Origin of the sequence: Pseudoalteromonas ulvae UL12 (assembly GCF_014925405.1) — a bacterium.
Lineage (GTDB): Bacteria > Pseudomonadota > Gammaproteobacteria > Enterobacterales > Alteromonadaceae > Pseudoalteromonas > Pseudoalteromonas ulvae.
In genome coordinates, this window is record NZ_AQHJ01000023.1 from 634,387 (window position 1) to 692,057 (window position 57,671).

General features: G+C 41.2%; 58 protein-coding genes (1 of these 58 running past the window's edge). 11 read left to right on the forward strand and 47 right to left on the reverse strand.

The features are described 5' to 3' along the window. The 9 genes from PULV_RS06380 to radC all read right to left on the reverse strand — a co-directional run. Positions 1-1,193, reverse strand: the 5' portion of a protein-coding gene (locus tag PULV_RS06380; RefSeq protein WP_193331200.1) for a serine hydrolase. Its footprint begins 355 nt before the window's first position; the window shows 1,193 of its 1,548 coding nt (coding positions 1-1,193); the start codon lies at positions 1,191-1,193; its stop codon lies beyond the left edge, outside the window. A 22-nt stretch (positions 1,194-1,215) separates the two neighbouring features. Beyond that, positions 1,216-1,710: a gamma-glutamylcyclotransferase family protein gene (locus tag PULV_RS06385; protein ID WP_086744563.1), complete on the reverse strand. Its 495-nt coding sequence runs from the start codon at positions 1,708-1,710 to the stop codon at positions 1,216-1,218. Further along, positions 1,707-2,330 carry a LysE family translocator gene (locus PULV_RS06390; protein WP_086744564.1) on the reverse strand — a complete coding sequence of 208 codons (624 nt, stop codon included), beginning with the start codon at positions 2,328-2,330 and terminating at the stop codon, positions 1,707-1,709. The genes PULV_RS06385 and PULV_RS06390 overlap by 4 nt, the downstream gene beginning before the upstream one ends. Further along, positions 2,317-3,129 carry a hypothetical protein gene (locus PULV_RS06395; RefSeq protein ID WP_405127482.1) on the reverse strand — a complete coding sequence of 271 codons (813 nt, stop codon included), beginning with the start codon at positions 3,127-3,129 and terminating at the stop codon, positions 2,317-2,319. The genes PULV_RS06390 and PULV_RS06395 overlap by 14 nt, the downstream gene beginning before the upstream one ends. 80 nt (positions 3,130-3,209) lie before the next feature. Continuing rightward, a complete protein-coding gene (locus PULV_RS06400; RefSeq protein ID WP_086744880.1) occupies positions 3,210-3,680 on the reverse strand; it encodes a CreA family protein in 471 nt (156 codons plus the stop codon). Between the two features lie 282 nt (positions 3,681-3,962). Then, on the reverse strand, positions 3,963-4,118 hold the full coding sequence (gene rpmG, locus PULV_RS06405; protein WP_086744565.1) for a 50S ribosomal protein L33: 156 nt from the start codon (positions 4,116-4,118) through the stop codon (positions 3,963-3,965). Between the two features lie 12 nt (positions 4,119-4,130). Continuing rightward, positions 4,131-4,367: a 50S ribosomal protein L28 gene (rpmB, locus tag PULV_RS06410; protein WP_086744566.1), complete on the reverse strand. Its 237-nt coding sequence runs from the start codon at positions 4,365-4,367 to the stop codon at positions 4,131-4,133. A gap of 403 nt (positions 4,368-4,770) precedes the next feature. Beyond that, positions 4,771-4,971, reverse strand: a complete 201-nt coding sequence (locus PULV_RS06415) for a bacterioferritin-associated ferredoxin (RefSeq protein ID WP_086744567.1) — start codon at positions 4,969-4,971, stop codon at positions 4,771-4,773. 135 nt (positions 4,972-5,106) lie between these two features. Further along, entirely contained in the window at positions 5,107-5,781 is a 675-nt protein-coding gene (radC, locus tag PULV_RS06420; RefSeq protein WP_086744568.1) for a RadC family protein, read from the reverse strand. A 174-nt stretch (positions 5,782-5,955) separates the two neighbouring features. On the opposite strand from radC, the gene coaBC reads away from it, so the two are divergent. The 3 genes from coaBC (at position 5,956) to PULV_RS06435 (ending at position 10,796) form a co-directional block, all read left to right on the forward strand. Beyond that, complete coding sequence (gene coaBC / locus PULV_RS06425; protein WP_086744569.1) at positions 5,956-7,161, forward strand: bifunctional phosphopantothenoylcysteine decarboxylase/phosphopantothenate--cysteine ligase CoaBC; 1,206 nt, start codon at positions 5,956-5,958, stop codon at positions 7,159-7,161. Positions 7,162-7,267: 106 nt separating this feature from the next. After that, entirely contained in the window at positions 7,268-7,855 is a 588-nt protein-coding gene (gene slmA / locus PULV_RS06430) for a nucleoid occlusion factor SlmA (protein ID WP_086744570.1), read from the forward strand. A gap of 142 nt (positions 7,856-7,997) precedes the next feature. Further along, on the forward strand, positions 7,998-10,796 hold the full coding sequence (locus PULV_RS06435) for a S9 family peptidase (RefSeq protein ID WP_193331201.1): 2,799 nt from the start codon (positions 7,998-8,000) through the stop codon (positions 10,794-10,796). 62 nt (positions 10,797-10,858) lie between these two features. On the opposite strand, the gene PULV_RS06440 is transcribed toward PULV_RS06435, so the two are convergent. After that, entirely contained in the window at positions 10,859-13,060 is a 2,202-nt protein-coding gene (locus tag PULV_RS06440) for a YgiQ family radical SAM protein (protein ID WP_193331202.1), read from the reverse strand. A gap of 200 nt (positions 13,061-13,260) precedes the next feature. After that, positions 13,261-15,456 carry a bifunctional diguanylate cyclase/phosphodiesterase gene (locus tag PULV_RS06445; RefSeq protein WP_193331203.1) on the reverse strand — a complete coding sequence of 732 codons (2,196 nt, stop codon included), beginning with the start codon at positions 15,454-15,456 and terminating at the stop codon, positions 13,261-13,263. Between the two features lie 248 nt (positions 15,457-15,704). On the opposite strand from PULV_RS06445, the gene PULV_RS06450 reads away from it, so the two are divergent. Continuing rightward, complete coding sequence (locus PULV_RS06450; protein ID WP_086744574.1) at positions 15,705-16,259, forward strand: SRPBCC family protein; 555 nt, start codon at positions 15,705-15,707, stop codon at positions 16,257-16,259. A gap of 13 nt (positions 16,260-16,272) precedes the next feature. After that, entirely contained in the window at positions 16,273-17,154 is an 882-nt protein-coding gene (locus tag PULV_RS06455; RefSeq protein WP_086744575.1) for a TIGR03899 family protein, read from the forward strand. A 66-nt stretch (positions 17,155-17,220) separates the two neighbouring features. Here PULV_RS06455 and PULV_RS06460 read toward each other — a convergent pair whose 3' ends face one another. The 8 genes from PULV_RS06460 to dusA form a co-directional block, all read right to left on the reverse strand. Continuing rightward, entirely contained in the window at positions 17,221-17,985 is a 765-nt protein-coding gene (locus PULV_RS06460; RefSeq protein WP_086744576.1) for a TIGR04219 family outer membrane beta-barrel protein, read from the reverse strand. Between the two features lie 4 nt (positions 17,986-17,989). Continuing rightward, positions 17,990-18,976 (reverse strand): DUF2333 family protein, encoded by a 987-nt coding sequence (locus tag PULV_RS06465; protein ID WP_086744577.1) that lies wholly within the window; start codon positions 18,974-18,976, stop codon positions 17,990-17,992. Positions 18,977-18,984: 8 nt separating this feature from the next. After that, positions 18,985-19,434, reverse strand: a complete 450-nt coding sequence (locus PULV_RS06470; RefSeq protein WP_193331204.1) for a copper chaperone PCu(A)C — start codon at positions 19,432-19,434, stop codon at positions 18,985-18,987. Between the two features lie 63 nt (positions 19,435-19,497). Then, a complete protein-coding gene (locus PULV_RS06475) occupies positions 19,498-19,842 on the reverse strand; it encodes a hypothetical protein (RefSeq protein ID WP_086744579.1) in 345 nt (114 codons plus the stop codon). 53 nt (positions 19,843-19,895) lie between these two features. Further along, positions 19,896-20,102, reverse strand: coding sequence for a PspC domain-containing protein (locus PULV_RS06480; protein WP_086744580.1), 207 nt, complete (start codon positions 20,100-20,102; stop codon positions 19,896-19,898). 25 nt (positions 20,103-20,127) lie between these two features. After that, the gene (pspA, locus tag PULV_RS06485) at positions 20,128-20,790 is read right to left on the reverse strand and encodes a phage shock protein PspA (RefSeq protein ID WP_193331205.1); all 663 of its coding nucleotides are present in this window, start codon (positions 20,788-20,790) and stop codon (positions 20,128-20,130) included. Between the two features lie 1,328 nt (positions 20,791-22,118). Next, complete coding sequence (locus PULV_RS06490) at positions 22,119-22,301, reverse strand: hypothetical protein (protein ID WP_193331206.1); 183 nt, start codon at positions 22,299-22,301, stop codon at positions 22,119-22,121. Between the two features lie 240 nt (positions 22,302-22,541). Next, a complete protein-coding gene (gene dusA, locus PULV_RS06495) occupies positions 22,542-23,507 on the reverse strand; it encodes a tRNA dihydrouridine(20/20a) synthase DusA (RefSeq protein WP_405127483.1) in 966 nt (321 codons plus the stop codon). A gap of 157 nt (positions 23,508-23,664) precedes the next feature. Here dusA and PULV_RS06500 point away from each other — a divergent pair, with 157 nt between their 5' ends. From PULV_RS06500 to PULV_RS06510, 3 genes are all read left to right on the forward strand, one after another. Further along, positions 23,665-24,102, forward strand: a complete 438-nt coding sequence (locus PULV_RS06500; protein WP_086744881.1) for a transcriptional repressor — start codon at positions 23,665-23,667, stop codon at positions 24,100-24,102. An 89-nt stretch (positions 24,103-24,191) separates the two neighbouring features. Then, complete coding sequence (locus tag PULV_RS06505; protein ID WP_086744584.1) at positions 24,192-24,659, forward strand: chemotaxis protein CheX; 468 nt, start codon at positions 24,192-24,194, stop codon at positions 24,657-24,659. A 12-nt stretch (positions 24,660-24,671) separates the two neighbouring features. Then, positions 24,672-25,109: a secondary thiamine-phosphate synthase enzyme YjbQ gene (locus PULV_RS06510; protein WP_193331207.1), complete on the forward strand. Its 438-nt coding sequence runs from the start codon at positions 24,672-24,674 to the stop codon at positions 25,107-25,109. A 58-nt stretch (positions 25,110-25,167) separates the two neighbouring features. On the opposite strand, the gene der is transcribed toward PULV_RS06510, so the two are convergent. The 9 genes from der to ndk all read right to left on the reverse strand — a co-directional run bounded on the left by der (position 25,168) and on the right by ndk (position 35,485). Continuing rightward, positions 25,168-26,637: a ribosome biogenesis GTPase Der gene (gene der / locus PULV_RS06515; protein WP_086744586.1), complete on the reverse strand. Its 1,470-nt coding sequence runs from the start codon at positions 26,635-26,637 to the stop codon at positions 25,168-25,170. Positions 26,638-26,769: 132 nt separating this feature from the next. Continuing rightward, a complete protein-coding gene (gene bamB, locus PULV_RS06520) occupies positions 26,770-27,945 on the reverse strand; it encodes an outer membrane protein assembly factor BamB (protein WP_086744587.1) in 1,176 nt (391 codons plus the stop codon). Positions 27,946-27,955: 10 nt separating this feature from the next. Further along, positions 27,956-28,588, reverse strand: a complete 633-nt coding sequence (locus PULV_RS06525; protein ID WP_086744588.1) for a YfgM family protein — start codon at positions 28,586-28,588, stop codon at positions 27,956-27,958. Positions 28,589-28,598: 10 nt separating this feature from the next. Continuing rightward, positions 28,599-29,873, reverse strand: a complete 1,275-nt coding sequence (hisS, locus tag PULV_RS06530) for a histidine--tRNA ligase (protein WP_086744589.1) — start codon at positions 29,871-29,873, stop codon at positions 28,599-28,601. Positions 29,874-30,031: 158 nt separating this feature from the next. After that, positions 30,032-31,150, reverse strand: a complete 1,119-nt coding sequence (ispG, locus tag PULV_RS06535; protein WP_086744590.1) for a flavodoxin-dependent (E)-4-hydroxy-3-methylbut-2-enyl-diphosphate synthase — start codon at positions 31,148-31,150, stop codon at positions 30,032-30,034. A 5-nt stretch (positions 31,151-31,155) separates the two neighbouring features. Further along, the gene (locus tag PULV_RS06540; protein ID WP_193331208.1) at positions 31,156-32,118 is read right to left on the reverse strand and encodes a RodZ domain-containing protein; all 963 of its coding nucleotides are present in this window, start codon (positions 32,116-32,118) and stop codon (positions 31,156-31,158) included. Then, entirely contained in the window at positions 32,115-33,569 is a 1,455-nt protein-coding gene (gene pilW / locus PULV_RS06545) for a type IV pilus biogenesis/stability protein PilW (protein WP_193331209.1), read from the reverse strand. Before pilW ends, PULV_RS06540 begins: the two co-directional genes overlap by 4 nt. 108 nt (positions 33,570-33,677) lie before the next feature. Further along, on the reverse strand, positions 33,678-34,856 hold the full coding sequence (locus tag PULV_RS06550) for a bifunctional tRNA (adenosine(37)-C2)-methyltransferase TrmG/ribosomal RNA large subunit methyltransferase RlmN (protein WP_086744593.1): 1,179 nt from the start codon (positions 34,854-34,856) through the stop codon (positions 33,678-33,680). 197 nt (positions 34,857-35,053) lie between these two features. Beyond that, the gene (ndk, locus tag PULV_RS06555; protein WP_086744594.1) at positions 35,054-35,485 is read right to left on the reverse strand and encodes a nucleoside-diphosphate kinase; all 432 of its coding nucleotides are present in this window, start codon (positions 35,483-35,485) and stop codon (positions 35,054-35,056) included. Positions 35,486-35,785: 300 nt separating this feature from the next. Here ndk and trhP point away from each other — a divergent pair, with 300 nt between their 5' ends. Together trhP and PULV_RS06565 are read left to right on the forward strand one after the other, a co-directional pair. Beyond that, positions 35,786-37,177, forward strand: coding sequence for a prephenate-dependent tRNA uridine(34) hydroxylase TrhP (gene trhP, locus PULV_RS06560; RefSeq protein WP_193331210.1), 1,392 nt, complete (start codon positions 35,786-35,788; stop codon positions 37,175-37,177). A 2-nt stretch (positions 37,178-37,179) separates the two neighbouring features. Continuing rightward, complete coding sequence (locus tag PULV_RS06565; protein ID WP_193331211.1) at positions 37,180-37,428, forward strand: YfhL family 4Fe-4S dicluster ferredoxin; 249 nt, start codon at positions 37,180-37,182, stop codon at positions 37,426-37,428. Between the two features lie 181 nt (positions 37,429-37,609). Here PULV_RS06565 and PULV_RS06570 read toward each other — a convergent pair whose 3' ends face one another. From PULV_RS06570 to trmJ, 12 genes are all read right to left on the reverse strand, one after another. Further along, positions 37,610-38,677: a phosphotransferase enzyme family protein gene (locus PULV_RS06570; protein WP_193331212.1), complete on the reverse strand. Its 1,068-nt coding sequence runs from the start codon at positions 38,675-38,677 to the stop codon at positions 37,610-37,612. Positions 38,678-38,695: 18 nt separating this feature from the next. Further along, positions 38,696-39,589, reverse strand: coding sequence for an NTP transferase domain-containing protein (locus PULV_RS06575; RefSeq protein WP_193331213.1), 894 nt, complete (start codon positions 39,587-39,589; stop codon positions 38,696-38,698). Between the two features lie 122 nt (positions 39,590-39,711). Next, the gene (locus PULV_RS06580) at positions 39,712-41,175 is read right to left on the reverse strand and encodes an NAD-dependent succinate-semialdehyde dehydrogenase (RefSeq protein ID WP_193331214.1); all 1,464 of its coding nucleotides are present in this window, start codon (positions 41,173-41,175) and stop codon (positions 39,712-39,714) included. A 156-nt stretch (positions 41,176-41,331) separates the two neighbouring features. After that, positions 41,332-41,670, reverse strand: a complete 339-nt coding sequence (gene fdx / locus PULV_RS06585) for an ISC system 2Fe-2S type ferredoxin (protein WP_086744600.1) — start codon at positions 41,668-41,670, stop codon at positions 41,332-41,334. 1 nt (position 41,671) lies between these two features. Beyond that, positions 41,672-43,534, reverse strand: a complete 1,863-nt coding sequence (hscA, locus tag PULV_RS06590; RefSeq protein ID WP_193331215.1) for a Fe-S protein assembly chaperone HscA — start codon at positions 43,532-43,534, stop codon at positions 41,672-41,674. Positions 43,535-43,551: 17 nt separating this feature from the next. Beyond that, positions 43,552-44,079, reverse strand: coding sequence for a co-chaperone HscB (hscB, locus tag PULV_RS06595; RefSeq protein ID WP_193331216.1), 528 nt, complete (start codon positions 44,077-44,079; stop codon positions 43,552-43,554). A gap of 86 nt (positions 44,080-44,165) precedes the next feature. Beyond that, positions 44,166-44,489 (reverse strand): iron-sulfur cluster assembly protein IscA, encoded by a 324-nt coding sequence (gene iscA / locus PULV_RS06600; protein ID WP_086744603.1) that lies wholly within the window; start codon positions 44,487-44,489, stop codon positions 44,166-44,168. 9 nt (positions 44,490-44,498) lie between these two features. Next, positions 44,499-44,882 carry a Fe-S cluster assembly scaffold IscU gene (gene iscU, locus PULV_RS06605; RefSeq protein WP_086744604.1) on the reverse strand — a complete coding sequence of 128 codons (384 nt, stop codon included), beginning with the start codon at positions 44,880-44,882 and terminating at the stop codon, positions 44,499-44,501. Positions 44,883-44,949: 67 nt separating this feature from the next. After that, positions 44,950-46,164, reverse strand: a complete 1,215-nt coding sequence (locus tag PULV_RS06610) for an IscS subfamily cysteine desulfurase (RefSeq protein ID WP_193331217.1) — start codon at positions 46,162-46,164, stop codon at positions 44,950-44,952. A 23-nt stretch (positions 46,165-46,187) separates the two neighbouring features. Further along, positions 46,188-46,676 (reverse strand): Fe-S cluster assembly transcriptional regulator IscR, encoded by a 489-nt coding sequence (iscR, locus tag PULV_RS06615; RefSeq protein WP_193331218.1) that lies wholly within the window; start codon positions 46,674-46,676, stop codon positions 46,188-46,190. Between the two features lie 191 nt (positions 46,677-46,867). Then, a complete protein-coding gene (gene cysE, locus PULV_RS06620) occupies positions 46,868-47,698 on the reverse strand; it encodes a serine O-acetyltransferase (RefSeq protein WP_193331219.1) in 831 nt (276 codons plus the stop codon). Positions 47,699-47,812: 114 nt separating this feature from the next. Continuing rightward, entirely contained in the window at positions 47,813-48,562 is a 750-nt protein-coding gene (gene trmJ / locus PULV_RS06625; RefSeq protein WP_193331220.1) for a tRNA (cytosine(32)/uridine(32)-2'-O)-methyltransferase TrmJ, read from the reverse strand. 220 nt (positions 48,563-48,782) lie between these two features. On the opposite strand from trmJ, the gene suhB reads away from it, so the two are divergent. Beyond that, the gene (gene suhB, locus PULV_RS06630) at positions 48,783-49,586 is read left to right on the forward strand and encodes an inositol-1-monophosphatase (RefSeq protein WP_086744609.1); all 804 of its coding nucleotides are present in this window, start codon (positions 48,783-48,785) and stop codon (positions 49,584-49,586) included. A gap of 48 nt (positions 49,587-49,634) precedes the next feature. Here the strand turns inward: suhB and PULV_RS06635 are convergent, their stop codons facing one another. The 7 genes from PULV_RS06635 to tgt form a co-directional block, all read right to left on the reverse strand. Then, the gene (locus PULV_RS06635; RefSeq protein WP_227009366.1) at positions 49,635-50,492 is read right to left on the reverse strand and encodes a substrate-binding periplasmic protein; all 858 of its coding nucleotides are present in this window, start codon (positions 50,490-50,492) and stop codon (positions 49,635-49,637) included. An 82-nt stretch (positions 50,493-50,574) separates the two neighbouring features. After that, positions 50,575-52,365 (reverse strand): bifunctional diguanylate cyclase/phosphodiesterase, encoded by a 1,791-nt coding sequence (locus PULV_RS06640; protein ID WP_086744610.1) that lies wholly within the window; start codon positions 52,363-52,365, stop codon positions 50,575-50,577. A 110-nt stretch (positions 52,366-52,475) separates the two neighbouring features. Beyond that, the gene (locus PULV_RS06645) at positions 52,476-52,997 is read right to left on the reverse strand and encodes a hypothetical protein (RefSeq protein WP_086744611.1); all 522 of its coding nucleotides are present in this window, start codon (positions 52,995-52,997) and stop codon (positions 52,476-52,478) included. A 162-nt stretch (positions 52,998-53,159) separates the two neighbouring features. Then, positions 53,160-54,104 (reverse strand): protein translocase subunit SecF, encoded by a 945-nt coding sequence (gene secF, locus PULV_RS06650; protein WP_086744612.1) that lies wholly within the window; start codon positions 54,102-54,104, stop codon positions 53,160-53,162. 9 nt (positions 54,105-54,113) lie between these two features. Further along, positions 54,114-55,973 carry a protein translocase subunit SecD gene (secD, locus tag PULV_RS06655; RefSeq protein ID WP_193331221.1) on the reverse strand — a complete coding sequence of 620 codons (1,860 nt, stop codon included), beginning with the start codon at positions 55,971-55,973 and terminating at the stop codon, positions 54,114-54,116. 24 nt (positions 55,974-55,997) lie between these two features. After that, entirely contained in the window at positions 55,998-56,333 is a 336-nt protein-coding gene (gene yajC, locus PULV_RS06660) for a preprotein translocase subunit YajC (RefSeq protein WP_086744614.1), read from the reverse strand. Between the two features lie 40 nt (positions 56,334-56,373). Continuing rightward, on the reverse strand, positions 56,374-57,495 hold the full coding sequence (gene tgt, locus PULV_RS06665) for a tRNA guanosine(34) transglycosylase Tgt (protein ID WP_086744615.1): 1,122 nt from the start codon (positions 57,493-57,495) through the stop codon (positions 56,374-56,376). Between the last annotated feature and the right edge of the window lie 176 nt (positions 57,496-57,671).

Consider the following 57,671-nt stretch of genomic DNA (forward strand, 5'->3'; position numbering starts at 1 on the left):
TACGCTTTTTCTTTACCTTCAAAATGTTTGATGGCCAGCTCTTCAACCCAGTCTTTATCTTCAAGTCCTAATGCATCCTCAAGAACTTCATGAGTAATCGCAGATAAAGCACTAAATGCCTGCTGATTTGATAAGACAACTATTCCAAGCTCTTTTTCTGGTAATAACGTAACTTGCGAGACCATGCCTAAGATCCCTCCTCCATGGGCCATTTTTTTATAGCCATGATAATCTTCTATGCTCCAGCCAAGCCCATAGCCTCTAAACTGTTGACGATATGCATCAAACGCTCTTTTCGATGCTTTACTGGTAATATGCAAATGCCACATTTCTTGCTGTGACTTTTCACTAAATAAAGCTTCACCGCTTGGTAATTTACCTTCATTAAGTTGTAGACGTAACCACTTACTCATGTCGGCCACGCTCGATGCTATCGCCCCTGCACCACGGAAATCTTCAAGGTAATTAACAAAAAAAGGAGTTAACTGACCTTCCATCGGAATGTGCCCTGTTGCCCAATTGCCATTACTTTTTGGAATACGTGAAAAGCCCGCCTTTGAATCATGCATGGCTAAAGGCGCAAGTATCTTTTGCTCAATAAAATCTTGCCAAGATTGACCCGACACACGTGCAACCACTTCACCGGCAGTCACAAACATTAAGTTGTTATAGGCATACTGACTACGAAAGCTGGAATCAGGCTGTAAATGCTGTAAACCCGCTAAAATCTCTTTAACTGTTTTGTCGGTATCTGGCCAAATAAGTAAATCACCTTCTCCCAACCCTAAGCCACTGCGATGACTTAATAAATCACGAATGCGCATTTCACGGGTTACATATGGGTCGGCGAGTCGAAACTCTGGAATATGATCAATAACGCGGTCATCCCAGCTCAGCTTACCTTGCTCAATTAACATAGCCAATGCAGCACTTGTAAAAGCTTTAGTATTAGAGGCGATTCCAAATAAAGTCTGTGCTGTGACCGCTTTTTTCGTATCAAGGTGCGCCACGCCAAAACCTTTAGCCAACACAACCTGATCATTTTGCACCACAGCGACCGCCATACCTGGCACATTAAAACGCGCCATTGACTTTTCGATGACTGCTGAGAGTTTGTCTGCATCAACCTCTGCGGTACTATTAAAAGACAGTAACCCTAAGCCAATAGCCGCAGCTAAGAAACATCGTTTCATGGACTTTCCTTATTTGTTTTATTTATTTTTGATGGATTGCAAATTCTCGAGCTGCACGCGTTTTATCAGGGTCGACTTTCACAGCTTGCTGCTTAATTTTGTCAATGTACTCTTTGGGTAGCTCAGCCTCAATTGCTCCCGCAATAACATGCTGCAAATACCAATCATAAGGTAAAATTGAGTCATCGAGCATGTTGGCCACATAACAATACGCTTCAAAAGTTTGACCGTTATGTGTGGCCTTAATTTGAGCTTGAGAATAACGCGCTCCCTCAATTTCATCTAGGATTGCTTTTTCATCTTCGTTGAGAGCATACAATACACCATAGAGAATATCTTGCGGATCGCCGGTATAAAATGCATCACATTTACCTGATTCATCTACACCTAATTTATGATAAGCCAATTGGTAACCTGTTACCGTGGCAACTCCAATATGAGTGGCATTAGGCAGGCGAGCAAATAAACGCTTGGTAGACATATTTGAACCATATGCCAAGTTATAATATGTTTTCATGACCACACAACCCTTATTGCTAACACTAAAAGAACCACGCCAATTGCGCGATCAAACCAATGGCCACTGCGCAAAAAAAAGTGGCGAACGGCATGCTTACTTAATACCAGCGACAACCCCGAAAACCATACCCACGTGGCAATGGCCATATAAACACCATAACTGATCTGTACGGCAGTCGGTGTGGTGGGATTAATCACTAAAGTAAACAGCGACAAGAAAAAAAGCGTCGCTTTTGGATTCAGGGCATTGGTTAAAAAGCCCTTCACAAAAGAGCGCCTCACAGATTCAGCCTTTAATACCTGTGCGCTTTGTTCATCTAAAGACTTATTTGCTGTTGACTGCAGTGCTTGAAATGCCATAAAAGCCAAATAAGCCGCTGCCAGGTATTTGAGCCAATTAAATAGCGTTTCTGATTGTGAAATCACCAGAGCCACACCTAACAAGCAATAAGTAACATGCACTAAAATCCCCAGCCCAACACCTACACTGGCAAATAATGCATTGCGTCGGCCATAGCTGATGCTTTGTTTTAAAATAATCGCAAAATCAGGCCCAGGGCTGGCAACTGCAAAAAAGTGCGCCAGCGCAATTAAAATGAACTCATCAAGATACGCCATTTGCTCTCGCTTTATCTAACAAAGCTAAGAATATCGGCTCTGGAGTGTGCGCTAAGCGCTCTTCAATTTGCTTCATCGCTTTTTTATATTGGCTGCGTAGATGAGGCTTTAATTGCGCCGCCACCTTACGTTTATCGCTTCCTTTTAACGCCGATACTAACGCTAAGCACATCAGGTTTTCAGTTTCTGGTAAGCTCGCTTGACGATTGGCATAAGGGTTATAACACGAGCCACAGCCCCCTTTAAATTGATAAGCAGTATTACTGAGCATCACCCCAAATCCTAAAAAATGGGCTAACAAGTCAGTTGCTTGAGGTAAAAAGGCTTCACCACCAGGGGGCAACACCCCTTTTTGTTTAATCAGGATCATCGCCATCGCCTGCGCAAAGCTTGCGATTAAATCTTGCGGTTGGTTTATTTGCTGAGGATTAAACGAAATTAAAATAGGCTGATTTACAGGCACCACTAATTGAGCGAACTCTCCTCTACTAGCTCCAACAAATTGCATTTTTGGAAAAACATTAGGAGCTAATTGGTTTGGGGCCACTAAACGTAACGGCCAATGCTGCATACCCGCATATTTTACCACTTGTTCAAACACCTGCTGTGCCATTGCATCGATTGAGCTGACTTGACCCGGAAAATACTGATTGGTTGGCAAGACAACTTGCGTTTGATCAATGAAAAAATGGCCATCAAAATGCTCAAAAGCCCAAACAAAGGTATCCATTATCCATTGATTTTCATTCTCACTGAGTAACGGTTTTGACTTAAACGTATCGGTTATAAAAGACAGCATGATTTCCAACTACTTAAAACTGTAAAGTGACAATACTACGAATTAACAATGCAAAAGTATCAACAATGGCGCAATCACTATTATTGATTAATTTGATGCGCTTGAGCCCATTGCCACGCTTGAGTGTTGTACAAAGGCACTGTCGATAGCGCATGGTGATGGCTACCACTGGATTCTTTAGTTGAATACGACAAATACATCAGCGTCCGGCTCGGTGAATCATATATACGACGTACTTTTAGGCTTTTAAACAAAATACTTTTCGATTCTTTGAACACGACCTCTCCGTCTTTAGAAAAATCGATGTTTGCCATTTGTTCAGCTGTAATTGGGCCTGTTTGGCGACATGCAATCGACATATCTGAAGGATCGGCAAAATCTAAATCCGCTTCAATATGACTAATGTGGCAAGTAATACCGGGCAACTTAGGATCTGTTTTAGCTTTAATGACCACATCTTTGGTAGTAAATAACCCTAAACTCACTTTGCCCGCATCATCAGAACACCCCACCAGTGAAAACAGCAATGCGCCGCACGTCAGTAATTTCATCTTCATAATCTCGTACCCTTTATAACTAAACGATCCTGATAGAGCATCATAAAGAGGAAGAGCAGTAAAAAGCAATAAAGATTAGTTAAATAGCGCCAGGTAAGAGTAAAGCTCAGCTATTAGTACCTATAAAGGCTGAATTTATGAAAAATAGCGTGCATCAAGAATTCAATTATTGACTACGCTCATACCAATATGCAGAGATTAAGAACAAACTCTTAAAATTTGGGCATAAAAAAAACCTAGCCTTGGCTAGGTTTTTTCTTCAAAGATAAAAATCAATTACTTGATTTTAGCTTCTTTGAAAACAACGTGCTTACGGATTTTTGGATCAAACTTTTTGATTTCCATTTTTTCCGGCATGTTGCGCTTGTTTTTGTCGGTAGTGTAGAAATAACCAGTACCAGCAGTAGAAACTAAACGGATTTTATCACGCATGATTCAATCTCCTTAAATTTTTTCGCCACGAGCACGGATTTCGGTAAGAACCGCATCGATGCCTTTTTTATCAATAATACGCATACCTTTAGTAGTAAGACGTAGTTTTACAAAACGGTTTTCACTTTCAACCCAAAAACGGTGAGTTTGTAGGTTAGGTAGGAAACGACGTTTAGTTGCATTTCGTGCGTGTGAACGGTTGTTACCAACCACTGGACGCTTACCTGTAACTTGACATACTTTAGACATGTCTATATATCTCCAAAACTTTGCTCGAGCTAGATTTCCCTTAGGCCTTAAACGTATTATGCCCTGAGATAAATCGAAGGGCGCTCTTTATATAGCAAATACAGGCAAAGATCAAGGAAAGATATCTATCGACGCTCATATGTGTAAATTTGATAGCGGCCAATTATAGTGATCCAATGGCCGAAGTGAAAGCAAAAACTGCAGTTAATTTAAACTAATTTGAAAAAAAGATGAAAAATCACAACTTGAAGCATATTCACAGTAGAGTTTATCGTCCAAAAAAGCAACTATTGGATTTTCACTTTATCAAAAAGCACTTTATTTAAGCTTTATCGTTCAAAAAACAAGCGGGCTAATTTGTGCGACTAAAATTATTTATTCCCTTAAAAACGAAAAAAGTGGCTTAAGCCACTTCTCTTTGTAATCCGAAACTAATTTTAACTTGATGCGCCTCTTGCAACACCTGCTGGGCATGACATATACATTTACCGCACTGACTTCCGACCCCCAAACAACTGCGTAATTCACGCATTGTCTGAACACCTTCATTAACAGCTTGGTTAATTTTTTTGTCTGTGACCGCATGGCAAATACAAACGTACATAAAGTTCTCAGCAAGATTAATTTCTAGCTTTAAATTTTAGTTTAAATGACAATCATTTTCAATAACATTAAGATCCAATAAAACAAACAGTTAAAAATTTGTTCATTTGTCGTCTGATATAATCAGTGATTATGCTTAGATCAACCCGCGCTCAGCAAACGAAATAACTGACACATCAGCCACTATCAGATGATCTAATACTGGTACATCAATCAATGCTAATGCCGATATTAATTTGCGAGTAATAATTTTATCGGCTTCACTGGGCTCAGCGACTCCCGAGGGGTGATTGTGAGCAAAAATAACCGCTGCAGCATTGTGCCGTAACACAGCTTTTACAACCTCTCGAGGATAAACACTGGCGCTATTAATGGTGCCATAAAATAAAATATCTTGATGAATCAATCTGTTTTGATTATCAAGAAACAACACCATGAACACTTCTTGTTGACGAGACTTTAGCTCCAAAGATAAATAATGGCGCACATGCTCAGGTGAATTAAATACGGTATTACGCTGACATGACTCCTGTAAAAATCGCTTCGATAACTCTAAAACCGCTTGAAGTTGAACATATTTAGCCTCTCCTAACCCTTTAACCTGACAAAAGTCCCCTAACGAAGCATTAAAAAGCTGTTGTAAACTTTGGTGAGTGCTTAATGTTGTTTCTGCCAATTCAATCGCATTCATTCCTGCAATCCCAGTACGAAAAAAAATAGCCAGTAATTCTGCATCACTCAGAGCTTGAGGGCCTTGTTGCAGTAATTTCTCCCGAGGACGTTGATCGGACGGTAATTGAGTTATTTGCATGGTCATTCCTTGAAAAAGCTCACCATTCCAGTTGGTTTTAATGCTCAGTAAAAGTTAAGTCTTTTATACAATCAGTTTAGTGATAAATTTGCTTGCTGTCGCAAGCAAACGTAAGATTGTGCAAAGTGATGTCTCGCACTGACTTTTCAGCTGCACTTAATTAAAAGTAACCCTATGAGCCATAAAAAAATTCTTCTTGCCATCACCGGTGGCATTGCTGCATACAAATGTGCAGAGTTAGTGCGTCGTTTAAAAGACCACCAGCATGATGTGAAAGTGGTCATGACCCAATCTGCCCATGCATTTATCACCCCTCTGACTCTGCAAGCAGTATCGGGTAACCCTGTTTCTGATTCATTACTCGACCCAAGCGCAGAAGCCGCTATGGGACATATTGAATTTGCAAAATGGGCCGATCTGATTTTAGTGGCACCCGCCACAGCTAACACCATCGCTAAAATGGCCTCAGGCCTTGCTGATGACTTACTTAGCACCTTGTTACTGGCCACTCCCAGCCCTGTTGCAATTGCTCCCGCAATGAATCAGCAAATGTGGGCTCATAGTGCAACACAAGCAAATTTACTTACTCTCAAGCAACGAGGCATTTCTATCTGGGGGCCTGCCAGTGGTGAGCAAGCGTGTGGTGATATCGGCTCAGGAAGAATGCTCGAACCCAATGAGTTAGTTGAGTTATGCAATCAAGCCCTATCAAATGAAGAGAAACAACCGCTTATTCTCGCAGGAAAAACAGTAACGATCACAGCAGGCCCTACCCGAGAAGCACTTGATCCGGTGCGTTTTATTAGTAACCACAGTTCCGGAAAAATGGGCTATGCGCTCGCCAATGCCGCACTGCAACTCGGAGCAAAAGTTAATTTAATCTCAGGTCCTGTTAGCATTCAGCCGCCATCAAACGCAAAGTTATTTCACGTAGAAAGTGCGCTAGAAATGCATCAATCAGCACTTAAGTTAGCGACAGAATCTGATATTTTTATCGGCTGTGCTGCTGTGGCAGATTACCGTTCGGCGGATCTGCAGACACAAAAAATTAAAAAACAAGGGGACGAAATGACCCTGACACTTGTCAAAAACCCCGACATCATTGCAGATGTGGCAGGGTTAAGTCATTCACGCCCATTTACGGTAGGTTTTGCTGCTGAAACTCAAAACGTTGCAGACTATGCTCGTAAAAAACTAATCAATAAAAAGCTTGATATGATTTGTGCAAACGATGTGTCAAATCAAGCCATCGGCTTCAATTCCGATCATAATGCCTTAACAGTGTTCTGGTCTAATGGTCAGCAAGACCTTGGCTTGCATAGTAAAGAAGCACTTTCATTATCGATCATGAATCTGATTTCAAGCCGATTGAAAGGTTAGATAATTACCACACTCAAGGCTGGAAACCTGCGCGATAAACAATTACTATGCTGGAACAAAAATGCGTTTGAACAGCTAAATAATTATAAGAAGTAAGGGATAAACCATGCCTGCAACAAAGCGTAGCAACCGGAAAGAGCAGATCCTTCAAGCATTAGCACAAATGCTTGAAACTAGCCCTGGACAGCGGATCACCACGGCTAAACTCGCCGCTGAAGTCGGCGTTTCAGAAGCCGCTCTTTATCGTCACTTTCCTAGTAAAGCACGGATGTTTGAAGGATTAATTGAATTCATCGAAGATACCCTGCTATCGCGAATTAACATTATTTTAGATAATGAAAAAGATACACAAGGCCGCATTTACAACATCGTATTATTGCTTTTAAGCTTTGCTGAAAAAAATCCAGGCATTACACGCATTTTAACTGGTGATGCGTTACAAGGTGAGCAAGAACGTTTACGCGAGCGCATTCAAAGCTTATTCGAAAAGCTAGAAACCCAACTGAAGCAAGTTCTAAGAGAACGAAAATTACGTGAAGGCAAAACGTTTAGTATTGATGAAGCGCATTTAGCAAATTTAATGCTCGCGTTTGTCGAAGGTAAAATGAACCAGTTTGTCCGCTCAGACTTTAAAGCCAAACCGAGTAGTCAATTTGACAGCCAGTGGTCCATGCTTTCTCTGGCGTGGCACTAACCCTTACTAAGTGCGTATCTTTACCCTAAGGTACGCTTCCCCACTCTTTATCGTAAAAAATTGCTGCCTACCGCTTTAACGAATATGCTGAGCTGACTCCTTGATATGGTTCGTCATAACGTTTTTTTATACAGGTATCAGCATGAAAAGCATGGTTTCCCTTATTACCGCTGCGGTCATAACTAGTCTCAGCGCACCAGCATTGGCCCAAAAAGCCCTCAGCTTCACCGATGTGTTTGATTTTAAAAAAAGCAAACACCTGACCTTAAGTGAGAACGGTGAGTTTGCCGCATTAAGCGCCACTCCATACCGCGGTGATCCGACTGGACACTTGTACCAACTGAGTAATAATACCCTCATCGCCCAAATCCCAAATGGCACCAAACCACAATTTAGTAAAAATGGCCTTTGGGTTGGATTTACTGTCAAACCCGATTTATTAACAACTGAAACCGCTAGCGCAAAAGAAAAAAAGAAACTAAAGAATCAGCTAGTGCTCATCAACACCCAAACTCAGCAACAACTTCGTTTTGATGATGTGGCAGATTTCACACTCAATGATAACGGGCAATGGTTGGCTTTTCGTCAAGACTCCCCTAAAGACGAAAAACAAACTAATCAAGATGATAACAAAGATACACCAGTCCTGAGCATCGACGAAGAACAAACAGCTGCAGCCCAAATAAAGCCCGATAAAAAAGATAAATCATTTGCACTCAAACTCGTTAATTTGAGCACTCAAACAACACATACTGTCGACTCAGTGTTTAGTTATGCATTCTCGCCAAGAAACAACGGCATCTTAGTGAGTCAAGTCAGCAAAAATGGTGATACTAACCAAATTGCCTACTTTGAATTAGATGAGCACCTAACGCAACATGCCCTAATGACGGAGCCAGGCATAGTCGCAACACAAATTAAGTGGCACCCAACAACTAACCACGTCGCTTTTTATGCTGGAAACTATGTCAATGATGATCTGCGTCGTCGCCAGCATTTGTTATATCTATGGCAACAAGAGACAAACCAACTCACTACAATTGAACAAACTGAAAACTGGTTCAGCGGAAAAACAGCTTCATTAGAATGGTCAGAACACGGCGAACGCCTCTATTTTGAAAATCGCCCAAATTTAGCTCAAAAACAACCCGAAAAAGAGTATAAAACAGCCGAAGACTTACGTGATTTTGACACAATCCGGGCACAAAAAGGCCTCAAGGTTTGGCATCATAAAGATGAGCAAATAAAAACTCGCGAACAAATTCAGTGGGATAAAGAAAACAAAAACCGCCACTACCAAGCGGTCTATCACCTTAATGGCCAAAAGGTCGTGCAACTCAGCTCTCCATCACTTGAAGACTTAAGCTTACACACCGAAAAAGAGTATTTGCTTGCTGCGAGTAGTACACCGTACTTAAACAAAGTGATGTTTGATGGCTTTTATGCCGATTATTACGCTATTGATACTAAAAATGGCCAACAACGCGCGATTGTAAAACAAAGTAGAACACGCCCTACTTTGGCGCCAAATGGTCAGTTTGCTGCGTACTTTCAGGATGGCGATATACAACTCAAACAGTTGGCCAAGCAATCTGCCAGCAACTTAACGCAAAATATCGACGCAACGTTTGCAGATGATCAGCATGACTACCCAACTCCAGTGCCTGGCTATGGTTTTGCTGGTTGGTCAGCAGATAGCAGCCAAGTACTTGCCTATGGTAAATATGATATTTGGGCCTTTGATGTCAAGACTCAGCAAGGTCAGCGCCTCACCCAAGGGTATAAAAGCAATACTCTTTACCGTGTCATCAACTTAGATAATAACCAAGTCGGCTTTAACCCTGAGCAAACCTTAGTACTGAGTGCACATAACCTCAATACCAAAGAAACAGCTATCGCGACTCTGAATTTACAAGACAAAACACTTAAAACGGTTCTGAGCGGCAAAAAACGTTTTGATGTAATCAAAAAAGCAAAGTCAGCTGATACGCTCTTATTTACCCAACAAACTTATCATCAATTTCCAGATTTATGGCAAACAGATCTGACTTTTAATAGTTCGAAGAAGCTCACCGATCTCAACCCACAACAAGCACAGTTTGCTTGGGGGAAAACCCCTGAGCTCGTACAGTACAAAGGCTTTGATGGTGAGGACTTGCAAGGCGTACTGATTAAACCTGCAGGTTATAAAAAAGGCGACAAAGTGCCTGTGGTGATTTACTTCTACCGTTACATGAGCCAACGTATGTATGACTTTCCAGCAATGGAGCTCAATCACCGCCCTAACTTCCCGATGTTTACCTCTAATGGCTATGCGGTCTTCTTACCCGATATTCGCTTTGAACTAGGCCACCCTGGTAAATCATCGACCCAAACTATGATCAATGCCGCACAAAAGTTAATTGATATCGGCGTCGCTCATCCTGATAAAATTGGCTTGCAAGGTCATTCATGGGCGGGATATCAAAGTGCCTTTATGATCACCCAAACAGATATGTTTAAAGCCGTTGTGTCAGGGGCACCAGTATCGAATATGACCAGTGCCTATAGCGGTATTCGTTTGAAATCTGGTTTAGCAAGACAATTCCAGTATGAAACAGGGCAAAGCAGGATCGGTAAAAGCTTATTTGAAGGCCTCGATTTATACATTGAAAACTCACCGGTCTTTTTTGCTGATAAGGTCAATACCCCTATCCTAATGATGTTTGGTGATAAAGATGATGCGGTGCCTTGGCATGAAGGCGTGCAATATTATTTAGCACTGCGCCGTGCCCAAAAAGACGTGATATTTTTACAGTATGAAGGTGAGCCCCATCATTTAAAACAATTTCCTAACCAAGTGGATTTCTCTATTCGCATGATGGAGTACTTTGATCACCACCTAAAAGGAAAACCTGCACCTACGTGGATGCAGCAAGGCGAAGCCTACACACCCGAGTAGTAAAACACTCCATAAAAAATGCCGCTTGATGCGGCATTTTTTATATCTATCAATAAGGTGTGTTACTTGGCTCGCTGGCGATTATCACCTACTCGAGGCTTTGTATTCGCTTTTTTGAACTGACTAAAGCCAGTATGACGAGTAAGCGCAGGTCGCCCTTTTGAATTGCCTTTCGCTTTGCCCTGAGATGCTTTTCCTGTTTGCATTTTCTCTTGGCGACTTTCTTCTGGTACTAGGCAGTGTGGGCCATTTCCTATGAGTTTCGTTTTACCCATCGCACGCAATGCTTCTCGGATCATTGGCCAGCCTGCAGGATCATGATAACGAAGGATTGCTTTATGTAAACGTCGTTGCCTCGCCCCTTTTGGTACCGCGACCACATCTTTATTGTTTTTGATGTTACGCAGCGAATTCATCTCTGTGTGATAAATAGTGGTGGCATTGGCCATAGGCGAAGGATAAAAGTTTTGCACTTGATCCAATTTAAAATCATTCGATTTTAACCATAACGCCATGTTAACCATGTCTTCATCAGTGGTACCCGGATGAGCCGAAATGAAATATGGGATCAAATACTGCTTTTTACCCGCTTCTTTGGAGTACTTATCAAACAACTCTTTAAATTTATCGTAAGCGCCCATTCCAGGCTTCATCATTTTCGATAAAGGCCCTTCTTCAGTATGCTCAGGAGCGATCTTTAAATACCCGCCCACATGATGGCTCACTAATTCTTTCACGTAGCGCGGATCTTCAACAGCTAAATCATAGCGAACACCCGATGCAATTAAGATTTTTTTCACCCCTTTAACATCTCGGGCTTTACGGTATAAATCAATGGTTGGAGTATGATCTGTATCCATGTGATTACATATATCGGGGTAAACACACGACAAACGGCGACAGGTACTCTCTGCTTTTTCACTTTTACAACGCAACTTGTACATGTTAGCGGTCGGGCCGCCTAAATCAGAAATGACCCCGGTAAAACCAGGGACTTTATCGCGGATTTGTTCAATCTCGTTAATGATTGACTCTTCAGAGCGACTTTGAATGATTCGACCTTCATGTTCGGTAATCGAGCAAAAACTACAGCCACCAAAACAGCCTCGCATAATATTGACTGATGTTTTAATCATCTCATAGGCTGGGATTTTAGCATCACCATAGCTTGGGTGAGGGATACGCTGATAAGCCAAACCGAAGACTTCATCCATTTCAGCCGTTTCCAACGGAAACGCTGGTGGATTGACCCAAATAGAGCGGTCGCCATGGCGCTGAAACAATGCACGTGCACAACCTGGGTTTGTTTCTTGATGCAAAATACGCGAAGCATGGGCATACAAAGGTTTATTAACACTCACTTGCTCAAACGCAGGCAATTTTACATAGGTTTTTTCCCAAGGCTTCGGCCTTGCCGGTTGAACGATAATTGGTTTTGCCGCTTCAGCTTTTAAGTCGATACCAGCTTGTTTAAATTCAGATTTGCTGCACCCGACATCATCCGCACCGTAAGGATTTGGGATGGGATCAATTTTACCCACTTTATCGATTGCAGTTGAGTCTGCTCCTCGCCAACCTGGCAGAGGTTCTTTACGAATGACCGCAGTCCCTCGCACATCCTGAATATCAGCAATCACTTCGCCTTTAGCGATTCGGTGTGCCACTTCAACTAACGGGCGCTCTGCATTTCCATAAATCAGAATATCGGCTTTAGCATCAAAAATGATGCTTCTACGCACTTTTTCAGACCAGTAATCATAATGGGCAATGCGGCGTAAACTAGCTTCAATCCCACCAATCACAACCGGCACATCTTTATAGGCTTCTTTACAACGCTGAGTGTAAACCAGCACCGCTCGGTCTGGGCGCTTTCCGCCAACATTGCCCGGTGTATAGGCATCATCATGACGCATACGCTTTTCAGCTGTGTAACGGTTAATCATCGAATCCATGTTACCCGCACTGACACCATAAAATAAGTTTGGTTTACCCAAGCTCATAAACGCATCTTTGGAATTCCAATCTGGCTGCGAAATAATACCGACACGAAAACCTTGCGCTTCAAGTACTCGGCCAATCACGGCCATGCCAAAGCTTGGATGATCCACATACGCATCGCCAGTAACAAGAATCACATCACAGCTATCCCAACCTAGCGCATCCATTTCTGCTCGAGTGGTCGGCAAAAAATCAGCTGTGCCGTAGCATTCAGCCCAGTATTTAGGATAAGAAAAGAGTCCGCGTTCAGCAGAAAGTGCAGCCATATAAGCCCCTGAGACAAAGAAAAAAGCGCGCTAACTATATTAAATATACTCAAGACTTAATGAGGATTAAGGCATGAGTACAACATCCATTTAAAATATTTAAGGGAGAGTCAGAAACAAGCCGAAAATAAGAGGCGGGATTATACCTGAGTTTAGCCCCAATTAAAATTGTTTGAATATTCACCACATTTTATGAATGATTATTTATAATTTTGAATAAATTGATGTAACTGCGCTGGAGGTAATGGCTTTGAATACATAAAGCCTTGCGCTTCTTCACACCCCGCTTGAATAAGGTAATCAGCTTGTTGCTGAGTTTCAATCCCTTCCGCGATAGTATTGAGGTTCATTTTTTTCCCTAGTGCAATAATGAGTTCAGCAATAGCACCGGCATCAGGACTTGGAATATCTTTTATAAACGCCCGATCTATTTTAATGCGATCAAGAGGCAATTTTTGCAAATAACTAAGTGAAGAAAAACCAGTACCAAAGTCATCGATCGCGATTTCAATCCCCAAATCTTTAAGCTCAGTCAACACCGCAATAACAGCATCAGGATCATCCATGACAATGCTCTCTGTCACTTCTAGCTCCAAACAGCCAGACTCGATTTGATGATCATCAAGGACATTTTTCACTTGCTTAACAAAATCAATGTTTCTAAATTGCGGGACCGAGACATTTACCGCCATACGGATTTTGGTTCCGAGTGCTTCAAGATGTTTTTGTTGCTTACAAGCTTGCTCAAGCACCCACTGGCCAATATCGACAATTAAACCTGAATATTCGGCTAAAGGCACAAACACCGCAGGTGAAATAAATTGACCGTCATCTGTGGGCCAACGTAATAAAGCTTCGCAGCCAATAATTTTAGACGTCGAAAGTTCAATTTGTGGCTGATACCAGACTTGTAACTTTCCTTCAGAAAAATCCTGCCTTAGCTGACGAATAATGCCTAAGCGCCAAGTCATTTGCTCTTCCATCTCTGGCAAATAAAACTCGTAATTAAATTGTGCCTGTTTTTTCGCTAAATTCAGGGCAATGTAAACACTTTTTAATGTTTGTAATCCTGAGACATTAAAATGCTCTTCATCACAAATGCCTAAGCTAAAATTAACCGGTAACAAGTGCTCACCCGCTCTAAAAGGCAAACTTAATAATTGATTGATGTACTGAGGAGTTATAACATGATGTTCAATTACAATTGCAAACACATCCGCTCCAATACGAGCGATAATATCTGCTTGTGGCAATTCGGTTTTTAAACGATTTGCAACCGCTTCAAGTAGCATATTACCAACGTCTTGCCCTAGCCCGTTATTAATATCAGAAAACTTTTCAATATCAATTAAATATAAGCGATGCCCACTGGCTTTACGCTCAGCAAAGTGCCCTATCCTTTCAACAAAATCGGTTCGATTTGATAAACCAGTTAATCCATCAGTGTAAGCGGCATCTCTTAAGCGATTAAATAATTTAACATTATCAAAACCGACACTCACATTAGTTAAAAATATTTCAGCTAATTGCAATTGAGCTTGGCTTGGAGGCACCGCCACTTCGATATAAATCGCAGCATTGCGACCACTACAAGGCGTCAAAAACGTGATATCAAAATCAGTTTGTTGATGCTCTGCGAGGGATAAACAATTTTGAACTTGATGGATAATGCGTCCGTTATCAAGCTGCTCGATACCTTGAGCAAAATAGCTTTTATATTCGCTCGAGCCCCCGAGTACAGTCACTTCATTCCCATCTCCCAATTTGCCACATAACACACCAGAAGCTGGTGAATTAAATAAAATCGAAATTTGAGCAATCACCGCACTCGAAAAAGCTTCAATATCATTGATTCCTAAAATGGCTTTAGAAGCAAGGATCACTTGTTGTAACCCATCGCTTTGTTTAGCCATTTCGCACAATTGCTGATACGAACGAATAGCTGTAATAAGAGAGGTTACGAGTTTACTTCGTGTTAATTCTGTTTTCGTTTTGTAGTCGTTAATATCATATTCACGGATCACACTTTCTTCAGGTGCATAACCAGGCTGACCTGTTCGCAGAATAATGCGTACATTGTGATTATTGAGATCTTGTCTAATTTTTTTGACTGCAATTAACCCTGCATCATCAGATTCCATAACAACATCGAGAAGAACAACAGCAATATGTGGGTTTTGTGCTAAAAAATTAACTGCTTCGACACCTGAATAGGCATGATGAAAACGAAGGGGTTTATCCCAAAAAAGTACACCAGATAAAGCAAGTTGTGTCACTGAATGGATTTCAGGATCGTCATCAACAATTAGCACATCCCAATACTCAGAATGTAGGATTTCTTGCTCAGGTTCATCTTCGCTTAGAAATAAAAATCCTTCGTTTTCAGTCTGAGTCATAGCGCTCCTAGGCACAAAATTTTACTATAGCTGTAACTAGAATAAAGCCAGTAATAGATCGTAGTAAATATATTAATATGATAGATAAAGCTTATCTGCAATCATTATAGTTGAAACTCAATAAAAAAAAGCGGATAACTTAAAACTAAGTTGTATTTATTATCATTAATTGAGTTTATGTCCGTCACTCTTGACTAAAAAAATCTAATTTTCATTCATAAACGAAACAATAAGGTTATCACACAGCTATGCTTAAAAAGATCCTCCGTTTTGGAACAATCTTACTTATTTTAGTATTAGTTATTGGATTCTTTTTACCAACCCATTACGCCATCAAACAAGATATCAATATCAATGCGAACCCATCTTCTATCCATTACTGGACAGATGATTTAGTGCGTTGGCCAAATTGGCAAGCGTGGCATATTCTTACGCCTCAGTTAGAGTTTATCTATGGTGAAAAAACCGAAGGTGTTGGCGCCTTTTTAGCTTGGCAAAATGAGCAGGTTGAAGGGGAGCTGACGATTTCGCACATCAATGGTCAGCAAATTGACTATAATATGCTGTTTAACAATGAACATTTAGCATTGAGTCAATTATCTTTTACAGTTATCGCACCAACTCAAACTAAGGTGACTTGGTCAATTAAAGGTGAAATTAATACTCCTGTTTTGGCTGGCTACTTAACTTTGTATTATAAAGTCGTACTGGCACAAGCTCTTGAGTTGGGTTTACGAAACCTAAAAGAACAATCAGAAATAACCCAAAGTGAACTTGTTCACTCAACCAATATCTACCCATAAATTCGGATTAGTTATGAAAGTATCTGCGGCCAATGACACGCTTGCTCACATCATTAAACGTAAATTGGGCAATCCGATAGCTAAAAACAAAGCTGACTCTTCACAACCGCAATCGACTTCTCCTAATTTTGCAGGTCGACGTCAAGGGGTCACACCACAATACGTTATAAACACTCAAGAAACATTACAACAAAGAGCAGCTAAAAGACGGCAATTAACTTTACTTAGGCAACAACAAAACATCGAAACAATCATGGCTCTCGCTGTTGAGTATTGCCCACATGTTAGTAGCGAAAGTGAGCCCGACCCTGATTGGATAGAACGCTTTATTGGCCTTGCTGAAGATACATCCAATCAAGCAATGCAAACCTTATGGGCTAAAATCCTAGCCGGAGAAACGGTCAAACCGGGCACGTTTTCTTTTAAGAGTTTACTTACGCTCAAGCAAATGACACAAAAGGAAGCGGATGCATTACAAAAAGCGACAAGCCTTGCAGGACGCTCTCCGATTGACAACAGTAGCTTAATCTTACTTGGATATTACAACCGCCCAAGCTTACTAAATCTATTTAAACTAAAAAGTAAAGCGCATCTGAATCTGAGCAAATGTGGCTTAAGCTTCCCTAATGTGCTGACATTGATGGACATTGATGTTTTATATCAACAAGAAATAGAGAGTACGGAGTTAAATATTGGTCAAAGTTACCAACTGGTTTTTAAAAACTCAGAGCTCACACTCAAAGCTAAACGAAATGGCTTAATTTTAAACTACTATAAACTCACCCAGACAGGTGAAGAATTAACCACGCTCTCTCAAGCTCACCTCAATCCACAGTACAAACTTCAATTAGAAAAAGTGTTAAATAGTGACTTTGAAGTCAGTTGGGGGCAATAAAGTTACAATGCAGGCAATAAAAAAGCTGCCAAAGCAGCTTTTTTATATCATATAATATTCAATGAGTTAGAAATGTACTTGAAGTCCAGCAAAAGGACCTTTTACTTCAAAATCAGTGTATATATCATCAAGATCGTCAAGTTCAAGTACCAATGAGCGATAACCAACTTTAACCGCAACATCAATTGCCATGCTATCAATAAACTCCCACGCAACCCCTACTTGGTAGTCTTGCACTTTACTATCTCCAACAGATAATAAACTGCCTTCGGCAAACACTGAAAGCCCAGTGAATGGCAAGCCTACTTCAGCGGCAGCATAAGCCATTGGAACATAACCTGAAAAATCAACTGTTTCACTAACGATACCTAGTGATTGCTCTTGACCTGACACCACAATCGAACCATCAAACTGTTTCGCATTTAGGCCTAAATCAATTGCAACTAAGTCATTATCGAAGATTTCATAATATAAAATCAGGTCATTGTGAGTCAGATCGGAGACAGTGCTTGCCTTTGTGCCCACTTGAAAAACAGTGTCACCAAATTCAAACCCTGATGTTAATGTCGTGCTCCCCGTCACTTCAAGTTCATTGTGCTTGATTTTGATGTTTGGGATTAATGGAATAGGATGCTCTAACGCAACATAAAAGTTTGTTAAAGTTTCATCTTCAAAAGCAAACGTCTGTAAATCACTATTTTGTGAAAAACTACCCGTAGTTTCAGCTTGCCAAACTTCTGCGCCAGCATAAAGACCAAAAATCATATCAGCTTGCGCGATAGGTGCCACACTTGCCATAGCTAAGGCTGCGGTTATACATAGTTTTTTCATTCTTTTATCCCTGGGCTAAAAGTTCTGTAAGTTCAATTAATGCAGCATTAGCACGTGAAATATAATTAGCCATGACCAACGAGTGATTGGCCACCACACCAAAACCACTTCCATTTAAAATCAAAGGGCTCCACACGGTGTCTTGTGTAGCTTCTAGTTCACGAATAATTTGCTGTAGGCTAATCTTAGCATTTTTCTTTTCTAAAACATCAGCAAAATCATACTCTACCGCTTGCAAGAAATGCAATAAGGCCCAAGATGCACCACGTGATTCATAAAAAACATCATCGATTTCCCACCAAGAAGTTTTAATCTGGCTCGTCTGAGGCGCAAACGTCGCCTGTTTTGCAGCACTATCACCCGCTAAGTCAGTATTTAAACGATCTTGGCCGACGCTCGCACTTAAGCGCTGACTCAAACTACCCAAGCGTTTTTCAGCTTCTTTTAGCCACCCTCTTAAGTTATCAGCACGTGCATAAAACTGGGCGTTGGAATTACTTCTATTGGCAATATCGCTGCGATATTGGATCAGAAAATTAATTCCCTTACGATATTCACTTTCAGCACTTGGCCACGCCCAAGCATCTGAATTAATATTAAATTGTGGTTGAGCTTGTTTGAGCATTGGGTGCTCAGTTGATTGAGATTGAGAGCGGCTTAAATCTTTTCGCATAGAAAGAGCTAAATCACGACTCATTTCTAGCGCCCCATATTCCCACGCTGGAATATTATCCATCAACACTGAAGGTGGCATAATATCATTAGATAAATAACCGCCAGGCTTTTCGAGTAGTGTATTCATCACTTCGATTAATGCCGTTGTCGTTGTGTAGCCTACTACTAGCTGCTCATTTTTAAGTGCAGCTTGTTCTGTGGCGATTGCTTTTATATCAATATGATCAGGCTCAAAGCTCCAATACACAGCAACAGCATAATTTACAACCAAAAAAGCCAAAATGGCCGCAATGATTTTCCCTTTATGTTGATTCATAAACGCTCCTAATGATGATGACTGTGATCGTGAGTCTCACGCATCAAAGAAATCACTTGCCCTTGTGAGGATATTTGCTCACCATTTTTAAAAATAAATACAGCGGTTTTTTTATCACTTGTGTTCTGATGTGCATCTGGCTCAAACAGCATTAAATGTAGACCACCGGGCTCAAATGTTACACTTTGCCCTGCAGGTATTTCCAGTGATGGTAGTTGTGACATTTTCATCATTCCATCAATCAATTGATGCTGATGAAGCTCTGCGCGACCAATCCCTTCAACATTAACGCCAACGAGTGTTCGCGTTTCTTTACTGGTATTACTCAAAGTAAAATATGCCACACTACTACTCGCACCTGGAATAAACTCTCTGAGTTTTAAGTCCGTAATATCCACGCTATTAGCATGTACATGACTTACAAATAACAAACTGCAAACCAAAGTAATTAATTTCATTAGAATTCCCTCTTTTGTGAAGCTGTTATCATACAACAGCGTCAAAAAAGCTGCATCTAACAGTTATGCACTTTGCGGCTTTTTCTCTGCAATTAATAGCCAAATGACCGCACCAAAAAGGATAAATGGCCAAAACAAGGCAACACCACTAATCAGCAAAGCTAAACCAACAACAAAAAGACTGGCGCACACAATACCAATAATTCCAACAGTGAAAAAAACGCCTAACGCAATTACTGCAAAAATGACCCCGATGATTGCAATGGCGCCCCACATCGACTCAAAAAAATGACCATGTAAAAAATGATTATCAAAATGCCAAGTCCAAGCGTAATCATTAAATACTACTTCAGGACCACTGAACAATAAAAATAATGCTAAACAACCGATGATAAATAATAATTTCATCTTGCCTCCTCATTTCATCCTCAGGTAAACAAGGATGAAATCTTGGCTATCCATTAATAATAACGAGCTGGCAATATCATTGCTGCGGCAAAATATGCAATCAAAATTGGCACAGGAAAAACAAAAAATAAAATCAACGTCACTAAACGTGTTGACCACACAGGTAAGTCGTGACCATTTGCTAATCCGGCACAAACACCTGATATTTTTTTGTTTAAACGGTCTTTATAAAATGCATCTGAATTGTCGAATCTATTCATAATATAACTCCTTTAAGTAAGCGGCTTATTTAGCCGCTTTTTTACTTTTTAACTCAGCTAACTCATTTTCAATGTCTTCATTGATACTGAGTTCATTAAACTGTTGCGCCAGTGATGCACTCGAGCCCAGTTCATAAGATTCAACCTTTGCTTCAATTTCATCGACCTTGCGCTCAATCAAATCAAATCGAGATAACGCATCAGCTACTTTGTCACTTTGAAGTTGAGACTTTACTTTTAAACGCGAAGACAACATTTGCTCACGTTGTTGAAACGAATCTCGTTTAGCTTTTGCTTGGGTTAATTTTTCATTTAATCGCGCACTATCTGCGGTTAACTTGGCCAAGCTTTCATCAAGACACGATAGCTCTTTTGAAAGCCCTACAAATTTCATTGCAACTTGTTGCTTCTCGACCAATGCAGCTTTTGCTAGGTCATCACGATTCTTATCAATCGCTAACTCCGCTTTTTCTTGCCAATAATTCACTTGCTGTTGATGAGATTGCTCTTTACGTTGCAGCTCTTTTTTCTCAGCTAATAATTTTGCGGAAGTACTTCTTACTTCAACGAGTGTTTCTTCCATTTCTTGGATCATCAAGTTCACCAATTTTTCGGGATTTTCTGCTTTGTCCAGTGCAGCAACTACATTTGCTTGTACAATATCGGTAATGCGAGTAAAGACGCCCATAATGTTCTCCTTAATAAAACGTCGTTAAATGTTCTTACGCTAAGACTCTTTCAATCGATATGCCAACACGTGAAAATATTTTTAATCATTAAAAAACAAACGGTTAAGAAAGATGGAACTAGAGAATCATTACACAAACAAAATTACAAAACCAAAAATTAGTCATTTTGACCACTTGAAATGTAAAATTAACCACAGTAAAAGATGACCATGAATACCGAAGCTTTAGCTATTTAAAAATTAAGAAAGGCGATAGATGAGAGCGAAATAGCGAAATAGCGAAATAGCGAAATAGCGAAATAGCGAAATAGCGAAATAGCGAAATAGCGAAATAGCGAAATAGCGAAATAGCGAAATAGCGAAATAGCGAAATAGCGAAATAGCGAAATAGCGAAATAGCGAAATAGCGAAATAGCGAAATAGCGAAATAGCGAAATAGCGAAATAGCGAAATAGCGAAATAGCGAAATAGCGAAATAGCGAAATAGCGAAATAGCGAAATAGCGAAATAGCGAAATAGCGAAATAGCGAAATAGCGAAATAGCGAAATAGCGAAATAGCGAAATAGCGAAATAGCGAAATAGCGAAATAGCGAAATAGCGAAATAGCGAAATAGCGAAATAGCGAAATAGCGAAATAGCGAAATAGCGAAATAGCGAAATAGCGAAATAGCGAAATAGCGAAATAGCGAAATAGCGAAATAGCGAAATAGCGAAATAGCGAAATAGCGAAATAGCGAAATAGCGAAATAGCGAAATAGCGAAATAGCGAAATAGCGAAATAGCGAAATAGCGAAATAGCGAAATAGCGAAATAGCGAAATAGCGAAATAGCGAAATAGCGAAATAGCGAAATAGCGAAATAGCGAAATAGCGAAATAGCGAAATAGCGAAATAGCGAAATAGCGAAATAGCGAAATAATATTAGCTATAACGTTAAAAGCTATTATTTAGATGAATAACAAGTGAGGAAGCTCTGAAAAACAGAAGGTTACTGCGTTTTATTACCAAGCCATGACATAGACTGAAAAACATTCACACCTATAAAGGTGAACATCAAACTAATTACAGGTAAAAGAAACACCATATATAAAGGGACTTGAAACATGATTAGGAACCAATCTAATAACTATTGCCGCTAACTTAATTGAATCACCGGCTAGATTTTACAAAATATGTTCAACGGTTAATTTTGGTGATAAACGGCTAATGAGTACGTGATATACTATTCATGGTCATGTAAATATAGCGACTAACCTGCACACCAAAAAATGTGACCAGCAAACTTAATACTGGGATAAGTAGTATATTCAATAAAAATAATGACTGAATCATGCGTCTACTCCTTGTAAATTATCATTCTCTAATCGATTTATTTGCTCGCATGATCGTTTAGATACTGATGCATTACTTTCGTGTGCTTGAATAATAGAAGGTGTTGGGATATCAACGAGTGTGAGCACACCCGAGGCAATAAACGAAATAAGCGCGATAAAATGAGTGAGCTTAAACATCTTCATCTCCATAAAAAATATTAATGTTAATGATGATGTTTATTACAAACCATATGCCAAGTTTTCGAATTTAAAGTAACGATATGATAAATAGAAGTTTTTTACTGTATGAAGAATGAGTGAAGATGGTTTAGAAACAAAAAACAACACTCTTTTTGTCAATTTAACTAATAAGTTGGTATTTTCACACTAAATTATTCCGAAATCGGGAGACTCGAATCCCGATTTCAGGATAACGGATTAAAGCTCGTTCACAAAAGCTAAAGCGCGCTCCATCACTTTAATATCCGCCTCTTTTTTATGACCATTTTCAGATAAATACCGACGAAATGCGCGCCCTCCCGGTACCCCCTGAAAAATACCTAGCATATGTCGTGCTATATGCCAAAAGTTAGCACCTTGAGTCATTTCATGTTCAAAATAATCATACATAGCTCTTACAGCTTGATGACGACTAATTACGTCTTTAGGCTCATCACCATAAATCAGATGGTCAACTTGCGTGAGTAAATATGGGTTAGCATAAGCTTCACGACCCATCATAACGCCATCAATATACTTAAGATGTTCAAGGCTCTGCTCTAACGTTTTTACGCCACCATTAATAGAAATATGCGTCTGCGGATAGTCACGCTTAAGCTGGTAAACACGTTCGTAGTCAAGGGGGGGAATATCGCGATTTTCTTTAGGACTTAACCCATTTAGCCACGCTTTGCGTGCATGAATAATGAAATCTAAGCAACCTACGTCGATATTCGCCTCTATTAATGCACACAAGAATTCATAAGAATCTTTTTCATCAATGCCAATGCGGGTTTTTACCGTCACCGGGATATTAGTTTGTGCTTTCATAGCAGCAATACATTCGGCAACCAACTGAGGCTCAGCCATCAAACATGCGCCAAAACGACCATTTTGAACGCGATCAGATGGACAACCAACATTTAAGTTAATCTCTTGATAACCCCGTTCATCAGCTCGCTTTGCACACTCCGCCAAAGCACTCGGATCAGACCCTCCAAGCTGTAAAGCAACAGGCTGTTCATTTTGGTTAAAGTGTAGATAATCACCACGACCATGAATAATTGCACCTGTTGTTACCATCTCAGTATATAAAACAGTATGTTGTGTCAGTTTACGATGAAATGTCCGACAATGGCGATCGGTCCAATCTAACATGGGTGCTACAGAAAAACGTCTATTCACAGGTGACCTCGTGATTAAATAAGGCGCTGGATTCTACTAAAAACAAGCCTGTTGCTCAAATTATATTCGTGATTAACGTTAAGTTTTTAATTGTCCAATACAAGACTAATAAAAATTCTATGTTAAGATAAAAACCTGAGTTTAAGGATGTTTAATGATGGCAATAGAAAGCTTAGTAAATAAAGCAAAACAAGTCTGTGACAACAAAGGTACCCGCTTCACTTCAATACGCGAAAAAGTATTTCGCCTTTTAGCCGAAACACAGGGCGGAATTGGTGCATACGATTTGTTAGAGCGGTTAAAAACAACTGAAGCAAATGCAAAACCTGCTACTATTTATAGAGCGTTAGATTTTTTAGCCGACATGGGTTTCATTCATAAGATCGAAAGTACCAATGCGTTTATGCTTTGCCATCACTTTGATCACATTCACCCTGTGCAATTACTTATTTGCGAGCAATGCGGTCACGTTGACGAACTTCATTCAACTGTTATTTCGCATGAATTGAACAACCAAGCTGTCGAGTTCGGCTTCAAAGTAAGCGCACAAACCATTGAAGCTCGAGGAACATGTAAAAACTGTTCAGCATTATAAATCAGCTATTTAGATTTGCATTACGGATATTTTGAGTTAAGAATATAACGGGTGCCTTTGGATAAATTTAAAAATTAATTGGATTTAATATGAACGTAGAATTCATCAACCCTTTTTTAGCTTCATTAATGAATGTCTTAAGCACCATGGCACAAACAGAGCTAAAACCGGGTAAACCACAAAGAAAACAAGGTGAGGTGGCCCAAGGCGACGTATCTGGTTTAATTGGCATGGTTGGCGCGCAAACAAAAGGTTCATTTTCAATTACCTTTGATGAAGGTTTAGCATTAACGATCATGGAGCGTATGCTTGGAGAGCGTCCGAGCAGCATTAATGAAGAAGTCACTGATATGGTCGGTGAAATCACCAACATGGTGACTGGTGGTGCAAAAAATCTTTTAGGCGAAAAAGGCTATGAGTTTGATATGGCCACGCCTATTGTTGTCTCTGGTAGTAACCATACCATTACGCACAAGTGTGACGGCCCTAAGGTATTAATTCCATTTACATCCGATGCAGGCAATGCCAATATCGAAGTCTGTTTCGATAAAATCTAACTCGACATTACAATGTCATGGTTTGAAAAAACAATCACACTTAAGCCCCGCCAGCGGGGCTTTCACTTAATTACAGATGAGCTATTAGCCCAGCTTCCTGAATTGAGCCAATACCAAATCGGCCTTGCTCATTTTTTTATCCAGCACACATCCGCAAGTTTAACGATAAACGAAAATGCCGATCCTACGGTAAGAATGGATCTCGAAAGTCATTTCAATCATTTCGTACCTGAGCGTGCAACTTATTATCGCCATGACTATGAAGGCGATGATGATATGCCTGCACACATCAAAGCAAGCCTCTTAGGTGCTAGCGTATCTATTCCAATAAAAGATGGGATATTGAAATTAGGGACGTGGCAAGGAATTGTGTTAGGTGAGCATCGAGATGTTGCTTCTAATCGCACTATTGTTGTTACCCTAAATGGACAAAAACACCGGACAGAATGATCGCTGCCAAAAGTAAAAAGCCAGTATAAATGATGACTGGCTTTTTACTTAATAGAGCTTATTTTTTGCTGTGCATTTTCGAAATGCGTTTTCTTTGCCTTTGCTGCGAAAGCGTCATTTTATTAATACGTCCAGCAAAAGGGTTATCCCCTTCTCTGAACTCAATCTTAATTGGCGTGCCCATAATTTTTAATGCTTTACGATAGTAATTCATTAAATAACGTTTATAAGAATCAGGTAAATCATGAACCTGATTACCATGAATAACGATAATAGGTGGATTATACCCGCCAGCATGGGCGTATTTCAGTTTAACGCGGCGACCCCTTACTAACGGCGGCTGATGATCGGCTTGCGCCATATCCATAATACGTCGCAACATCGCTGTAGATATACGCTTAGTGGCCGATTCATAAGCTTCATTAACTGAATCGAATAAATGACCAACACCTGTGCCATGCAGAGCTGAAATAAAGTGGATACGAGCAAAGTCAATAAATCCTAAGCGACGATCGAGCTCTGTTTTAATCCGTGTTTTAACATACTCATCCAATCCATCCCACTTATTGACTGCTAAGACAATAGAGCGGCCTGCATTTAACGCAAAACCAAGTAAACTCAAGTCTTGATCACTGATCCCGTCACGTGCATCAACAACGATTAAAACAACATTCGCATCTTCGATGGCTTTTAACGTTTTAATGACTGAAAACTTCTCAACCACATCACTGACCTTTTTGCGTTTACGCACACCGGCAGTGTCAATTAAGACATATTCTCTTTCATTGCGAGTCATCGGAATGTAAATCGAGTCCCGAGTAGTCCCAGGCATATCGTACACAATCACACGTTCTTCACCCAAAATACGGTTAGTTAACGTTGACTTACCCACATTCGGGCGACCAATAATTGCGAGCTTTATCGGTTTATCAGCAAACTCATGATGAATATCAGGCTCTTGCCCTTCTTCATAAAACTCATCAAAGTGCTCAAGTTCTGGGTCTTCTTCTTCAACGCCATGAATGCGAACAAACTCTTCAATAACAGGTTGTAATGCTGTTTCAAGTAATTGAGTGACTCCTCGGCCATGAGAAGCAGCAATTTGATGCACTTCGCCGAGGGCTAATTGATAAAACTCAGCACAGCTAGAGTCAGCATCTAAGCCATCTATTTTATTGGCGACAAGAAAGATGCTCTTTTCTTGTTTACGAAGATGGTTAGCGATTGCTTGATCTGCAACAGTCATCCCAGCACGGGCATCAACAAGAAACAAAACAACGTCAGCCTCTTCAATCGCAAGTAACGATTGATCAGCCATTTCTGTTTCAATTCCTTCTTCAGAACCGTCAATTCCGCCAGTATCCACGACGATAAACTCATACTCATCATACTTTGCTTGGCCATATTTACGGTCACGTGTTAGGCCTGGAAAATCCGCGACAAGTGCGTCACGGGTACGAGTTAAACGATTAAATAATGTGGATTTACCAACATTTGGTCGCCCCACTAGAGCGATCACCGGAAGCATAAACAACCCCTTATAAAAACAACAAAAGGCTTCGCGACGCGAAGCCTAACATACCAATCACTTTAAATAAGTCAGCAAGATCTGCTATTTGCTATTAAATGCGATTGGTATCAACATAATAACAACTTAATTTTATGGTGCTGAAATAGCGCTCACTTCACCGTCACGGGTATAGATAATGAGTTTATCTTGCGCAACAATCGGCTCAATGAAAAAGCCTGAGCTATCAAATTCAGCACGAGACACCAATTCGCCAGATTGCTTATCTAGCCAATGGAGATTGCCTTCTTGGTCACCCAATACCAGATAATTTCCAAATACAGCAGGACCAGTTAAGTACCAACCATTGAGTGCAGGTTGACTCCAGCGCTCGATGCCTGATGATTTATCAAGGGCATACACTGAGCCATTGCTATCAACTAAATAAATATTTTGCAAATCAACTGCGAGCTCTCTGTAACCGCTATATTCTCGTTTCCAAATGACATTACCCGAACGAATATCGATTGCAGCTAAATTACCATTATAGGCTAGCGAGAAAACTTGGCTGCCAATAACAACAGGCTGTGTATCAACATCAACTAAGCGCTCGAACTCAGATGCACCTTTCGCTATCGCCACATCCGCTTTCCAAGCAGCAAAGCCACTTTCAGAAATCAATACTGATAACTTTCCGCTTTCTTCGCCAACTAACACACCGCCATTTGCAGCAACCGGTGAACTCATACCACGTAGGGTTAAAGCTGGCACCTCTTGCTCATAACTCCAGCGTAATTCACCTGTATCAGGGTGAAGTGCTACTAACTTACCAGAGCCCAAATTAACAAAGATTAAGCCATCGCCAGCAGCCGGTCGTGATAATGCTTCGCCTGGTACTTTGACACGCCAAGCGATGTCACCAGTCTCGCGATCTAACGCAATAACTTCACCATGCTCAGAACCAATGAACACCTTACCGTACGCCTGTAAAATTCCGCCTGATAACTTCGCACTGTCATCATCTTCCCATGGCCAAAATGCAATATTTTTACGAGCATCTTGTTGCCATTTTACTTGACCGTCACTGAGCGATAGCGCACGGATTTGGCCATAACGCGCAGCAACATAAACAGTATCTTGGTAACTCGCTGGCGATAAACGAGAGAAATAATGCTCAACACCATCACCGACGGTCGTTTGCCATGCAATGTTGGTTTCAAATTGGTTGACTATTTCAGGTAAAACCAACTCTTCTTCATCATCACTCGATGAACAACCCATTAATGACGCCATGCATAATGCAAGAGTCGCCATGGTTATCTTTTTCATGGCCTATACCTTATGCTGCTGGTGCAGCGGCTAAATCATCAAGTTTCATTTGCAATGTGGCATTGTTAGTCAATCCACCCGCATCAGCAGCACTTTGATACGCTACACGTGCTTGCTCTTTATCACCTTGCGCTAAATAAACATCACCTTTTAATTCTGCAACTGCAGCATTAAACGCTTCAGGCATGGCTGTTGCTAATGTTTTTAGCGCTGTATCATACTCTTTTAATTCAAGCTCAATTCGGGCAATACGCGTGGTCGCAATCGCAGTTAGCTCAGCATTCTTACTATTGGTTGTGATCCACGATAGTTGGCTTTTAGCTGTAGCGAAATCTGATTTTTCAACTGCTTCTTTAGCTGCAACAAACGCTGCTAATACCGCATAGCTTGAGTCTTGATGGTTCTTAATAAACTCATCCGCACCAGCTAACACATTTGTATTTTGTTCTGCGTCCGCTTGTACTAATTGAGTATATGCATCAGAGGCAGCTTCCGCTGTTGTGACTTGATTTTGGTTGTACGCTTTCCAGCCATAAAGGCCACCAAGACCTAACACGACGCCTAAAACTAACGCGGTTCCGTTATCACGAAAAAAACTCTTTATCGCTTCTGCTTGTTGTTCTTCTGTTGAATAAATTTCCATTTTTAACCTCTTATATCAGGTCGGCTAATAAAGTAACGGCTTGGCTTAACTCAAGAGTTTGCTGGTCTTTGTGTTCTCGTAAATATTTGACCGTTACAACACCTTGCGTTAACTCGTCATCACCTAAAATTAAGGCAACAACCGCATCACTTTTATCAGCGCGTTTTAATTGTTTTTTGAAATTACCACCACCTGCATGCACCATAATGCGAATGCCAGGGATTTGTTCTCTTAATTGCTCAGCAATGACAGGCGCTTGAATACTTGCTTTATCGCCCATTGCAGCTAAATACACATCTGCATTACGACGCACTTCACCAACACAATTTAGCTCTTGAAGTAGTAAAACTAAGCGCTCCATCCCCATTGCAAAACCAACAGCAGGAGTTGCTTTACCGCCTAACTGCTCTACTAATCCATCATAACGACCACCGGCACACACTGTACCTTGCGCCCCTAAGCTATCCGTCACCCATTCAAAAACAGTACGGTTATAATAATCTAAACCACGCACTAGCTTTTCATTAACTTGGTATTCGACGCCAGCCGCATCTAAACGTTCACATAAATTTGCAAAGTGTTCTGCAGATTCAGCATCTAAGTTTTCAGACAACTTAGGCGCATCGACCAAAATAGCTTGAACTTGAGGGTTTTTACTATCCAGTACACGCAGTGGATTTGAATACATTCGACGTTTAGAGTCTTCATCTAGATGCTCTTGATGCGCTTCTAAATAAGCAATTAACGTTTGACGGTATTGCTCACGCGCTTCATTTGAACCTAACGAATTGAGCTCTAAACGCACATAATCAGAAATACCAAATGCTTTCCATAAACGAGCGGTGAGTAGAATAACTTCCGCATCGATGTCGGCACTTGCAATTCCAAAGGCTTCTAAACCAAACTGATGAAATTGGCGATAACGACCTTTTTGTGGGCGCTCATGACGAAACATCGGCCCCATATACCAAAGACGTTGTTCTTGGTTATACAACAAACCATTTTCATTGCCTGCGCGAACACATACAGCTGTCCCTTCTGGGCGCAATGTTAAGCTGTCACCGTTTCTATCTTCGAAGGTGTACATCTCTTTTTCAACGATATCGGTTACTTCACCGATCGAACGTTTAAATAAATCTGTTGATTCAACAATCGGAAAGCGGATCTCTTGATAACCAAAAGAGGCGACTGTTTCACGTAACGTTGCTTCTACCTTCTGCCATACTTGGGTATCACCTGGCAGGCAGTCGTTCATTCCACGGATTGCTTGAATTTGTTTGGCCACAGATAGTCCTATGAATTACTAGTTAACTCGATTACATGCAAAGACAAGATTAATATTTGCGCTTATGCGACAGCTTGTTTTCGCTCAAAGTAGAGAATTATAACGATCTAGACTAAAACGTAAACGACAAAGGGCGCCTTTGTCGTTTTATTTGTGTTTTACTCGACAATTTTGATATCAATTGGGCTTTGCTGCTCTTTTTTAGCTAAATACTCTCGTACTTTTTGCTCAAGCTGCTCAGCGGCATTGTTATTATCAATTCGCTCTTTTTGACGTTCACCATTAATATACAGGCCTGAACGACGATTCGCTCCTGCAAGCCCAACATCGCTGATTAGCGCCTCACCCGGACCATTCACTACACAACCAATCACAGACACTGTGATTGGAGTAATAACATCCTCTAAGCGCTCCTCTAACTTATTCATAGTAGCGACCACATCAAACTCTTGACGTGAACAACTTGGACAAGCAATAAAGTTGATGCCACGAGAACGAATACGCAGTGACTTTAAAATATCAAAGCCAACTTTAATTTCTTGAACTGGATCTGCCGCCAAAGAAACTCTTAACGTATCACCAATACCTTCAGCTAACAGCATGCCTAGCCCTACTGCAGATTTAACTGAACCAGAACGGAAACCGCCCGCTTCGGTAATCCCTAGATGCAAAGGTTGTTCAATTTCTTTGGCAAGTAAACGGTAAGCCCCCACAGCTAAAAACACATCCGATGCTTTCACTGATACTTTAAAATTATCAAACTTTAAACGTTGCAGTATGTTTACATGGCGCATCGCTGATTCCAGCAGTGCTTCAGGTGTAGGTTCGCCATATTTTTCTTGTAAATCACGCTCTAGAGAACCGCCATTCACACCAATTCTGATAGGAATATTGCGCTCACCCGCGGCATCCACCACCGCTTTTATGCGATCTTCACTTCCAATGTTACCAGGATTAATTCGTAAGCAATCAACGCCATACTCCGCCACTTTTAACGCAATACGGTAATCAAAATGAATATCTGCCACTAATGGAATATCAACTTGCTGCCTAATTTTACGAAACGCTTCTGCAGCATCCATGGTTGGAACCGACACACGAACAATATCAGCTCCAGCTCCCTGAATGGCTTGAATTTGTTTAACTGTGGCATCCACATTCAACGTATCAGTATTGGTCATCGATTGCACCGCTATCGGTGCACCATCACCAATTGGCACATTCCCGACATAAATGCGGCGCGATTTTCGTCTGATTATTGGAGACTCTGAAAACATAGCAACTACTCGGTTAAAGGGAGGTTAAACTTTGCCAAGCGATTAGTTGGAAAATCTGAAATATCAACCGCTTGACCATCTAATTGAATATCAACAAGGTGATGTTTTCCAAGCACGACAGAAAAAGGAGCTTCACCAGTCACTGTCATAGTGTAACCCGCTTTTTTAACGCCAAAAGCCACTCTTGCTGCTGAAGCATCGAAAATCTCAACCCAACTATCGCCACGAAAATGCATCACGACTTGATTTTGATCGCCTTCTTGTTCCGTAAGAGCCGCTGACTGAGATGACTCAAGCACTGGTTGCTCAGCAACAACTTCAGCCGGGTTTATTTCTAATGTTACCGGCTGCGAAGCACTAAAAGCTTCATCACGGGCATGGATAATTTCATCAGGTACTTTTGCTGATGGATCGACAATCTGCTTGTTTTCGACAGTCTCTGGTTTTGCATCAACAAAGAGTTCATCTGGCATTGCATCATCTTTGCTTTGCATATCGGTCGCTGTTTCTGATTGTTCAACTGTGGCTGGTAATTCCACAGACTGAGCAGGTTCTTTATTTTGCCACCACCACAAAACAGTTAAACCAATCACCAGCACTAACACTGCATAGCTGACAAACATCAAGCGGTTATCATGAGCTTCTTTTTCTGTACGACGCGAAAAGCTCTGCATTTTTGTCGCAGCAGGCGCTCCAATTTGCGCCTCATAAAGGCCCAAAAGATAGCTTTCTTCTAAATTCAGGAACTTACAATAAGATTTAATATACCCTTTGATAAATATCGCAGGGCCTAAACCTTGCAGTTGATTGTTTTCAAGTGCAATTAGCTGAGCTGACGTTAAATTTAAACGTTTAGCAAACTCATCTACCGAGATACCAGCCGCTTCTCGTCCTTCAGTTAAAAAATGTCCAACCAATGGTAAGCTGGGTTCAATATGTGTTTGCTCAGTTACTTCTTTTTCTTTCATAATGAGTAAGTTTTAGGATCCACTAATAAAATTTTTCGACCTGGAGTAAGGTGCTCTTCAAAGCTTAATTCATTCCACTCCAGTAGTTTTTTCATCAAAATATTATACTTTACTGAAATACCAAATAAGGTATCTCCCTCGACAACCCGGTGATATACATTCGGATCATTAAGATACACTTTAGTGCCCGCATTGACTTGGTCACCATGAGCCAGACCATTCCATTCAAGTAATTTTTGCAACTTAACATTATATCGTACTGAAATGCTAAATAACGTCTCACCTTTTTTAACTTCATGGAACGGCAGTTCAATTAAACCAAGCGCTTGCCTATCTGCAATTGTTTGTTCGATATCTGAATTACTTTTTAGCGGTGGTAGTGTCGAGATTGACTCAGCACTGTCCATTTCACTTTCAGAAGTTTGGACTGGCGCAGTTGGTTGTAATGACGTTTCAATAAATGGCTGGGCAGGTTCACTTGCTATCGCATCCACTTTTATCAATGGCGCATTAACAATCTGTGCTTGCTTGCTTGATTCTGTTAATCCCTCTTCTTGAGCTGGAGATTTACGTTTAATTATCTTAATTTTTGGTTGCTCAACTTCGCGTACAACCGTTTTTTGAATTTTGCGTAACTCACTTTTGCGGTATTGCTGACGCAATTGCTCAAATTCACTGTCTTCGACTTTATTTTCACGCACAACTAAGGCTTCACGTGACGAAAAATAAGTCTGTTGCAGCATTTTTCCGGTCGATTCTGCTTTTTGAATATGCCCCATTTTATTATCAATCAAATAAGACAATAACAAAGAGCGCGAAGACACTCGGCCAGCATCCTCATATCGCGCCAATAAATCTTGCGCCTTAATTAAGTCACTTTTGGCATAATAAAGCGCAGATAAATTAATTAAAGATGAGCTGCGCAGGGGGCTGTGCTTAACTGAAGACTCGAGGTATTCTTGTGCATCGCCAAATTCATCATTTTCGATGGCACACAAAGCTAAGTTTTCATAGCTTTCAGCTACACGGATATAACTCGGAATTGCGATAGCAGCCAATAAATACTCTTGCGCTTCATCGTATTGGCCATTTCCACACAAAAAGACCCCGTAATTGTTCAATGTATTGGGATCATCCGGTGCCAACTCGATGGCACGCAAATAACTTTTTTTCGCTAATTCAACTTCACCAACAGCCGAGTAATAATAAGCAGTGGAGTAATGAACCTCTGGTAATTTTGGCGCAAAAACAGCAGCTCGTTCAAGATTATACTTAGCTTGCGAGCTATCACCTGTTGATAAATATTTCAAAGCTAAAGAGATCCGCGTTCTAGCCGCATCTTCATTATTAATCCGCTTTTCCACAACGGGTTTATCACTGCCTAAGTAAACACTTTCAGTTACACATCCTGTCATTGCCAGCGCGCCAGCAACTATTAATAAATGTCGCATTAATTATCTCTTTTGTTTAGCCGAAGTATGAGTTTAACCCAATCACGTCTTCATTCATCTATTTATTTGCGAATAGCTTGGAGTATCATCAGCTTAAAAAGTTCGATTTTAGTTTTTTGAATCAGAAACTAAGTTCACCGAGATGGCATTATCTTGCTGCATTTTACGTTTAGCTAAACGCTTAGTTCTATCGACAACATCACCGACTAATTGACCACAAGCGGCATCGATATCATCGCCTCGTGTTCTTCGAACAATACAGGTAATGCCAGCAGCCTGAAGAATTTTCGAGAAACGATCAATTCGGCTATTGCTAGAACGACCGTATTCATTACCAGGGAAAGGGTTAAATGGGATCAAATTGACTTTTGAAGGCGTCCCTTTAAGGGTTTCGACTAGCTGATGCGCTTGATCCATACTGTCATTAATCCCATCAAGCATCACATACTCAATGGTGACATCTTTATTTGCTTTAGAACCATCAATATAACGACGACACGCCGCTAAAAACTCTTCAATCGGGTATTTTTTATTAATCGGCACGAGCACATCACGCAGTGCGTTATCTGGAGCGTGCAATGAAATCGCAAGCGCTACATCGATTTTCTCTTTTAAAATATCAAGAGCAGGTACTACACCCGATGTACTTAACGTTACACGACGTTTTGATAGGCCAAACGCCCAATCGTCCATCATTAATTCCATCGCAGGCACTACGTTATTAATATTCAGCAAAGGTTCGCCCATGCCCATCATCACAACATTCGTTACTGGCCGACGCGTGCTATCACCATATAAGCCGATGTCTTTGGCGACACGCCAAACTTGGCCAATGATTTCAGAAACTTTGAGATTACGATTAAAACCCTGTTGCGCGGTTGAACAAAACGTACACTCAAGTGCACAGCCGACTTGTGATGACACACATAAAGTCGCGCGCTCTTTTTCTGGGATCCAAACAGTTTCAACCTCTTGACCACCATCAAGGATCAAGGCGTATTTGATTGTGCCATCGGAAGCCACTTGTTTGGCTGATATTTCTGGCGCTCGGATTTCACATTCGCGCTGCAAACGTGCTTTGAGCTTTTTATTGATATTGCTCATATCATCAAAGTTATCAACGCCAAAATGGTAAATCCATTTCATCACTTGATCACCACGGAATGGTTTTTCACCAAACGAGACAAATAACTCGCGGATCCCCTCGCGATTTAAATCAAGTAAATTAATTTTTTTAGTCGTTGCAGCTTGCGTTGCAACAGGAACCACTTTTTCAGCTTCGCTCATTTAAGAGACCTCGACCACTTTGATAATACGTAATGCTAGCTCACACAAGCATCTTGAGAACACTGCAATGTGCTTAACTAAGTGTACGGTATAAATACAATTACTTAAGCATACTGACAAGAAAAGGGCGCGAGGCCCTTTTCATACTACTTTATATCGCAACAATTTGATTAAATGGAATAAATTCCAATCAAATATTAACGAGTACGTGGGCAGATTTCTTCGTCAGAGAAGAAGTATGCGATTTCACGTGCCGCAGACTCAACAGCGTCAGAACCGTGAACAGCATTTTCATCGATGCTATCAGCGTAATCTGCACGTAAAGTACCTGCTAACGCTTCAGCTGGGTTAGTTGCACCCATGATTTCACGGTTTTTAAGAACAGCGTTTTCGCCTTCTAAAACTTGAACCATTACTGGACCAGAAGTCATGAAAGAAACTAAAGCACCAAAGAAAGGACGCTCGCTGTGCTCTGCATAGAAACCTTCAGCTTTCTCTTGAGAAAGGTGAACCATTTTAGATGCAACGATTTTAAGGCCAGCAGATTCAAAACGGTTATAGATTGCACCGATGTGGTTTTTAGCAACTGCGTCAGGTTTGATGATTGAGAAAGTACGCTCTAAAGCCATCTTTATGCTCCAAATTAATTGTGTTAATAGTTTAAATTCAACGGCGGCGGATTATACGCTTTTTCTTTACAAAAGCCTATTAAAATCGCGCAATAAAGATCCAAGTGATCTGCCGCAACAGTCTAAACACCGCCAATGACATTTTTGTGGATCCGGCAAAAGGCTCCAAAGATTGATCTTAATCAACAACGTCCACCCCTTGTTTTGCTACATTCGCTCCCTTTTTCGCCACCCTTGCCGTGTGGCGTGCTTTTAATCATGCAACTGACCAAGACTCAGTTCGATGTATGAGGAATGATAATGTCATCAATCTTAGCGTCTGGGTTTACCCCAGAATTACTCTCCCCTGCCGGAAGCTTAAAAAACATGCGATATGCTTTTGCGTATGGCTCAGATGCAGTATATGCCGGACAGCCCCGCTATAGCTTGCGAGTGCGCAATAATGAGTTTGATTTAGACAATCTGGCACTGGGCATAAAAGAAGCTCACCAACAAAACAAAAAGCTCTATGTGGTATCGAACATTGCTCCCCATAACGCCAAAGTAAATACGTATTTACGAGATATAGAGCCCGTTATAGCGATGAAACCGGACGCGTTGATCATGTCTGATCCCGGATTAATAATGCTTGTTCGTGAAAAATGGCCTGAAATGCCGATCCATTTATCTGTGCAAGCCAATGCGGTTAATTTTGCCACTGTTAAATTTTGGGCCAAACAAGGGATTGAGCGCGTTATTCTCTCACGTGAGCTGTCTTTGGAAGAAATTGGCGAGATCCGCACTCTTTGCCCTGAGACTGAACTTGAGGTATTTGTGCATGGTGCATTGTGCATGGCGTACTCTGGGCGTTGTTTGCTCTCTGGCTACATTAATAAACGCGATCCGAACCAAGGCACGTGTACCAATGCCTGCCGGTGGGAATACGATGTAAAGCCAGGCAAAGAAACCGAAACTGGCGAAATGGTTCATCAGTTTGATCCCAAACAAGTCATTCCAACCCTTGGCGCAGGCGAACCCACAAAAGAAGTCTTTATGTTGGAAGAACAAGGTCGCCCCGGTGAGTACATGCCTGCGTTTGAAGATGAACACGGCACCTACATCATGAACTCCAAAGATCTCCGTGCCGTGCAATATGTTGAGCAACTCACCAAAATGGGTGTGCATAGCTTAAAAATAGAAGGACGAACCAAGTCATTTTATTACGTAGCCCGCACAGCGCAGGTCTATCGAAAAGCGATTGATGATGCGGTTGCTGGCCGCCCATTTGATATGAGCTTATTACATAGCTTAGAAAATTTAGCCCACCGCGGTTACACTGAAGGCTTCTTAAAGCGCCATAATCACCAAGCCTATCAAAATTATGACTATGGTCATTCGGTATCCGATCAGCAGCAATTTGTCGGAGAAATTTTAGGGCGAAATCAAAATGGTTTAGTTGATATTGATGTTAAAAATAAATTCTGCACTGGTCACTCACTTGAGTTGATGACGCCACAGGGCAATATCAATTTCAGGTTAGATCATATGGAAAACAAAAAAGGTGAACGCATTAATGACGCCAAAGGTTCGGGCCACATTGTGCAGATCCCCATTCCTGAAGATATCGATTTAAGTCATGCGTTATTGATGCGTAATCTTGATGAGAATCAAGACACCCGCAACCCATTTAGTACCCAAACTGCCAGCGTGTAACAATGGCTTTATTGATCAACGCTAAATGCATCAATTGTGATATGTGCGTGCCCGAATGTCCCAACGAGGCCATTTATATGGGCAAGAAAATATATCAAATTGATCCAGCAAAATGCACGGAATGTGTCGGCCATTACGATACACCGACATGTGTTAGTGTCTGTCCGATTGATTGCATCAAACCCGATCCAACTCATAAAGAATCTCTTGATGAGCTGGCGCAAAAGTATGTTGCTTTAACAACAGACTGAACACTCTTCGAAGAAAAGACCGCTCATGCTCGCCCCACCATATAGTGGAGCGAGCAATCAAAATTAAGCAAAAAAATCAAAGCAAACCGACACAGCCGCTTTTTAGTAACACTAAAAACAAAAAAGTTAGCCCGAATAAACAAAGCTAACTTTATAAAAGTACGAGAACCTGATGAAGCCGTTATTTAAATAAAATAGCCTGTAAAGTCTCTGTTTTTTCAACTAAATCACGATATAACGCAAATTGGTTACGGGCACGATCTAGGTTATGTCCATCATATTTAATGCTGAAGTAATTATCACCATCGATATAATCCGTTAAAAAGCGCACCCCAATCATAAATGTCATCACTTTAGCGCCCAACCAAAAGCTTTGTTTCTCTTGCTCAGTAATAATCCCATCAAGTGGTGCGACATACCCATCGACTATCGCTTGGAAAATATCTTCGCGCACTTTAACACGCTCTAGATTGGTTGAATCTTCAGCCTCTGGCGAGCAAAAGGTTCGTACCATATCACCAAAGTCAAACATCCAGTAACCAGGCATACACGTATCTAAGTCAATGACGGCTTTTGCTTGTTGTGTTTGATTACAAAACAACATGTTGTTTATTTTTGTATCGTTATGACAGGCTCGAACAGGCAAAATATCCACTAACTCTGCAAGCTCACTTAACAATTGTGATTGTGCTAAACAAAAATCAACTTCTTGCTGGCAAGCTTCCAAGCGGCCAACCGGATCAGCCTTAACTACACGTTTAAGCGCATCTAAACGCATCGTTAGGTTATGAAAGTCAGGGATAACTGAATGCAAATTACTGGCATCAAAGTCTTCAAGTGCCGCGGCAAATTGGCCAAAGGCGTTGGCTGCAATTTCTGCTTGCTCTTGATTTGCCACCACATCTTCAGAATAACTACGACCAATAAATTCCAGAGCACGCCAGCTTTCGCCTTCAATCTCTACCACGTAGTTTTCTTCAGTTGTTGGGATATGCTTAATGATTTCTAACTGATAAGCATGCTGGCCTTTTTTATCGCTCAAATGAATTTCAATTTGGCGGGCATTATTGACGAGTGCTATCGGATCTGGAAAAACATGCGTATTGAGTTTTTGTACCACGATATTTTTTTCAGGGCTTTTTAGTAACAATGTCGTGTTTATGTGGCCATTGCCAATTGGTTTAATACTGACATCATCTTGGCTAAGGCCAAAATGTTTTGAAAGGATTGTTGCTTGTTTTTGATACATCTTGTTATTCTCTTTTTTTCAGTTGTTAACAACTGAATCCCTGAATAGATTCTCTAGCTGAGCACTCACAGCTGCTAATTCATCCCGATAAGTCACACCGAGCCACTTATCGTGCGCAGTCAGTACATTTACCTTTTTAAGGCGACAAGAAAGCGCATATTGAATTTGATCAGGCAGATAATACTCGTTTTTGACAGCGTTGTCAGCACATAGTAAGAAGGTATTAAAATTCTCATCTAATACCTCAAATATATCATCATTTAGCACCCAGCAAGTCATTGATACTAGTGCCGAAGCATCAAGTCTTGTCCGTACGCCTTGCGGGTTAATCCCGCTTAACGTTTTATCTTGCAGGGTAATCTCGAGATACTCATCAACTTGACTCAAATCCCCTTCGGTATCGAGTTGACAAACCCCTCGATTGACGCCGCCTTGATTTGATAACGTATGAGTAATCGGATACGCCAACATTGCCCAATCTTGCGAACGTTGAATATGCTGCGCGAGCTGTTTAAATGCGTTTGCACCGTAATAATCATCAGCTGTAATAACGACCATTTTTCCAGTTACAAAGGGACGGGCCGCAAGTAACGCATGCCCCGTTCCCCAAGGTTTCTGACGCACTAAACTCAACTCAGTAAAGCGCTCGGGCACATCAGTAATCGCTTGAATGGCTAATTCGACCTGTAAATGTCCAGGTAATCGCGGCACAATTTGCTGCTCGATTAATGGTTTGATTTGCGGGTTAATCACCAACACCACTTTATGAATATACGGCGCGGCATCAGCGATACTTAGCTCCATAATAGTGCGGTTTAACCCTTCAATCTCGGCGAGCTGTTTAGCCCCACCAAAACGCGTTCCTAAACCAGCCGCGAGTATCACTAAGGTAAGTTCTGAGTGTTGTTGCATGATGACCTTTGACGACCCACACGTCTAACCTGAGGAAATAAGGGCAATTATTGTACGCATCTTTACAACAATATACTATTTTTAGTTACACCAAAAACACAACGTTATGATTTAAAATAAATTTAAGTTATATTTAAACACAGATACTTTACTTGTAAGTATTCGTCCAAACCTATTTGGCCACCTTCACGGCCAATTCCTGATTGTTTCACACCACCAAACGGCGCAATTGGATTTGAGATCAACCCTTCGTTGATACCGACCATGCCAAAATCAAGCCTTTCAGAAACACGCTGGATTTGATTGATATTTTCACTATAAAAATAAGCAGCTAAGCCATAGTCGGTTTCATTGGCCATAGTGAGCGCTTGTCGCTCATCTTCAAAAGTACTCAAAAGCACCACAGGCCCAAATAATTCCTGATGATAAATTGCCATCTGTGGAGTGATCCCACCGAGCACCACAACCGGAAAAAAGTTATCGGCTTGCTCTTTTGCTCGCTCAAACTCTGCTTGCCCCGATAAAAAGGTCCCACCTTGTATGATGGCTTGCTCTACTGATTCGATGAGGCGTTGCTTCGCTGATGCTGTTATCAGCGGCCCCACTTGATGCATAGGATCAAATCCCGATCCTACCTTCAACTTAGCGACTTCAGGTAATAACTGAGCAATAAACGTTGAGTAAATTGATTCTGCAACCAATACTCGGTTTGTTGCCACACAGGTTTGCCCTGCATTTCTAAATTTACTCGCAACGAGCCCGGTTATGGCTTTGGATAACATTGCACTTTCAAACACAATGAAGGGAGCATTCCCGCCTAATTCCATTGATGTTCGCTTTACTGAGGCCGCAGCTTGCGCTAATAATATCTTGCCTATTTGAGTCGAACCGGTAAAAGTGACCTTCTTCACACGTTCATCACTGAGTAATTGTTCAACTACAGATGGCGCATCTTGAGTAAGCACAACATTAAATGCACCGCTAGGAAACCCCGCTTCAATCGCAAGGTGTGCTAACGCAAGGGCTGATAACGGCGTCAGCTCAGACGGCTTCAAAATAAAACTACATCCAGCGGCAATTGCAGGAGCAACCTTTCGTGTCACCATCGCAATCGGGAAATTCCAAGGAGTAATGCCAAGCACCACTCCAATTGGCTGTTTAGTCGTGCTCAAACGTTGATGGTGGTTATTGCTCGGGATCACTTGACCATAACTACGCTTTGCTTCTTCGGCAAACCAACGAATAAACTCAGCCCCGTAGGCCACTTCGCCTTTCGCCTCAGCCAAAGGCTTTCCTTGTTCGAGCGTCATTAGCTCAGCCAGTGCCTCGCTATTTGCTATCACTAATTGATACCAGCGCATTAATAAATCACTGCGTGCTTGGCTATTCATTGCTTTTAACTGCTCAAAAGCCGATTGCGCAGACTCAAGAGCAAGCTCAATTCCTTGCGTGTCCACACTACAGACATTGGCCACCCACTTATCAGTCGCAGGATCCATCACTGCAAACGTTTTATCACTTGTATATGCTTGATTGGCAATAATCGAATCGGTCTGAATTAAACGCTGACTGACGGTAACTGACATAACACTATCCTACAATAAAAGGCCGCTGATACAATTTGATTATCAAGGGATGACTACTTTGTTGCAAGTCCGAAAAACAGACTATCGCCAGACATAAAAAAAACCGCCTTTCGGCGGTTTTATATGAACATTGATCAATCACTATTTAGTGAAAGATTAATGTTCTTCATTAACAATATTTAAATTGTATTTAGGTATTTCAACCACTAAATCTTCGTCGGCAATAATAGCTTGGCACCCTAAGCGTGACTCAGGCTCTAAGCCCCAAGCCTTATCAAGCATATCGTCTTCAAGCTCATCACTTTCGTCCAATGAGTCAAAGCCTTCACGGACAATGATGTGACAAGTCGTACACGCGCATGATTTTTCACAAGCGTGAGGAATCGAAATTTTATTTTTAAGTGCCACATCGAGCACTGTTTGTCCACTCTCAGCTTGTATTACTGCACCATCTGGGCATAACTCACCATGAGGAAGGAAAATAATTTGTGGCATATTAAACCTCGTCTACCGACTGCCCTTGCAGTGCTTTTTTAATGGATGCATCCATACGTAAGGACGCAAAATCTGAACTTGCTTTATCTACTTTTTCTATAGCGTTTTTAAGCTGATCAGGTGTCGTGGCTGTTTCATAGCAGGTTACAAGCTCAGCTATTTCACCACGAAGTACTGCTAAATCAGCTGCGTTAAGTAATCCACTATCCTCCTCAAGAGAGGCATTGAGCGATTCAATCACCCGAAGCGCCTCGACCTGCTGCTCTTTTAGCATTCGAGCTTGCATGTCTTCTTTGGCAAAGCTCATAGAGTCTTTGAGCATTTGGGTGACTTGATCATCCGATAAACCAAACGATGGTTTCACTTGGATATCCGCTTGCACGCCCGAGGATTTTTCCATGGCTGAGACACTTAAAATACCATCAGCATCCACCTTAAACGTCACGCGAATATGCGCGGCCCCCGCGGTCATGGGCGGTATGCCCTTCAAGCTAAATTTAGCTAATGAGCGACAATCAGTGACTAGCTCACGTTCGCCTTGCAGAACATGCAAAGACATAGCTGTTTGGCCATCTTTAAATGTTGTAAATTCTTGTGCTCGAGCGACAGGAATGGTGGTATTGCGAGGAATAATTTTTTCAACTAACCCCCCCATGGTTTCAAGCCCTAACGACAAAGGTAACACATCAAGCAATAACATGTCCGAATCAGGTTTGTTGCCAACTAGTACATCCGCTTGGATTGCAGCACCAATGGCCACAACACGATCGGGATCGATTGATGTCAGGGGTTCTTTATCAAAAAACTCACCGATTTGTTCACGAACAATCGGCATGCGAGTGGAGCCACCAACCATCACAACCTGAAGAATATCTTCTTTTTCAATCTCAGCATCTTTTAATGCTCGGCGACAGGCTCGTAAAGTTTGTTTCACTAATGGCATCGCCAATTCATTAAACAAAGGCTTATCAACAACCACAACATGGGATTGGCCATTAAATTCAAGTCCAACATTGATTGAGTTGTAATTAGTCAGTGCTTCTTTACAGGCACGTGCTTTATTGCTAAATAAACGCGATGTTTTTGCATCAAGCTCTGTTACACCGGTTTGTTGCTTAAAATGCTCAACGAGCAAGGCATCAAAATCATCACCACCTAAGCTGGAATCTCCGCCTGTGGCTAACACTTCAAAAATGCCTTGGTGTAAACGTAAAATAGAAATATCAAACGTACCACCACCTAAATCATAGACAGCAATCAGCCCTTCTTGACCTGAATCTAAACCATAAGCAACGGCAGCTGCGGTGGGCTCGTTTAAAAGGCGTAAAACATTCAAACCCGCTAATTCAGCTGCATCTTTTGTGCCTTGGCGCTGTGCATCATCAAAATAAGCTGGAACTGTGATTACGGCTCCTAAAATATCCTCACCAGCAAATGAATCTGTAGCGCGCTGTTTAAGCACTTTTAAGATTTCACTCGAAACTTGGATTGGATTGACATCCCCCTGACGGGTATGAATAGTCAAATTACCTTGATTTTCCGACAGTTGATACGGTAATTCAGGGTAGCGTGTTTTAATGTCAGTTAAAGATTTCCCCAAAAAACGCTTAATCGAAATCAGCGTATTTTCCGGGTCCATCGCTGAACGCTCTTGAGCATCGGAGCCTACTAAAATACCGTTTTGTTCATACGCAACAACCGAGGGCAACATACTTGAGCCACTCAGATCACTTAGTACTTTGGCTTGTCCACTTTGAACTGTTGCGACTAAAGAGTTGGTAGTGCCTAAATCAATTCCAATAGCTAATTTATGTTCGTGAGGTGCCGCGCTCTGCCCCGGCTCAGCGATTTGCAATAATGCCATAATATAATTCTTACTCTTTAGTCTTCAAATAATGAATCTTCAATGCGTGCCAGCTCATCTTTCAATTTATAAACAAATTTCAGTTTACGCACCACATCCGCTGCTTGCTCAAGCTCATTTATCTCTGTGCTGTTAATAAGTGCTAATAATTGCTGATTGAGTTCGACCATTAATATTTTAATATCATTCTCGAACTCAGTAATGGCGGCATCAGGATCCGTTGCGGTTGGCAAGTCTTCGAGCGCTTCGCGTAATTCCATTTGTTGCATTAAAAACAAAGGATCTTGCAGCGTTTGTTGCTCTGCACGAATATCAACACCGCGTTCAGCAAGCATGTACTCTGCACGTTTAAGAGGATGTTTTAAGGTTTGCAATGCATCATTAATTTCAGCCGCTTTTTGTACCGCCAAGCGCTGATCTTTTTCGCTATGGTTGGCGAATTTATCAGGATGGATGACCTTTTGAAGTTCGAGGTAATGAGCATTCAATACAGTTAAATCAACTTGGTAATTAACAGGCAATGAAAAGAGTTCAAAATAACGCATTAACTTTATTACTTCCTATTTCAAAAAGGACAAAGCCCTAACCTTAGGGTGAGGGCTTAATGACATTGGCAGCTTAAAAGATCAAATTAGACAGTGAAACTTTCACCGCAACCACATTCGCCACTTTGATTTGGGTTATTAAATTTAAACCCTTCATTGAGCCCTTCTTTAACAAAATCGAGCTCAGTGCCATCGATATAAACAAGACTTTTTGCATCAACAATGACCGTTACACCGTCTTTTTCAAACATTTCGTCGCCTTCGGCTAATTCATCTACGAACTCAAGGACATAAGCAAGGCCTGAACAACCTGTTGTCTTAATACCCACTCGTAAACCAATGCCTTTGCCACGATTTTCTAAAAAGGTGCGAACGCGATTAACCGCTGAATCTGTCAATGTGATTGCCATAAAAATCTCTTATTTACCGTGCTTACTTTTGTAATCTGAAATTGCTGCTTGAATGGCATCTTCAGCCAAAATCGAACAGTGAATTTTTACTGGAGGTAACTCTAATTCAGCGCTGATATCGGTGTTTTTGATTTCAGATGCTTGATCGAGTGTTTTACCTTTGACCCATTCAGTCACTAACGATGAAGAAGCGATTGCACTTCCACAGCCATAGGTTTTGAACTTCGCATCTTCAATAATACCGTCTTCAGATACTTTAATTTGCAGTTTCATTACGTCACCACATGCTGGTGCGCCAACCATACCCGTTGCTACTGACGGATCGTTTTTATCAAACGCACCCACGTTACGTGGATTTGCAACGTGATCTAATACTTTATCGCTGTAAGCCATGTTTAATTACCTCAATACCTGCTATTCATGCAAAGTGTGACCATTGCTTAATCACACCGTGTTAGGTTTAATGTGCTGCCCACTCAACTGAGTCTAAATCGATACCCTCTTTAAACATCTCCCATAATGGCGACATTTCACGTAGACGGCTGATTGACCCTTTAATTAGGTTTACTGTGTAGTCAATTTCTTCTTCAGTGGTAAAACGACCAATACTGAAACGAATTGAACTGTGTGCAAGTTCGTCATTGCGGCCTAATGCACGTAAAACATAAGACGGCTCTAAACTTGCCGATGTACAGGCTGAACCAGAAGAAACGGCAATATCTTTAAGCGCCATTAACAGTGATTCACCTTCAATGTAGTTGAAGCTGATGTTGACAATGCCTGGTACAGATTGCTCTTGAGTACCATTGAAGTACACTTCTTCAATATCCATCACGCCATCAATCAAACGCTGACGCAATGTCTCAATGCGAGCGTGATCCACTGCAAAATCTTCTTTCGCGATACGGAATGCTTCGCCCATACCCACAATTTGGTGAGTTGGTAACGTGCCAGAACGCATCCCACGCTCATGTCCACCACCGTGCATTTGCGCTTCTAAGCGAGCACGAGGCTTACGACGAACATATAATGCGCCAATGCCTTTTGGACCATAAATTTTATGTGCTGAAAAAGACATGAAATCAACTTTCAATGCTTGTAAATCAACATCGATTTTACCCGCACTTTGCGCGCCATCAACGTGGAACATAATTTTGCGTTCGCGGCACATTTCGCCAATTTTAGCGATATCTTGTACGACACCTAATTCATTATTTACATGCATGATGCTGACAAGTACCGTATCGTCACGCATTGTTGCTGCAAGTTTATCTAAATCAAGCAAGCCATTGTCTTCAACATCCATGTACGTCACTTCAAACCCTTGACGCTCTAATTCACGACATGTATCTAAAACGGCTTTATGTTCTGTTTTAGCGGTAATAACGTGCTTGCCTTTTTTACTATAAAAATTAGCTGCACCTTTAATTGCTAAGTTATTTGATTCTGTTGCACCTGAAGTGAAAACAATCTCACGAGGATCTGCATTGATAAGGGCTGCGATATCGTGACGAGCTTGATCAATTGCTTCTTCAGCTTGCCAACCAAAACGATGAGAACGTGATGCTGGATTACCAAAGTTACCGTCCATTGTCAGGCATTGCATCATTTTTTCTGCAACACGAGGATCGACCGGTGTTGTGGCAGCATAATCTAAATAAATTGGTAACTTCATATTTCTTTGTGCTCCAGTCCTGCTTAGAGTTGACAGCTAACTTGAATATTCTCTAACTGCTTGAGCGCCTCTTGGACTGATTTGTCCTGGCGAATAGCCACTTCTTGTACGTCACCTTTGGCAACGAGTTCAGCTAAAGTAATATTATTTAAAAAATCTTCGATTCGAATACTTAAATCAGTCCACAGAGAATGTGTTAGACAGCGCACGCCTTTTTGACATCCGCCTTCGCCGTGACAACGCGTAGCGTCAACTGATTCATCCACGGCACTAATCACATCACCTACCGATATTTCACTGGCTTCTTTACCGAGTAAATAACCACCACCAGGGCCTCGAATTGAACGTACTAAACCTTGTTTACGTAAACGAGCAAACAATTGTTCAAGATATGAGAGAGAGATTTCTTGGCGTTCTGAAATTTCAGCAAGGCATACTGGGCCAACATTGGTATGTAGCGCGACATCAAGGAGAGCAGTAACTGCGTATCGTCCTTTGGATGTTAACTTCATGTTGACCTCACTGATAAGTATATTAAGAGCGCGAATTTTAATAACCTGACTAAAAGAGTCAAGTATTATCTGTTCTTGCGACTATTACCTGACTAAATTAGTCAGGTATTCTATAACAGTGATTTTATATACCTGACTAATTTAGTCAAGTATTATCCTTAAGCATTTTTGCTATATATTTAGCGTAAAGGTTATATCTTGGGGTCAAACTGATTTATCTCTTGCTGACGCTGTTTCTTTGCCAAGCGTTCAGCATTACAGAAATCTTCATCATCAAGGTTCAGTGCAGGCAGTTGCTGTTCACAAACATTGGCTCCTAGGGAATTCAATGCCGAACTCATTTCATTGATTTTCGCATCGAGTAAATGAATGTGATCCAACATACGGCCGATTGAGTTTGCAACCGGATCCGGATTATCGGCCGAGACAGCATAAGCATCAAAGCCATATTTCTCTGCAATGGCTGCACGTTGCTGACTTGCTTGTAAATCCGCATCGGAAATGTGCGTGACTTCTTTAACTATTCGCCCAGGGATCCCAACCACGGTGGCTTGGCTTGGAACATTTTTCACCACCACGGAGTTTGACCCCACTTTGGCACCTTGGCCTATCTCGATAGGACCTAAAATCTGAGCTCCCGCTCCCACAACCACGTTATCACGAAGAGTCGGATGACGTTTTCCTGCTTGCCAACTTGTGCCACCTAACGTGACTCCATGATAAAGAGTCACATCATCGCCAATTTCAGCAGTTTCACCAATCACCACTCCCATGCCATGATCAATAAAACACCGCCGTCCTATAGTTGCACCAGGATGAATTTCAATACCAGTTAACCAACGGGCAATCGTCGAGCTTGTTCGTGCCAAAAAGAACCAACCAGAACGCCACAACTTATTATTGAGACGATAAAACCACAAAGCATGCAAACCAGGAGAATTAAACAAGACCTCCCAAAAATTTCGCGCTGCAGGATCGCGAGCAAACACACTATTTATGTCTTCTTTAATTCTTTCAAACATACTGTAGCCCTTGGTGGTTTCTTTGTGCTATCAAAGCATCACGGCATTGATCCACATTGATTGCATGCACAAAAATTATAAACAAGCTCTTATTTGCAACTACTTTACTACTCGTTATTTATCAGATTCAGACTTATTAAGCTGCTTTTCTAATTTATCAACGGATGTCAACATGCCGCGTAGAATATTCAGCTCCATTTCTTCAGGACGAGCACGGTTGAATAATCGGCGTAATTTGGTCATCACCATGCCGGGATGTTGCTTAATGATAAAGCCTGTTTTTTCGAGTGTTTTTTGTAAATGTTCGTAAAATAACTCTAATTGCTGAGAACTTGGATACACAGTTTCATCTTCAACAACGGGTTTATCTTGCTGTTGCAAAAATGCCATGCGCGTTTCATAACACAGAGTTTGCACCGCCATCGCGAGGTTTAAAGAGCTGTATTCAGGGTTGGCTGGAATGCAAACATGATAGTGACACATCTGTAATTCTTCATTTGTCAGCCCGCTGTTTTCACGACCAAATACCAGCGCTACCGGTCCATTTGCTGCTTCGTTTATGAGTTTTTCACCACATTCACGAGGTTCAACCATAGGCCAAGATAATGTACGTGAACGTGCACTTGTACCAATCACTAGCGAACAATCAGCAATAGCTTCTGCCAATGTATCAACCACGACTGCATTTCCAAGGACATCTGTCGCGCCCGCAGCAAGTGCTGATGCATGGCTGTCGATTTGATTAACCGGATCAACTAAATATAACTTATCGATCCCCATGGTTTTCATTGCGCGTGCAGCCGAACCAATATTACCGGTGTGCGAGGTATTGACTAAAACAATTCTAACTTCATTCAATAACATTAACTTAAATACCCTAACTAAAATTTCTATCTCAATTCTAACACAAGGCTATTGTAAACCACCAAACAGAATCGCCCTTCTGTGCGCTATTGCAGCAATTGACCGGTTAATTATTAATCAAAATAAAACTCTCTTTATGGTTTACTTTGCAATAAAAATCGCTAGAATACGCCGGCTGAAATGATTTGAATTTGTTCTTTTACAACCTATAGGTAATTCTATGCATCCAATGTTAAACATTGCGGTTCGTGCTGCGCGTAATGCTGGTAAAGTAATTCTTCGCGCTTGTGAAGATTTAAGCAAACTTGAGATAACTCAAAAAGGCACTAATGACTTAGTGACCAATATCGATAAAGAAGCAGAAGCAGTCATTCGTGACACAATTTTAAAAGCCTACCCAACACACTCAATTGTTGGCGAAGAACTCGGTGAACACAAAGGAACTGATAGCGATAACCTATGGGTAATCGATCCAATTAACGGCACAACTAATTTCGTTAAAGGATTACCTCACTTTGCAGTTTCTGTTGCTTTAAAAGTCAAAGGCCGTATCGAACAGGCTGTTATCTACGATCCAATCCGTGGTGAAGTATTCTCTGCTAGCCGTGGCCAAGGCGCACAACTTAACAGCAAACGTATCCGTGTGACTAAATCAAATGATTTAGCAGGTACAGTATTAGCGACTACCGCCCCTTATCGTCATAAACAACACCTTGAAGCTTATAGCAAAGCGTTCAATGCTTTATTTGTTCACGCGACTGATATCCGTAATGCAGGTTGTCCAGCTCTTGATTTAGCATATGTTGCAGCAGGACGTTCTGACGGTTATTTCGCAATCGGCTTAAAACCTTGGGAAAGCGCAGCAGGTGTGTTGATTCTAAAAGAAGCCGGTGGCATGGTCGTTGACTTTGCAGGTGGCAACAACGCTGATGTCAGCGGCAATATCGTTTGTGGTGGACCTAAACTATCACAAAGCATGGTAAAAGAAATGCGCCCTCATCTAACAGAGTCATTACTTCGTTAAGTAATTGACCGTTAGTTGAATCATAAAAAAGAGCCGATTGGCTCTTTTTTATTGCCCTTCATTAGGTTGAAACCACAGCTCTTTGCGCATAAGTGGGGTTGTATCGGGTAAATTGGTATTTTCTAATTCAAAAACAAGACGTGAAGCTAAGTTCAACTGCGATAAAAAGTCTGCAAAGTACTGCTCAAAAATACGATTAAACTCACCATTTTGATGCATCATCAATAACCCCTTTTCTAATGCTAAAGCAAGCTCAGGTTTATCTTGATTCACAAAAAAGTAAAAGGCGGTTGGATATTTTAATATAAGATGAGGCTCAATCATTAATGGTAATGACTCTCTGACTGCTAACTCAGACTGCACTTCAATCACAGAGCGAGGAAAATAATCACCACGGCCACGCACCAATAATCCAAACATACTTTCATAGTTAACATGCGGCATCACCGCATAGCCATTTTGCGTTAAAATTTTTGTATCAGGCCAGTCATGACCTTGCAGTGCACGAAGAGGTTTAAGCTGCTCTGGTGTGTTGATGGGTAGAAATTGCGCCGCCCTCGCTTCATTGATTAACAAAACGCGCCAACCAATTAGCCCTTTAAATAACGGCACTCGGATTGGGATGGCCAACTGTTCGCGTGCAGAGCTGGTCATGCTCCAATGAATATCCACTTTTCCTTGGCTTAACATTAATAACGTACGTTGTTGGTGCGGATGAACATCAATGTATTGAAATTCTGCAGGATACTGCGCGGTTTTAAGCGCTTGGATTAATATCTTCGCAAGGTAGTCATCACGTTGATATAACACCCGTTGCTCTTGAGCTACTTTGACAACTGTTGCATGCACTATCAGGCTATTAAACGCCCCCATCAGCGCCATTACCGCTAAGATATTTTTCATCATACTTGCTACCTTGCCTCTGTCTGCTAGTCAAAAATTAACCTGTTGAAAGGCAAAGGTAAAGGAGTATTTAGGGGTGATTGATCTAATTTAGCCCACTCACACGTTCAACATCCATAGAAGGCATAGATGGTTTACGGCGATTGCAGGTAAATAAATAACTTTGCCGATACCGTTTCGCTTCTTTTTTTGCATCAGTCGCTAACGCAGAAACTTGATGGCTATTTTCACAATACTGCAAATCTGGATTCACTAAACCAATAGAAAGAGTCAGCAAAGGCACAAATTGCTTTTGCCCTTCGCGGTTTGTAGCCCAATAACCTCCGGCTTCAATGTGTGTTGGAGTAAAAAACGATTGCGATTGATGCTCAAACTTTTCAATAATATCCCGGCAGATTTGCTGCGCCCCATCATGATCAAAAATGACCATAAAATCATCACCACCAATATGGCCAACAAACCCTTCACTTTCTTTTGTGCATTCTCTAATCACATTGGCTAATAATTTTATGACGGCATCCCCACTTGCGTAACCGTATAAATCATTAAATTGCTTGAAGTGGTTTAAATCGACATATGCAAGATGAAATGAAGTTTGATGTTTGATCCGTTGCTCTATCGATTCTGTGATCGCAACATTACCCGGTAGCATAGTCAGTGGGTTGGCATGCTGTGCGTGACGAACTTTTTGATCCGTAATATGTTTAAGTATCTTGCGAAGTGGTACTAACCCGCGATATTCACCTAATTCGGTGACCACTATGTGGCGGCGAATATCAAAATCAAAGTCCGTTATTTGCTGACTCACGACATCCAGCGACTGATGGGTATCAACAATCAAAGGCTGCGGCTCCATCACAGTCAACACACTTTTTTTACCATATAAAGCTTGACCATAAGGCGCGGCAAATATTTCTGCGAGTTGATCGCGATGGATCATACCTATTGGCTGCCTCTGCGCGTTCAATACCGCTAAACTGGTTAGGCTTTTATCGCGCTCAAAGTTATTTTGCACCTGCTGACATGAACACGAATCCAATAACGTTGGATAGCACTCAACCAAAGAGCCTATCAGTTGGTAATTATCAAGCTCACTGGCCTTGCTTTTAAACTTTGCATGATGGAACAAGTGTTGATTAAACGTTTTTGAAGGTTTGGCTGTTGGTCGCTCCAATAAATAACCCTGCGCGAAAACAATGCCTAATTCGAGCAATAATTGCAGTTCATGATCATGTTCAATCCCCTCTGCTATCACCGCTGTATTCGTTGCCTTAGCAAGCTCAATAATGGATTTTAAAAACTCTTTTTTAACCACGCTTTGATGACAGTGATCGATAAAATATTTATCTATTTTAACAATATCCGGGTTGAGTTCTGACCACTTGCGCAGCCCAGAATGCCCAGCACCTAAATCATCAATGGCAATGGTAAAACCTAAATCTCGATAATAAGCCAAAGTTTGTTGTAATAATTGCGGGTTATCGACTTCATGCTGTTCAGTCACCTCAATCACCACTTGGGATGCTTTTAGCCCATACGCTTCAATAAGCTGGAGCGTTTCACCTTTTTTATGGCAGGGATCCAGAAGCGTGCGAGGGCTCACATTTAAAAATAACTGACCTTGCAACTGTAATTGCGCAAAGTTTTTAATTGCAGTACGTCGGCAGAGTAACTCTAACTCAGCGACCTTCCCAAACTGCTCTGCAGCTTGAAAGAGCGTGATCGGCATTTCAAAATCATGCCCTTTTGGCCCTCGAGAAAGCGCTTCATATCCTAAAATTGTTTTGTTAGATAGATCAAAAATAGGTTGAAATACCGTGCTAATTGTTTGCTCAAACAACAGAGTTGTTAGCTTTTGTTGGTCAGTCACATTCATTACCTATTACTCCTACACCTGCAATGAAGCCCGAATGTATCAGCAGATAATGACAATTTTATGGCAAAAAAAAGAGCCTTGCGGCTCATTTAATTTCTTTTAAAAGGTGATTAACCTTTTCCTAACACTGTCTCAACCTGAGAGAAGTGCGCTAATACTTCAATTAGCTCATGCTCGGCTTTTTCACGCAATGCCGGATCACTCAAACCTAGTTTAGCCATCGCCTGTACTGTTGCTGGGTGAACTAATAAATCTTTAGCGTGATAACAATTTGGATCGCTAAATTTAGGCAATTTTCCATCGGCATGATAGCCGCTTTCAATTTCTTCAAGCGGTAAAGTATGGATAGTATCAGCAGCAGCTGTTAAAGCACCTAAATACTCCTTACATTGAGGATACACAACAATAAAATCATCAATAATGACTTTTGAGATATCAACAAGCGTTTTAGCATGAAGCTCAACTTCAGAATCTTGCTTAGCCGATTTAATCAACGCCACTAACTCTTTTGTAGCTGTTTTATAAATATCAAGCTGAGAGAGTTGATTAATTTGTTCAGTACTGGCCACAGGTGTTGGCTCACTACAAGCTGTTAACGTCATTGCGAACATCAAAGGAAAGAGTTTTTTCATTTTAGACACTTAATGTTATTGAGAATGGTTTTCATTATTACAAATAAAATTATTATTTGCACTCACTAAATATCAACCATAGACAAGTTCTGTCTGATTAACGAACATAAAAAATGCCACTCCAAATGAAGTGGCATTTTAGGAGCGAATTACACAATACCCTTACGGCATATTATCAAATTCAGCCCCTTCTTTTTCGACTTCAACAGGGATGAGATCTTCTTTACTGATCCCCATGCTGATCGCAACGGAGCTGGCAACATAAACTGAAGAGTATGTACCAATAAAAACACCAAATAAAAGTGCTGTCGCGAAACCATGAATAATCTGTCCACCCCAAACAAACAATGCAACCAATACTAGTAACGTAGTAATTGATGTTACTAGTGTACGATTTAATGTTTGTGTTAAAGAGATATTGATAATTTCAATGGTATCGTCAATGCGAACTTTACGAAAGTTTTCGCGGATACGATCAGAAACAACAATCGTATCATTGAGCGAGTAACCGATTACCGCCAAAATGGCCGCAAGCACGGTTAAGTCAAACTCAAGGCCTAATATAGAAAATAAACCCATCGTAATAATAACGTCGTGAGCAAGTGCGGCGACCGCGCCTACAGCAAAACGCCATTCAAAACGCATCGCAACATAAATAAGGATACAGATTAGGGCTGTTAGCATTGCTAGGCCACCCTGCTCTTTTAAGTCCTCACCCACACTTGGGCCAACAAACTCAATGCGACGCATTTGTGCATCGGGGTATTGAGTTTGAATCGCGGCCATCATGTCATTACCAATCATCGCAGCTGATACTTCAGCACCACGAGGGGCTAAACGTACAAGCACTTCTTGGCTTGAACCAAATAACTGCACAGACGCATCTGCAAAGCCGTTTTCAGCCAACGCAGCACGGACTTTGTCAATTTGCGCAGGCTGTGCAAAACCGACTTCAACCGCGGTACCACCAGTAAAATCAAGGCCAAAATTTAAGCCTCGTACTGACATAGACACAATCGATGCGATAATCAATAACGCAGAAAATGCCATGGTCAACTTACGAATGGACATGAAATTTAAGGTATCTTTAATTTTTAATAATTGCATCATCGACCCTTAAATAGAAAGTTTATCTAGGCGCTTACCACCTAGTACTAAGTTGATTACCGCACGAGTACCGACAATTGCAGTAAACATCGAAGTAACAATACCTATTGCCAACGTAACCGCAAAGCCAGCAATCGGGCCAGTACCGACAGCGAACAAAATAATCGCCGCTATTAGTGTAGTGATATTGGCATCAAAAATAGTACTAAAGGCGCTGTCGTAACCAAAGTGAATCGCTTGCTGAGGACTGCGTCCTTCTGCTAACTCTTCTCGGATACGCTCAAATATAAGCACATTGGCATCAACAGCCATACCGACTGTTAATACGATACCGGCAATCCCCGGAAGCGTTAATGCTGCACCTGGAATTAACGACATCACACCTACAATCAAGACCAAGTTAGCCGCCAGCGCTAAGTTAGCAACCAGACCAAATCCTTTATAGTAAATAAGCATAAAGGTCAGAACGAATATAAAGCCAAGTACCACAGCGGTGAGACCTTTTTCGATATTCTCAGCACCTAAGCTTGGTCCAACTGTACGCTCTTCAACAATTTGAATTGGCGCCACTAACGCACCAGCTCGAAGTAACATACTTAAGTTATGCGCTTCAGCTGGGTTATCAATTCCGGTAATACGGAACGAACGCCCTAATCGAGCTTGAATCGTTGCGACATTGATGACTTCTTCAATCTTGATTGGCGGCAGAGCTTTACCATTTTCATCTACTTTGCCTGACGGCTTATATTCAGTGAAGACAGTTGCCATGCGTTTACCAATTGCTCCTTTAGTAAATGCAGCCATTTTTGAGCCACCTTTACTATCGAGTGAAATATTCACTTGAGGGCGTTGATATTCATCCATACCAGATTGCGCACCAGTAATATGCGTTCCCGCAAGAATAAGGCGCTTTTTCAGTAACACTGGGTAGCCTTGGCGAGCCATGATAATTTCAGAGCCCGGTGGCACTCGTCCAGCCGCGGCATCACGCACATCAGCTGATTCATCCACTTCACGGAACTCAAGTGTCGCCGTCGCCCCTAAAATTTCTTTGGCTCGTGCAGTATCTTGAATACCCGGTAATTGCACAATAATGCGACCCGCGGCTTGCTGACGCTGAACGATCGGCTCTGCAACACCAATTTGATTTACACGGTTACGAATAATGGTTTCATTTTGCTTGATAGCATAATCGCGAGTGGCCTGCACTTTTTGATCGCTCATGCTCGCAACCAAACCGAACTCATTGCTACGATCATCAGCAAAAATCAGATCGCGGTAACGGCCTTTTAAGAAACGTTCAGCTTCATCTTTTGTTTCTTGGTCACGTAAAACAATTTGAATTTCAGCAGAGCCCGAAACACGACGCACTGTTTTATAGCGAATTTTCTCTTCTCGAAGATCACTGCGGAAATCTTGATGCATTTGTTCAAGTGTGTTTTCCATTGCAGTATCCATATCCACTTCCATAGTGAAGTGAACACCACCACTTAAATCCAGACCCAACTTCATGGGCGCACCACCTAAGCTTTTTAACCACTCAGGGGTTGAAGGTGACATGCTAATCGCAGAGATATAACCAGTACCTAAGCTATCTCGTAATAAATCTTGCGCTTGTAATTGTGTTTCAACACTTTTAAAACGCACTAATACCTGATCGTTTTCAAGTACTGTTGATTTAACTTCTAAATTGTTTTCTTTTAATACGGTATTGATTTTATCTAATACAGCTAAATCAGCGCTTGCTCCACGTACTCCAGAAACTTGTATGGCCGGATCACGACCATACATATTTGGAGTGGCATACAACAAGCCTGCAGCCAATACTACTAAAACCAATAAGTACTTCCATACAGGGTACTTATTCACGGTTTACGTCCTTTATTATTGTTTTTATAGCGCTTTCATTGTGCCTTTTGGCAATACAGCTGAAACAGCTGCTTTTTGTACTGTTACTTGAGTTTGATCATTAAGCGCAATGACTACAAAATCTTTATCATCAGCAACTTTTGAGATTTTACCCACTAAGCCACCCGTTGTAAGTACTTCGTCACCTTTACTTAACGCGCCCATTAAATCTTTGTGATCTTTAACACGCTTGGCCTGTGGACGATAAATTAAGAAATAAAACACTAAACCAAAGATGGCTAGCATGATTAACATTTCCATACCACCACCGGCTGGAGCTGGTGCATCTGCGGCATAAGCACTTGATATAAATAAACTCATAACTTCCTCTTAATACTAAAATATAATTTTTTATTAGGTTTTAAACTTGTTTTAACTCAGGGACTGGCTTACCGATTTTTTCATAAAAATCAGTAACAAATGCATCTAATTCGCCCGCAGCAATTGCATCACGTAAACCTTGCATAATGCGTTGATAATAACGCAAGTTATGAATGGTATTAAGACGCGCACCTAAAATTTCATTACATTTATCTAAGTGATGTAAATAAGCACGTGAATAATTTTTACATGTATGGCAGTCACATTCAGCATCTAATGGACCCGGATCGGTTTTATGTACTGCGTTACGGATTTTTATCACTCCGTTGGTGACAAATAAATGACCATTACGAGCATTACGGGTTGGCATCACACAGTCAAACATATCAATACCGCGACGCACAGCTTCAACGATATCTTCAGGTTTACCCACCCCCATTAAATAACGAGGTTTGTTTTCAGGCATTTTATAGGCGCAATGATCAAGAATATTGACCATGTCTTCTTTTGGTTCACCCACCGACAAACCACCTAATGCATAACCATCAAAGCCAATGTCTTCTAGCCCTTGCTGTGACACAGCACGCAACTCAGGATACATTCCGCCTTGAATAATACCGAATAAAGCTGATGGATTGTCGCCATGCGCTTCTTTAGAACGTTTCGCCCAACGAAGTGATAACTCCATCGAATCTTTGGCTTCTTTTTCTGTAGCAGGATAAGGCGTACATTCGTCAAAAATCATCACGATGTCTGAGCCTAAATCACGTTGCACTTCCATTGATTTTTCAGGTGATAACATGATTTTTTCACCGTTGACAGGTGAACGGAATAACACACCTTCTTCAGTGATTTTGCGTAAATCACCTAAGCTGAAGACTTGGAAGCCGCCTGAATCGGTCAAAATTGGCTTATCCCAATTCATAAATTCGTGCAAATCACCATGTTGTTTAATGATATCAGTGCCAGGACGCAGCATTAAATGGAAGGTATTGCCTAAACAGATATGCGCACCTGTTTCTTTTACTTCATCAGGCGTCATGCCTTTAACTGTGCCGTATGTACCAACAGGCATAAATGCAGGAGTTTCAACTACTCCACGATCAAAAATCAATCGACCGCGACGTGCTTTACCGTCAGTACAATCTAATTCAAATTTCATAGTAACCTCATGCGCCGGAAAAACAGTCCGACTAAATCTCGCTCAATCGGGCAAAATCCGCTGATTTAGCCAACAATTCGCGTTAAAAATAATCGAGCGATTCTACATGGTTTGCAAATTTATTGCTATTGATATGAGGCCAAGCTCAAGGATTTAAAGAGCTCAAAAGGAAGTTT

Excerpts from the sequence above, each read along its gene's own strand:
- rpmG (WP_086744565.1), bottom strand. The coding sequence starts at position 4,118 with ATGCGTGATAAAATCCGTTTAGTTTCTACTGCTGGTACTGGTTATTTC.
- ispG (WP_086744590.1), bottom strand. The coding sequence starts at position 31,150 with ATGTTTTCAGAGTCTCCAATAATCAGACGAAAATCGCGCCGCATTTAT.
- ndk (WP_086744594.1), bottom strand. The coding sequence starts at position 35,485 with ATGGCTTTAGAGCGTACTTTCTCAATCATCAAACCTGACGCAGTTGCT.
- pspA (WP_193331205.1), bottom strand. The coding sequence starts at position 20,790 with ATGGGCGTCTTTACTCGCATTACCGATATTGTACAAGCAAATGTAGTT.
- pilW (WP_193331209.1), bottom strand. The coding sequence starts at position 33,569 with ATGCGACATTTATTAATAGTTGCTGGCGCGCTGGCAATGACAGGATGT.
- PULV_RS06610 (WP_193331217.1), bottom strand. The coding sequence starts at position 46,164 with ATGAAGTTACCAATTTATTTAGATTATGCTGCCACAACACCGGTCGAT.
- PULV_RS06580 (WP_193331214.1), bottom strand. The coding sequence starts at position 41,175 with ATGTCAGTTACCGTCAGTCAGCGTTTAATTCAGACCGATTCGATTATT.
- trhP (WP_193331210.1), top strand. The coding sequence starts at position 35,786 with ATGTCATCAATCTTAGCGTCTGGGTTTACCCCAGAATTACTCTCCCCT.
- hscA (WP_193331215.1), bottom strand. The coding sequence starts at position 43,534 with ATGGCATTATTGCAAATCGCTGAGCCGGGGCAGAGCGCGGCACCTCAC.
- PULV_RS06390 (WP_086744564.1), bottom strand. The coding sequence starts at position 2,330 with ATGGCGTATCTTGATGAGTTCATTTTAATTGCGCTGGCGCACTTTTTT.
- PULV_RS06575 (WP_193331213.1), bottom strand. The coding sequence starts at position 39,589 with ATGCAACAACACTCAGAACTTACCTTAGTGATACTCGCGGCTGGTTTA.
- tgt (WP_086744615.1), bottom strand. The coding sequence starts at position 57,495 with ATGAAATTTGAATTAGATTGTACTGACGGTAAAGCACGTCGCGGTCGA.
- secF (WP_086744612.1), bottom strand. The coding sequence starts at position 54,104 with ATGCAATTATTAAAAATTAAAGATACCTTAAATTTCATGTCCATTCGT.
- PULV_RS06640 (WP_086744610.1), bottom strand. The coding sequence starts at position 52,365 with ATGAATGTGACTGACCAACAAAAGCTAACAACTCTGTTGTTTGAGCAA.
- PULV_RS06480 (WP_086744580.1), bottom strand. The coding sequence starts at position 20,102 with ATGAATAGATTCGACAATTCAGATGCATTTTATAAAGACCGTTTAAAC.
- PULV_RS06635 (WP_227009366.1), bottom strand. The coding sequence starts at position 50,492 with ATGATGAAAAATATCTTAGCGGTAATGGCGCTGATGGGGGCGTTTAAT.
- PULV_RS06645 (WP_086744611.1), bottom strand. The coding sequence starts at position 52,997 with ATGAAAAAACTCTTTCCTTTGATGTTCGCAATGACGTTAACAGCTTGT.
- trmJ (WP_193331220.1), bottom strand. The coding sequence starts at position 48,562 with ATGTTATTGAATGAAGTTAGAATTGTTTTAGTCAATACCTCGCACACC.
- PULV_RS06460 (WP_086744576.1), bottom strand. The coding sequence starts at position 17,985 with ATGAAAAAACTATGTATAACCGCAGCCTTAGCTATGGCAAGTGTGGCA.
- PULV_RS06415 (WP_086744567.1), bottom strand. The coding sequence starts at position 4,971 with ATGTACGTTTGTATTTGCCATGCGGTCACAGACAAAAAAATTAACCAA.
- fdx (WP_086744600.1), bottom strand. The coding sequence starts at position 41,670 with ATGCCACAAATTATTTTCCTTCCTCATGGTGAGTTATGCCCAGATGGT.
- der (WP_086744586.1), bottom strand. The coding sequence starts at position 26,637 with ATGCTTCCGGTGATCGCTCTAGTGGGGCGACCAAATGTTGGTAAATCC.
- PULV_RS06505 (WP_086744584.1), top strand. The coding sequence starts at position 24,192 with ATGAACGTAGAATTCATCAACCCTTTTTTAGCTTCATTAATGAATGTC.
- PULV_RS06470 (WP_193331204.1), bottom strand. The coding sequence starts at position 19,434 with ATGAAATTAATTACTTTGGTTTGCAGTTTGTTATTTGTAAGTCATGTA.
- bamB (WP_086744587.1), bottom strand. The coding sequence starts at position 27,945 with ATGAAAAAGATAACCATGGCGACTCTTGCATTATGCATGGCGTCATTA.
- hscB (WP_193331216.1), bottom strand. The coding sequence starts at position 44,079 with ATGCGTTATTTTGAACTCTTTTCATTGCCTGTTAATTACCAAGTTGAT.
- PULV_RS06510 (WP_193331207.1), top strand. The coding sequence starts at position 24,672 with ATGTCATGGTTTGAAAAAACAATCACACTTAAGCCCCGCCAGCGGGGC.
- PULV_RS06400 (WP_086744880.1), bottom strand. The coding sequence starts at position 3,680 with ATGAAATTACTGACGTGCGGCGCATTGCTGTTTTCACTGGTGGGGTGT.
- iscR (WP_193331218.1), bottom strand. The coding sequence starts at position 46,676 with ATGAAGTTAACATCCAAAGGACGATACGCAGTTACTGCTCTCCTTGAT.
- PULV_RS06455 (WP_086744575.1), top strand. The coding sequence starts at position 16,273 with ATGAAAGTATCTGCGGCCAATGACACGCTTGCTCACATCATTAAACGT.
- PULV_RS06395 (WP_405127482.1), bottom strand. The coding sequence starts at position 3,129 with ATGCTGTCTTTTATAACCGATACGTTTAAGTCAAAACCGTTACTCAGT.
- iscU (WP_086744604.1), bottom strand. The coding sequence starts at position 44,882 with ATGGCTTACAGCGATAAAGTATTAGATCACGTTGCAAATCCACGTAAC.
- PULV_RS06540 (WP_193331208.1), bottom strand. The coding sequence starts at position 32,118 with ATGAAAGAAAAAGAAGTAACTGAGCAAACACATATTGAACCCAGCTTA.
- PULV_RS06550 (WP_086744593.1), bottom strand. The coding sequence starts at position 34,856 with ATGAGCGAAGCTGAAAAAGTGGTTCCTGTTGCAACGCAAGCTGCAACG.
- PULV_RS06475 (WP_086744579.1), bottom strand. The coding sequence starts at position 19,842 with ATGAAATTATTATTTATCATCGGTTGTTTAGCATTATTTTTATTGTTC.
- rpmB (WP_086744566.1), bottom strand. The coding sequence starts at position 4,367 with ATGTCTAAAGTATGTCAAGTTACAGGTAAGCGTCCAGTGGTTGGTAAC.
- PULV_RS06500 (WP_086744881.1), top strand. The coding sequence starts at position 23,665 with ATGGCAATAGAAAGCTTAGTAAATAAAGCAAAACAAGTCTGTGACAAC.
- coaBC (WP_086744569.1), top strand. The coding sequence starts at position 5,956 with ATGAGCCATAAAAAAATTCTTCTTGCCATCACCGGTGGCATTGCTGCA.
- PULV_RS06490 (WP_193331206.1), bottom strand. The coding sequence starts at position 22,301 with ATGTTTAAGCTCACTCATTTTATCGCGCTTATTTCGTTTATTGCCTCG.
- PULV_RS06450 (WP_086744574.1), top strand. The coding sequence starts at position 15,705 with ATGCTTAAAAAGATCCTCCGTTTTGGAACAATCTTACTTATTTTAGTA.
- PULV_RS06435 (WP_193331201.1), top strand. The coding sequence starts at position 7,998 with ATGAAAAGCATGGTTTCCCTTATTACCGCTGCGGTCATAACTAGTCTC.
- suhB (WP_086744609.1), top strand. The coding sequence starts at position 48,783 with ATGCATCCAATGTTAAACATTGCGGTTCGTGCTGCGCGTAATGCTGGT.
- radC (WP_086744568.1), bottom strand. The coding sequence starts at position 5,781 with ATGCAAATAACTCAATTACCGTCCGATCAACGTCCTCGGGAGAAATTA.
- cysE (WP_193331219.1), bottom strand. The coding sequence starts at position 47,698 with ATGTTTGAAAGAATTAAAGAAGACATAAATAGTGTGTTTGCTCGCGAT.
- yajC (WP_086744614.1), bottom strand. The coding sequence starts at position 56,333 with ATGAGTTTATTTATATCAAGTGCTTATGCCGCAGATGCACCAGCTCCA.
- PULV_RS06385 (WP_086744563.1), bottom strand. The coding sequence starts at position 1,710 with ATGAAAACATATTATAACTTGGCATATGGTTCAAATATGTCTACCAAG.
- slmA (WP_086744570.1), top strand. The coding sequence starts at position 7,268 with ATGCCTGCAACAAAGCGTAGCAACCGGAAAGAGCAGATCCTTCAAGCA.
- PULV_RS06570 (WP_193331212.1), bottom strand. The coding sequence starts at position 38,677 with ATGTATCAAAAACAAGCAACAATCCTTTCAAAACATTTTGGCCTTAGC.
- PULV_RS06445 (WP_193331203.1), bottom strand. The coding sequence starts at position 15,456 with ATGACTCAGACTGAAAACGAAGGATTTTTATTTCTAAGCGAAGATGAA.
- iscA (WP_086744603.1), bottom strand. The coding sequence starts at position 44,489 with ATGGCAATCACATTGACAGATTCAGCGGTTAATCGCGTTCGCACCTTT.
- PULV_RS06465 (WP_086744577.1), bottom strand. The coding sequence starts at position 18,976 with ATGAATCAACATAAAGGGAAAATCATTGCGGCCATTTTGGCTTTTTTG.
- PULV_RS06440 (WP_193331202.1), bottom strand. The coding sequence starts at position 13,060 with ATGGCTGCACTTTCTGCTGAACGCGGACTCTTTTCTTATCCTAAATAC.
- PULV_RS06565 (WP_193331211.1), top strand. The coding sequence starts at position 37,180 with ATGGCTTTATTGATCAACGCTAAATGCATCAATTGTGATATGTGCGTG.
- PULV_RS06525 (WP_086744588.1), bottom strand. The coding sequence starts at position 28,588 with ATGGAAATTTATTCAACAGAAGAACAACAAGCAGAAGCGATAAAGAGT.